The sequence below is a fragment of the Virgisporangium aliadipatigenens genome (genome assembly GCF_016863615.1).
Classification (GTDB): domain Bacteria; phylum Actinomycetota; class Actinomycetes; order Mycobacteriales; family Micromonosporaceae; genus Virgisporangium; species Virgisporangium aliadipatigenens.
Window position 1 is genome coordinate 1 of record NZ_BOPF01000024.1, and the last position, 56,664, is coordinate 56,664.

54 protein-coding genes and 1 pseudogene (1 of these 55 only partly in view) are annotated in these 56,664 nt (G+C 72.6%); 33 read left to right on the top strand and 22 right to left on the bottom strand.

Annotated features, from left to right (window positions below):
* The first annotated feature begins 105 nt into the window (after positions 1-105).
* Entirely contained in the window at positions 106-597 is a 492-nt protein-coding gene (locus Val02_RS29260) for a DUF1877 family protein (protein ID WP_203902475.1), read from the top strand.
* On the opposite strand, the gene Val02_RS29265 is transcribed toward Val02_RS29260, so the two are convergent.
* A complete protein-coding gene (locus tag Val02_RS29265) occupies positions 581-967 on the bottom strand; it encodes a YbaB/EbfC family nucleoid-associated protein (protein ID WP_203902476.1) in 387 nt (128 codons plus the stop codon). The two genes, Val02_RS29260 and Val02_RS29265, sit on opposite strands and share 17 nt — an antisense overlap.
* Positions 968-1,046: 79 nt before the next feature.
* On the bottom strand, positions 1,047-1,316 hold the full coding sequence (locus Val02_RS29270) for a YbaB/EbfC family nucleoid-associated protein (RefSeq protein ID WP_239153434.1): 270 nt from the start codon (positions 1,314-1,316) through the stop codon (positions 1,047-1,049).
* A gap of 82 nt (positions 1,317-1,398) precedes the next feature.
* On the opposite strand from Val02_RS29270, the gene Val02_RS29275 reads away from it, so the two are divergent.
* From Val02_RS29275 to Val02_RS29295, 5 genes are read left to right on the top strand one after another with little or no spacing between them, the layout of a single operon-like run.
* Positions 1,399-1,725 carry a hypothetical protein gene (locus Val02_RS29275; protein WP_203902478.1) on the top strand — a complete coding sequence of 109 codons (327 nt, stop codon included), beginning with the start codon at positions 1,399-1,401 and terminating at the stop codon, positions 1,723-1,725.
* Between the two features lie 2 nt (positions 1,726-1,727).
* Positions 1,728-2,708: a hypothetical protein gene (locus Val02_RS29280; protein ID WP_203902479.1), complete on the top strand. Its 981-nt coding sequence runs from the start codon at positions 1,728-1,730 to the stop codon at positions 2,706-2,708.
* A gap of 18 nt (positions 2,709-2,726) precedes the next feature.
* Positions 2,727-3,050 (top strand): WXG100 family type VII secretion target, encoded by a 324-nt coding sequence (locus Val02_RS29285; protein WP_203902480.1) that lies wholly within the window; start codon positions 2,727-2,729, stop codon positions 3,048-3,050.
* 12 nt (positions 3,051-3,062) lie between these two features.
* Positions 3,063-3,365, top strand: coding sequence for a WXG100 family type VII secretion target (locus tag Val02_RS29290; RefSeq protein ID WP_203902481.1), 303 nt, complete (start codon positions 3,063-3,065; stop codon positions 3,363-3,365).
* Between the two features lie 22 nt (positions 3,366-3,387).
* Positions 3,388-4,575 (top strand): FAD-dependent oxidoreductase, encoded by a 1,188-nt coding sequence (locus Val02_RS29295; protein WP_203902482.1) that lies wholly within the window; start codon positions 3,388-3,390, stop codon positions 4,573-4,575.
* Here the strand turns inward: Val02_RS29295 and eccCa are convergent.
* The gene (gene eccCa, locus Val02_RS29300; protein WP_203902483.1) at positions 4,541-8,482 is read right to left on the bottom strand and encodes a type VII secretion protein EccCa; all 3,942 of its coding nucleotides are present in this window, start codon (positions 8,480-8,482) and stop codon (positions 4,541-4,543) included. The two genes, Val02_RS29295 and eccCa, sit on opposite strands and share 35 nt — an antisense overlap.
* Positions 8,483-8,545: 63 nt before the next feature.
* On the opposite strand from eccCa, the gene eccD reads away from it, so the two are divergent.
* The 4 genes from eccD to Val02_RS29320 are packed head-to-tail and all read left to right on the top strand — an operon-like array spanning position 8,546 to position 12,757.
* A complete protein-coding gene (gene eccD, locus Val02_RS29305) occupies positions 8,546-9,925 on the top strand; it encodes a type VII secretion integral membrane protein EccD (RefSeq protein WP_203902484.1) in 1,380 nt (459 codons plus the stop codon).
* Between the two features lie 18 nt (positions 9,926-9,943).
* Positions 9,944-11,362 carry a type VII secretion protein EccB gene (gene eccB, locus Val02_RS29310; RefSeq protein ID WP_203902485.1) on the top strand — a complete coding sequence of 473 codons (1,419 nt, stop codon included), beginning with the start codon at positions 9,944-9,946 and terminating at the stop codon, positions 11,360-11,362.
* 56 nt (positions 11,363-11,418) lie between these two features.
* On the top strand, positions 11,419-11,787 hold the full coding sequence (locus Val02_RS29315; protein WP_203902486.1) for a DUF2563 family protein: 369 nt from the start codon (positions 11,419-11,421) through the stop codon (positions 11,785-11,787).
* A complete protein-coding gene (locus Val02_RS29320) occupies positions 11,780-12,757 on the top strand; it encodes a hypothetical protein (RefSeq protein WP_203902487.1) in 978 nt (325 codons plus the stop codon). The genes Val02_RS29315 and Val02_RS29320 overlap by 8 nt, the downstream gene beginning before the upstream one ends.
* Positions 12,758-12,829: 72 nt before the next feature.
* Here the strand turns inward: Val02_RS29320 and Val02_RS29325 are convergent, their stop codons facing one another.
* Positions 12,830-13,279: a hypothetical protein gene (locus Val02_RS29325; protein ID WP_203902488.1), complete on the bottom strand. Its 450-nt coding sequence runs from the start codon at positions 13,277-13,279 to the stop codon at positions 12,830-12,832.
* A gap of 190 nt (positions 13,280-13,469) precedes the next feature.
* Between Val02_RS29325 and Val02_RS29330 the strand changes: the two genes are divergently transcribed.
* From Val02_RS29330 to Val02_RS29350, 5 genes are all read left to right on the top strand, one after another.
* Positions 13,470-13,703 carry a S1 RNA-binding domain-containing protein gene (locus tag Val02_RS29330; protein WP_203902489.1) on the top strand — a complete coding sequence of 78 codons (234 nt, stop codon included), beginning with the start codon at positions 13,470-13,472 and terminating at the stop codon, positions 13,701-13,703.
* 201 nt (positions 13,704-13,904) lie between these two features.
* Positions 13,905-14,585 carry an SDR family NAD(P)-dependent oxidoreductase gene (locus Val02_RS29335; RefSeq protein ID WP_203902490.1) on the top strand — a complete coding sequence of 227 codons (681 nt, stop codon included), beginning with the start codon at positions 13,905-13,907 and terminating at the stop codon, positions 14,583-14,585.
* Positions 14,586-15,062: 477 nt separating this feature from the next.
* A complete protein-coding gene (locus Val02_RS29340) occupies positions 15,063-16,337 on the top strand; it encodes an ABC transporter substrate-binding protein (protein WP_203902491.1) in 1,275 nt (424 codons plus the stop codon).
* On the top strand, positions 16,334-17,272 hold the full coding sequence (locus Val02_RS29345) for a carbohydrate ABC transporter permease (RefSeq protein WP_308440029.1): 939 nt from the start codon (positions 16,334-16,336) through the stop codon (positions 17,270-17,272). The genes Val02_RS29340 and Val02_RS29345 overlap by 4 nt, the downstream gene beginning before the upstream one ends.
* A complete protein-coding gene (locus tag Val02_RS29350; protein ID WP_203902492.1) occupies positions 17,269-18,096 on the top strand; it encodes a carbohydrate ABC transporter permease in 828 nt (275 codons plus the stop codon). The genes Val02_RS29345 and Val02_RS29350 overlap by 4 nt, the downstream gene beginning before the upstream one ends.
* A gap of 4 nt (positions 18,097-18,100) precedes the next feature.
* Here the strand turns inward: Val02_RS29350 and Val02_RS29355 are convergent, their stop codons facing one another.
* The gene (locus Val02_RS29355) at positions 18,101-19,129 is read right to left on the bottom strand and encodes a DUF695 domain-containing protein (protein WP_203902493.1); all 1,029 of its coding nucleotides are present in this window, start codon (positions 19,127-19,129) and stop codon (positions 18,101-18,103) included.
* 86 nt (positions 19,130-19,215) lie between these two features.
* On the opposite strand from Val02_RS29355, the gene Val02_RS29360 reads away from it, so the two are divergent.
* Together Val02_RS29360 and Val02_RS29365 are read left to right on the top strand one after the other, a co-directional pair.
* Positions 19,216-19,818 (top strand): hypothetical protein, encoded by a 603-nt coding sequence (locus Val02_RS29360; protein WP_203902494.1) that lies wholly within the window; start codon positions 19,216-19,218, stop codon positions 19,816-19,818.
* Positions 19,819-19,981: 163 nt separating this feature from the next.
* Positions 19,982-20,944 (top strand): AMP-binding protein, encoded by a 963-nt coding sequence (locus Val02_RS29365; protein WP_203902495.1) that lies wholly within the window; start codon positions 19,982-19,984, stop codon positions 20,942-20,944.
* Between the two features lie 49 nt (positions 20,945-20,993).
* Here the strand turns inward: Val02_RS29365 and Val02_RS48730 are convergent, their stop codons facing one another.
* The 3 genes from Val02_RS48730 to Val02_RS29380 all read right to left on the bottom strand — a co-directional run bounded on the left by Val02_RS48730 (position 20,994) and on the right by Val02_RS29380 (position 22,289).
* Positions 20,994-21,101: an SEC-C metal-binding domain-containing protein gene (locus Val02_RS48730; protein ID WP_203902496.1), complete on the bottom strand. Its 108-nt coding sequence runs from the start codon at positions 21,099-21,101 to the stop codon at positions 20,994-20,996.
* A gap of 161 nt (positions 21,102-21,262) precedes the next feature.
* Positions 21,263-21,823 (bottom strand): dihydrofolate reductase family protein, encoded by a 561-nt coding sequence (locus tag Val02_RS29375; protein WP_203902497.1) that lies wholly within the window; start codon positions 21,821-21,823, stop codon positions 21,263-21,265.
* A 58-nt stretch (positions 21,824-21,881) separates the two neighbouring features.
* The gene (locus tag Val02_RS29380; RefSeq protein ID WP_203902498.1) at positions 21,882-22,289 is read right to left on the bottom strand and encodes a VOC family protein; all 408 of its coding nucleotides are present in this window, start codon (positions 22,287-22,289) and stop codon (positions 21,882-21,884) included.
* Positions 22,290-22,352: 63 nt separating this feature from the next.
* Between Val02_RS29380 and Val02_RS29385 the strand changes: the two genes are divergently transcribed.
* Entirely contained in the window at positions 22,353-23,366 is a 1,014-nt protein-coding gene (locus Val02_RS29385) for a helix-turn-helix transcriptional regulator (RefSeq protein ID WP_203902499.1), read from the top strand.
* Here Val02_RS29385 and Val02_RS29390 read toward each other — a convergent pair.
* Positions 23,345-23,995: a response regulator transcription factor gene (locus Val02_RS29390; protein WP_203902500.1), complete on the bottom strand. Its 651-nt coding sequence runs from the start codon at positions 23,993-23,995 to the stop codon at positions 23,345-23,347. The genes Val02_RS29385 and Val02_RS29390 overlap by 22 nt on opposite strands.
* Complete coding sequence (locus Val02_RS29395; protein ID WP_239153422.1) at positions 23,947-25,803, bottom strand: sensor histidine kinase; 1,857 nt, start codon at positions 25,801-25,803, stop codon at positions 23,947-23,949. The genes Val02_RS29390 and Val02_RS29395 overlap by 49 nt, the downstream gene beginning before the upstream one ends.
* A gap of 132 nt (positions 25,804-25,935) precedes the next feature.
* Here Val02_RS29395 and Val02_RS29400 point away from each other — a divergent pair.
* A pseudogene (locus tag Val02_RS29400) lies at positions 25,936-26,595 on the top strand (ABC transporter ATP-binding protein); the annotation flags it as partial.
* A gap of 59 nt (positions 26,596-26,654) precedes the next feature.
* Positions 26,655-27,398: an ABC transporter permease gene (locus tag Val02_RS29405; RefSeq protein ID WP_203902502.1), complete on the top strand. Its 744-nt coding sequence runs from the start codon at positions 26,655-26,657 to the stop codon at positions 27,396-27,398.
* On the opposite strand, the gene Val02_RS29410 is transcribed toward Val02_RS29405, so the two are convergent.
* Positions 27,399-27,713 (bottom strand): ArsR/SmtB family transcription factor, encoded by a 315-nt coding sequence (locus Val02_RS29410; RefSeq protein WP_275415625.1) that lies wholly within the window; start codon positions 27,711-27,713, stop codon positions 27,399-27,401. It lies immediately after the preceding gene.
* Positions 27,710-28,114, bottom strand: coding sequence for an SRPBCC domain-containing protein (locus Val02_RS29415; RefSeq protein ID WP_203902503.1), 405 nt, complete (start codon positions 28,112-28,114; stop codon positions 27,710-27,712). Before Val02_RS29415 ends, Val02_RS29410 begins: the two co-directional genes overlap by 4 nt.
* Positions 28,115-28,210: 96 nt before the next feature.
* Here Val02_RS29415 and Val02_RS29420 point away from each other — a divergent pair, with 96 nt between their 5' ends.
* A complete protein-coding gene (locus Val02_RS29420) occupies positions 28,211-30,100 on the top strand; it encodes a sensor histidine kinase (RefSeq protein ID WP_203902504.1) in 1,890 nt (629 codons plus the stop codon).
* Here Val02_RS29420 and Val02_RS29425 read toward each other — a convergent pair.
* A complete protein-coding gene (locus tag Val02_RS29425) occupies positions 30,018-30,383 on the bottom strand; it encodes a VOC family protein (protein WP_203902505.1) in 366 nt (121 codons plus the stop codon). The two genes, Val02_RS29420 and Val02_RS29425, sit on opposite strands and share 83 nt — an antisense overlap.
* 92 nt (positions 30,384-30,475) lie before the next feature.
* Here Val02_RS29425 and Val02_RS29430 point away from each other — a divergent pair, with 92 nt between their 5' ends.
* Genes Val02_RS29430 through Val02_RS29450 form a run of 5 tightly spaced genes read left to right on the top strand, consistent with a single transcriptional unit; the run spans position 30,476 to position 34,992 of the window.
* Positions 30,476-31,750, top strand: coding sequence for a sensor histidine kinase (locus Val02_RS29430; protein WP_203902506.1), 1,275 nt, complete (start codon positions 30,476-30,478; stop codon positions 31,748-31,750).
* Entirely contained in the window at positions 31,747-32,388 is a 642-nt protein-coding gene (locus Val02_RS29435; protein WP_203902507.1) for a response regulator, read from the top strand. The genes Val02_RS29430 and Val02_RS29435 overlap by 4 nt, the downstream gene beginning before the upstream one ends.
* Before the next feature lie 49 nt (positions 32,389-32,437).
* Positions 32,438-33,445 (top strand): TolB family protein, encoded by a 1,008-nt coding sequence (locus tag Val02_RS29440; protein WP_203902508.1) that lies wholly within the window; start codon positions 32,438-32,440, stop codon positions 33,443-33,445.
* 54 nt (positions 33,446-33,499) lie between these two features.
* Positions 33,500-34,111: a hypothetical protein gene (locus Val02_RS29445; protein ID WP_203902509.1), complete on the top strand. Its 612-nt coding sequence runs from the start codon at positions 33,500-33,502 to the stop codon at positions 34,109-34,111.
* Complete coding sequence (locus Val02_RS29450; RefSeq protein ID WP_203902510.1) at positions 34,108-34,992, top strand: MBL fold metallo-hydrolase; 885 nt, start codon at positions 34,108-34,110, stop codon at positions 34,990-34,992. Before Val02_RS29445 ends, Val02_RS29450 begins: the two co-directional genes overlap by 4 nt.
* A gap of 72 nt (positions 34,993-35,064) precedes the next feature.
* Here the strand turns inward: Val02_RS29450 and Val02_RS29455 are convergent, their stop codons facing one another.
* Both Val02_RS29455 and Val02_RS29460 read right to left on the bottom strand, forming a co-directional pair.
* Complete coding sequence (locus Val02_RS29455) at positions 35,065-35,478, bottom strand: VOC family protein (RefSeq protein ID WP_203902511.1); 414 nt, start codon at positions 35,476-35,478, stop codon at positions 35,065-35,067.
* Positions 35,479-35,553: 75 nt separating this feature from the next.
* Positions 35,554-36,009, bottom strand: a complete 456-nt coding sequence (locus tag Val02_RS29460) for a MarR family transcriptional regulator (protein WP_203902512.1) — start codon at positions 36,007-36,009, stop codon at positions 35,554-35,556.
* A gap of 63 nt (positions 36,010-36,072) precedes the next feature.
* On the opposite strand from Val02_RS29460, the gene Val02_RS29465 reads away from it, so the two are divergent.
* Both Val02_RS29465 and Val02_RS29470 read left to right on the top strand, forming a co-directional pair.
* The gene (locus Val02_RS29465) at positions 36,073-36,684 is read left to right on the top strand and encodes an NAD(P)-dependent oxidoreductase (protein ID WP_203902513.1); all 612 of its coding nucleotides are present in this window, start codon (positions 36,073-36,075) and stop codon (positions 36,682-36,684) included.
* 10 nt (positions 36,685-36,694) lie between these two features.
* Entirely contained in the window at positions 36,695-38,053 is a 1,359-nt protein-coding gene (locus Val02_RS29470) for an MFS transporter (protein ID WP_203902514.1), read from the top strand.
* Between the two features lie 49 nt (positions 38,054-38,102).
* Here the strand turns inward: Val02_RS29470 and Val02_RS29475 are convergent, their stop codons facing one another.
* The 3 genes from Val02_RS29475 to Val02_RS29485 are packed head-to-tail and all read right to left on the bottom strand — an operon-like array spanning position 38,103 to position 40,902.
* Positions 38,103-38,876, bottom strand: a complete 774-nt coding sequence (locus tag Val02_RS29475) for an SDR family NAD(P)-dependent oxidoreductase (protein WP_203902515.1) — start codon at positions 38,874-38,876, stop codon at positions 38,103-38,105.
* Positions 38,873-40,318, bottom strand: coding sequence for a flavin-containing monooxygenase (locus Val02_RS29480; RefSeq protein ID WP_203902516.1), 1,446 nt, complete (start codon positions 40,316-40,318; stop codon positions 38,873-38,875). The genes Val02_RS29475 and Val02_RS29480 overlap by 4 nt, the downstream gene beginning before the upstream one ends.
* A gap of 17 nt (positions 40,319-40,335) precedes the next feature.
* On the bottom strand, positions 40,336-40,902 hold the full coding sequence (locus Val02_RS29485) for a DNA mismatch repair protein MutL (protein WP_239153423.1): 567 nt from the start codon (positions 40,900-40,902) through the stop codon (positions 40,336-40,338).
* Positions 40,903-41,011: 109 nt separating this feature from the next.
* On the opposite strand from Val02_RS29485, the gene Val02_RS29490 reads away from it, so the two are divergent.
* The 4 genes from Val02_RS29490 to Val02_RS29505 all read left to right on the top strand — a co-directional run bounded on the left by Val02_RS29490 (position 41,012) and on the right by Val02_RS29505 (position 44,521).
* Entirely contained in the window at positions 41,012-41,698 is a 687-nt protein-coding gene (locus tag Val02_RS29490; RefSeq protein ID WP_203902517.1) for a response regulator transcription factor, read from the top strand.
* 79 nt (positions 41,699-41,777) lie between these two features.
* On the top strand, positions 41,778-43,043 hold the full coding sequence (locus tag Val02_RS29495) for a HAMP domain-containing sensor histidine kinase (RefSeq protein ID WP_203902518.1): 1,266 nt from the start codon (positions 41,778-41,780) through the stop codon (positions 43,041-43,043).
* A 51-nt stretch (positions 43,044-43,094) separates the two neighbouring features.
* On the top strand, positions 43,095-43,919 hold the full coding sequence (locus Val02_RS29500; RefSeq protein ID WP_203902606.1) for a lytic polysaccharide monooxygenase: 825 nt from the start codon (positions 43,095-43,097) through the stop codon (positions 43,917-43,919).
* A complete protein-coding gene (locus Val02_RS29505; RefSeq protein ID WP_239153424.1) occupies positions 43,904-44,521 on the top strand; it encodes a DUF305 domain-containing protein in 618 nt (205 codons plus the stop codon). Before Val02_RS29500 ends, Val02_RS29505 begins: the two co-directional genes overlap by 16 nt.
* A gap of 73 nt (positions 44,522-44,594) precedes the next feature.
* On the opposite strand, the gene Val02_RS29510 is transcribed toward Val02_RS29505, so the two are convergent.
* From Val02_RS29510 to Val02_RS29525, 4 genes are all read right to left on the bottom strand, one after another.
* Positions 44,595-45,215: an L-threonylcarbamoyladenylate synthase gene (locus tag Val02_RS29510; protein ID WP_203902519.1), complete on the bottom strand. Its 621-nt coding sequence runs from the start codon at positions 45,213-45,215 to the stop codon at positions 44,595-44,597.
* Positions 45,216-45,220: 5 nt separating this feature from the next.
* Positions 45,221-46,417, bottom strand: a complete 1,197-nt coding sequence (locus tag Val02_RS29515) for an ankyrin repeat domain-containing protein (protein WP_203902520.1) — start codon at positions 46,415-46,417, stop codon at positions 45,221-45,223.
* A 155-nt stretch (positions 46,418-46,572) separates the two neighbouring features.
* Entirely contained in the window at positions 46,573-48,888 is a 2,316-nt protein-coding gene (locus Val02_RS29520) for a M4 family metallopeptidase (protein WP_203902521.1), read from the bottom strand.
* Between the two features lie 211 nt (positions 48,889-49,099).
* The gene (locus Val02_RS29525) at positions 49,100-50,731 is read right to left on the bottom strand and encodes an amidase (RefSeq protein ID WP_203902522.1); all 1,632 of its coding nucleotides are present in this window, start codon (positions 50,729-50,731) and stop codon (positions 49,100-49,102) included.
* A 150-nt stretch (positions 50,732-50,881) separates the two neighbouring features.
* Between Val02_RS29525 and Val02_RS29530 the strand changes: the two genes are divergently transcribed.
* Positions 50,882-56,664, top strand: the start of a protein-coding gene (locus Val02_RS29530; RefSeq protein WP_203902523.1) for a hypothetical protein. The gene runs 6,919 nt beyond the window's last position; the window shows 5,783 of its 12,702 coding nt (coding positions 1-5,783); the start codon lies at positions 50,882-50,884; its stop codon lies beyond the right edge, outside the window.

A 56,664-nucleotide genomic window follows, 5' to 3' on the forward strand; every position in this document is an offset into this window, starting at 1 on the left:
CCCCGAATTCCTCCCACCGCCATACCTGGATCCGCAGAGACGCCCGCGTCGCAACATCTACCACCGGCGGCCGTAGCCCGACCCTGCCCGCTAGCATCGGGCGCCATGGGGTGCCGGGGAGTGTTCTTCGCGTTGACCGCCGAGCAGGAGGCGGCGCTGTCCGCCACGCGCGAGGACGACGAGGTCCGCGACTTCGTCGAGGAGATCGAGAGCGGCTGGGACCGCGACTGGTTGTGCGAGACCGACAAGGCGTGGGACGCGATGCACCGCTGTCTCAGCAACGGCACCCTGGACATCGGTTTCCGGGACGGGCCGCTGCCGCTGACGGTGCTCGGCGGCGGGCACCACTACGAGGGCGAGGAGTACGTGGTGGCGCACGTTCTTGCGGCCGACGTGGTGGCGGTGGCGGCCGCGCTGGACACGGTGGACGAGGCGTGGATGCGGGAGCGGTACGACCGGATCGACCCCGAGGACTACCAGGGCGAGTTGGGCGACGAGGACTTCGAGTACATTTGGTACTGGTTCGGTGAGGTGCGGGAGTTCTACAAGCGGGCCGCGGGAGCGGGGCGGGCGGTCATCTTCACTGTGGACCAGTGAGGCCCTCGCGGCGTTCCCACTCGGCGCGGTGGTCCTCGGCGTCCTGCACGATCCGCTGCACCTCGGCGACCTCGGGCGGCAGGATCGCGTCCGTCGCGTTGACGTAGGCCTCGCGCGCCTTCTCCTGGGCGGCGCGCAGCACGGCGGCGACGGCGGTGCCGAGCGCGTCCGCGCGGTAGGTGCGCAGGGCGCTGTCGCGCAGGCGCACCCGGGTGATCTCACCGGTGCCGTTGGCCCAGGCGGCGATGCGGCCGTCCCGGCTCTCCGCGCCGGCCTCGACGCGGGCCAGCGCGCCGGCCGCGCGTTCGAACTCGACGATGGCCGCCTCGGCCCGCTCGGTCAGCTCCTCCTCGGCGTCCCGCTCGCTCATGTCGCCGCCTCGCTTCGCTCCCCGGCGCCCTGAGACGCGAGCGCACCCGGTTTCATGATTCGCTTCCGCAGGCGTCCGCTCATGTTCCGTCCTCCATTGGTTCGGCGATGCCGCTGTACGCCGCCGCGAGCGCGTCCTGCGCCGACGTCACGGCCATGCGGACGGCGACCTCCACGGCGCGCGGGTCGTAGCGGCCGACCGTGTCGCGGAACCGCACCGCGCTCACCATCCCGTCGCCGTCGACCGTCACCCGGACCAGTCCGGCCGGGTCGCTTCCCGCGTAGTGGCCGGCGCGTATGCGTTCCATCGCCTCCAAAAGAAGACGGGCCTGGTCGAGCTCCGGCGGCATCGACACGGCTTGCCTCCCTGGGGAACAATCGAGGCGGCCCGATGTAAGGCCAGTCTGGGGGACCGCAATGGTAAGCCTATCCATGCAACCCGAAGAAGTCCGTGCCGGCGGTGCGGTGGTCGGCCAGGTCTCCGACGGCGTGCCGGAGACGGCCAAGGCGGTGCTCGGGCTGATCGGCAAGCTGCCCTCGGCGCTCGGCGGCTACCAGTCCACGCTGGCGATGGTGGCGCTCAGCGCGCAGATCGTCGAGACGCTGCGCAAGGCCTCGGACGAGGCCGCCGAGCAGTCGAAGATGCTCAACGAGTCGGCCCAGCAGAAAATCGATGTCGAGGCATTGAACCGCACCACTCTCACGCGCGTGCAGCAGGGCATGGAATCCGGAGCGGCAGCGAACACCTACCGGAGCTAGCGGTGCTCTCGTTTCTCAAAGTGCTGCAGGCGTTCCTGCCGGCACTGGCGAGCACCGCAAACGGCCTCGGCTCCACGGCCACCAACGTGACGGACCAGGTGAAGCTGTTCCAGCAGGCCTCGACCCAGCCGAGTTGGCAGGGACAGTCGAGCGACGCGCAGCAGAGCCGGATGTCCACGTATGTCGACATGGGCGGCAAGTTCGCGGCGGCGCTGCTGCGCTCGCAGGCGCAGACGGCCGCCGGTACGGCGCAGATGCAGGCCGGTCAGATGACCGTGCAGGCGGCGGTCAACGTCGCCAAGGGGGCCGGGTTCCTCGTGATGCCCAACGGCACCGTGCGGCTGAGTCCGGCGCAGCGCGCCGCCACCGCCGACAAGCCCGCCGCCCGCTTCGCGTTGCAGAAGGTGGCGTGGAAGCTGACGGCCGTCATCCACGCGGGCATGACGCAGTCGACCGCGGCCGACGCGCAGACCGCCGCGGCGCTCATCGAGGTGGCGACGCAGTACCTGGCGCAGCTGTTCCAGAAGGAGTCCGAGGGCTCCGCGTCGCTGCCGCCGGTCGAGATCCCGCCGGCGACACCGGTCACCACCACGCCGGTCGAGGTGCCGGAGCCGACGCCGCTGCCGGCGTTCGACGGCGGTGCGGGGCTCTCCGGGGTCGACGCGTCCGGCGGCATCGGCGGCGGGCTCGAGGGCGCCGGTGGCGGCGCGTTCGGCGGCGCGGCGGGGCTCGGCGCCGGCGCGGCCGGCACGCTCGGCGGCACCCTCGGCGCCGACGCGATGGGCGCGGGCACGGCCGGTGGAGCCGCCGGGGGAGCGGGTGCGGCCGGTGCGCGGGGCGGCGCCGTCGGTGCCCCGTTCATGCCGATGGGCGCCGGCGGGGCGGCCGGCCGGGACAGCGAACGCGCCGGCCGGGACGGCTGGCTCCAGGAGGACGACGACCCGTGGCGGCACGGCGACGCGCCGGACGGAGTGCTCTCTTAACGACCAAGGGGTGAGTGCATGACCACGCAACACAACTTCGGCCATATGGCGGCCGGCGTCAGCAAGATGCAACACGCGGAGAACGAGATCCGCGACGACCTCAACAAGCTGAAGAACATCGCCGTGGAGATCTCCACGGACAGCTGGTCCGGCACGGCCGCCGTGCGCTTCGCCCAACTGATGGCCGACTGGGACCGCAACGGCAACGAGCTGATGGGCGCACTGGCGAAGATCCACGAACAGCTGAAGGCGACCGGGCGGGACCTCGAGTTCACCCGCGACGTGACCCGCGACATGTTCAACACCGAACTCCCGGACTTCCGGGACGCACTGGGGAAGTAGGGGACCGCTGAGATGGTCGACGGCGACTACGTCAAGGTAGACAACGCCAGCCTCGAGATGCGCAACGAGGCCATGCGCAAAATCGCGCGGGTGCTCGACGGCAGGCTCGACGCGCTGCGCTCGGAACTGGACAACCTCACGGCCACCTGGACGGGTCCCTCCAAAGAGGAGTACCAGGCGCAGCGCGACCGCTGGGACAATGCGGTGAAGGAACTCAACCGGATCCTGCACGAGATCACCGGCAAGGTCGACGACGCGCGCAACGTGTACCTCGACACCGAGGTGCAGCTCGCCCGCCGGTGGGGCAACCTATAGCGAACACACCCGGGGGAGAGACATGTCGCGTGGGTCCGTTCTGATCGCCGGCGCCGGGATCGCCGGACCCACCGCCGCCTACTGGCTGCACCGCTACGGCTGGGACGTCACCGTGGTCGAGCGGGCCGACGCCCCACGCACCACCGGCCAGAACATCGACGTGCGGGGCGCGGGCCGCAGGGTCTGCGCCCTGATGGGGGTCGAGGACGGGGTGGCCGCCGCCGGCACCGGTGAGGTGGGCACGCGGTTCGTCGACGAGCGGGGTCGCAGCGTCGCCGAGTTCCCGACCGGTGCGGGTGACGGGCCGACCGCCGAGCTGGAGATCATCCGCGGGCAGCTGGTCGCTCTTCTGCTGGAGCAGACAAAGGACGTCGAGTATCTCTACGGGCAGCGGATCGAAGCCGTGGCGCAGGAGACCGACGGGGTCACTGTCCACATCGGACGGACGCGAAGAAGCTTCGACCTGCTGGTCATCGCCGAGGGCATCCGTTCCCGCACCCGGGCGCTGGTCTTCGAGGACGTGCCGCGGGTGCGGGACCTCGGGCAGTACGCCGCCTACGGCACCATCCCGCGCGTCGCCGGTGACGACGACTGGTGGCGCTGGTACTCGCCGGGCGGCGGCCGCGCCGTCATGCTGCGGCCGGACAACGTCGGCACCACGCGCGGCAGCCTCTACTGGCTCGGCCCGGCCAAGGGCTACGAGTACCGCACGCCGGCCGAGCAGATCGCCGTGCTGCGGGAGGAGTTCGCGGGGGTGGGGTGGCAGACGCGGCGCATCCTGGACGCCCTGGCCGACAACCACGACGACTTCTATCTCGAACGCGTCGGCCAGGTCCGCGCCCCCAGTTGGTCCCGCGGGCGGGTGGTCATGGTCGGCGACGCCGCGTACTGCGCCTCACCGATCAGCGGCATGGGCACGAGTCTCGCCCTGACGGGTGCGTACGTTCTCGCGACGGCGCTGGCCGGACAGCCTTATCGGGAAGCGCTGCAGCACTACGAGAACAGGATGCGGCCCTACGTCGCCCGGGCGCAGCGGCTCGCCCCGGGTGCGCCGCGCATCGTCAACCCGCACAGCCGGCTGGGCGTCCGGATGCTGCGGGCGGGTCTGCGGCTGGCGGACACGCAGGCCGTGAAGAAGCTCTTCGAGCGGGTGTTCGTGCCGCCGGCCGACGAGTTCAGGCTTCCGGCTCCGTCCACGCCGTCTGGATGAGATTGGTCCCGTCCGAACGCCGCACCAGCACACCGCGCCCCGGCGGCTGCTGACCCGGCCGCACGCCGCCGAAGAGCGCACCCTCGTCGCGGTTGCCGGACAGGATGAGGCCGGGCGTCTCCAGTTCGACCATGCGCTGGAGCAGCGTCTCGTAGAGGCCGCGCCCCGCGCCGCCGGCCCGGCGGGTGACGACGATGTGCAGGCCGATGTCGCGGGACTGCGGCAGGAGTTCCAGCAGCGGAGAGAGCGGGTTGCTGCCCGGGTTGGCCACGATGTCGTAGTCGTCCACGATGAGGAACAGCTCCGAGCCGCTCCACCAGCTGCGGTTGCGCAACTGTTCGGTGGTGACGTCGGGGCCGGGGAGGCGTTCGTTGAGGGCCTGCGCGATGCCGCCGGCCATCCGTTCGGCCGCGCGGGCGGTGGTGGCGTAGTCGAGCAGGTGCTCGCGGGGCACGACACCCAGGAGCGTCCGCCGGTAGTCGACGACGGCCAGCTTCGCCGCTCCCGCGCGACCGTCCACGATGGAGCGTGCGATGAGCCGCAGCAGGTTGGTCTTCCCGCTGGCGGCGTCGCCGACGGCGATGAGGTGCGGCTCGGTGTCGAACCTGAGATACACCGGCGCCAGGTACGTCTCGTTGAGCCCGATCGCCACCCCGTCGCTCGGCAGGGCGGAGGCCGGCAGCAGGCGCGGCAGCAGGCGCACCTTCGGCGCGGGCGCGTGTTTCCAGGACTCCGCGACCCGGCGCACCAGCTCCGCGGTGCCCGCCGACAGGTCCCCGGCCCCGCTGTGCCCGTCGATGCGCGGCACCGCCGCCAGGAACTGCAGCTTCTCCTGCGTCACGCCGCGCCCCGGCGCGTTGACCGGCACGTTGCCGGCGGCGCGTCTGTCCACCTCGGAGTCACCGGGGTCGCCGAGGCGCAGTTCGAAGCGGGACGTGAGCAGGTCGCGCAGGCTGTGCCGCAGCTCGCCCCAGCGGTTGGCGGTGAGCATGAGGTGCACGCCGAATCCGAGGCACTGTCCGGCGAGGCGCACGACGATGTCGTCGAGTTCCTCGAACTCCTCGCGGAGCGCACCGTAGCCGTCGACCACCAGGAACACGTCGCCGAACGGGTCCTCCGCGAACTCGCCCCGGCGGCGGCGTTCCCGATAGGCGTCGATGGACTCGATTCCCCGTTCGACGAAAAGAGCCTCGCGCTCGGCGAGCAGCACCCGGACCTCGGCGACGGTGCGGCGGACGGCCTCGACGTCGCGGCGCACGGCGACCCCGGACACGTGCGGGAGCCCGTCGAGCGCGCGCAGCGAGCCGCCACCGAGGTCGAGGCAGAAGAACTGCACCTCGCGCGGCGTGTGGGTGAGCGCGAGCGAGGCGATCATCGTGCGCAGCAGCGTGCTCTTGCCGGAGCGCGGCGCGCCGACGACGACGACGTTGCCGGCGGCGCCGCCGAGGTCGACCAGCAGCGGGTCGCGGCGCTGCTCGTAGGGCCGGTCGACGATGCCGAGCGGCGCCCTCAGCAGCCCCCAGCGCGGTGCGTGCAGGCCGCGTTCGGGGTCGGTGACCAGCTCGCCGAGCAGCGGCTCCAGCCCGTCGGCGACGCCGAGCGGCGGCAGCCACACCTGGTGCGCCGCCGGTCCGTGGCCGCGCAGGCGGTCGATGAGCATGTCCAGCATGGTGATCCGGCGTCCGCCGGGCACGGTGTCCGTCTCGACCTCGTCCGGCTCGGGTTCCGTCGCCACCTCCGGGGGAACGGGGATGTGCGTCAGCCCGTACGGCACGATGCGCCGCCGCACGACGGCCTGCGCCCGGCGCCCCACGATCGCGGCCGGGCGGTAGGGCCCCGACACGTAGGCGGCCCGGAACCGTTGCATCGCAACGTTGCCCACTTTGAGATACCCGTGCCCGGGCGCGCTCGGCAGGTCGTACGCGTCGGGCACACCGAGCACCACCCGGCTCTCCATCGCGGAGAACGTCCGCAGCCCGATCCGGTACGACAGATGCGTGTCGAGCCCGCGCAGCCGCCCCTCCTCCAGCCGCTGCGAGGCGAGCAGCAGATGCACACCCAGCGAACGACCCAACCGCCCTATCTGGACGAACAGGTCGATGAAGTCCGGCTTCACGGCGAGCAGTTCGCTGAACTCGTCGCAGATGATGAGCAGGCTCGGCAACGGATCCAGCTCCGCACCGGCCCGGCGCGCCCGCTCGTACTCGTAGCGGGACACGTAGTTGCCGGCGGCGCGCAGCAGCTCCTGCCGCCGGGTCATCTCCCCGGCGACGGCGTCCTGCATCCGGTCCACCATGGACAGTTCCTCGGCGAGGTTGGTGATGACGGCGCTGGTGTGCGGCAACGCGTCGAGCGACGCGAACGTCGCACCGCCCTTGAAGTCGACGAGGACGAAGTTCAGCTCCTGCGAGGAGTGCGTGACGGCGAGCGAGGAGACGATGGTGCGCAGCAGCTCGGATTTGCCCGAACCGGTGGCGCCGATGACCAGCCCGTGCGGCCCCATGCCGTCCTGCGCGGCCTCCTTGAGGTCCAGTTCGACGGTGCCGCCGTCGGGGGCGACGCCGAGCGGGATGCGCAGCCGGTCGCGGTCCGGGCGTTCCCGCCACGTCACGTGCGTGTCGACGGCGCCGGCGTCGCCGAGGCCGAGCAGCTCCGGCAGCTCCATGATGCGGGCGGTGGCCTCCTCGCCGGCCTCGGCGACCCGCGACAGCCGGTAGGGCGCGAGCTGGCGGGCGAGCCCGGCGGCCTGCTGCTCGCTGAGCCGGTCCGGCCTCCCCAGCGGCGTCGAGCGGTCCCCGCGGTCGGCGGCGAGCGTCTCCGCCCCGACGTCGAGGCAGATCAGCCAGCGGCCCGCGTCGCGCGGCACCACGCCGGACAGGTCGAGCACGGTCACGCCGAGCGGCGCCACCCCGTGGAACGTGCTGGCGGCCGGCACCTCGCCCCCGTCGACCACGACCACCAGGTGCGGCTGCCCGGGCAGCGGGCGCGCCTCGGGCGTGTGGCGCGGCCGTCCCGCCAGCGTCTCGGCGAACGCCTCCTCCACCGCGTCGGCGTCCGGCCACACCTGCCGGCCGGCGCCGGCCGCGTCGATCCGCCGGTCGTCCTGCGCGTGCGGCAGCCACTTCGCCCAGTCCCAGTCGGCGAAGCGCGCACCGTCGGCGATCACGGCGATCCGCAGGTCGTCGGGGGAGTGCAGCGCGGCCAACTGGCAGAGCATCGAGCGGGCGAGGTCGAGGACCGGTGCCCGTTCGCCGCGCAGCACCACCCGGCTGAACGCCCGCAGCTGCACGGCGAGCGGCAGGTCCGGCACGACCGAGTGCACCTTCACGAAGCGGCGCAACGCCATGGCGGTCAACGGTTCCAGGTCCTCGACCGGCCGGGTCTGCGGCGGAACGATGCTGACGGCCAGCTTCTGCGGCCCCTGCGCGACGCGCACCTCGCCGAAGTCGTCGTCGGTGCTGCGGCGTTCCCACAGGCGCATCGAGGCGCAGACGGACCAGAGCACGGCCGGTGCCGGATGGCGCCACATCAGGGCGGCGCGCTGGCGTTCGGCCGCGGTGCGCACCTGCCGGCGCAACTGGGCCAGGTACCGCATGTACTCGCGGCGCTGCGCGTCGACCTCGCCGCGCTTGTTGCCGTGCCCGCTGCCGAACGACGCCCCCGCCATGCCCAGCATCGACAGCCCGAACAGCCCGCCGACGACGTAGGTGAGCGTCCCGCCGCCGCGGCCGGAGTACAGGATCGCCATGGCCGCCACGCCGGCCACCATCGGCAGCATCATCAGCAGCGGCCCGAACCCGCGCGGCACCGGCTCGGGAAGCTCCGGCGGCGGGTCGACCTGGAGGTCGCCGCGGGGCATGGGGGGCGCGGGCCGGCGCGGCGGGCGCCGGTACAGAACGGTGGTCACGTCGCTCCTAGGGAGTGTGGCCCGCCGGTACTATACCGGCGTCCATCAATGGCGGGAGGCGTCGTGGCGAGTGGGCTCAGCCGGGTCACCGTTGTCGCGCCGACGATCCGGGTCGACCTCGCCCTGCCCTCGGACGTGTCGCTGGCGGACATGCTGCCGACGCTGCTGACCTACGCGAGCGCCGATCTCGCCGACGATCCGGCCGCGCGCAACGGCTGGACGCTGTCGCGGCTCGGGGGCGTTCTGGTGGACAGCTCGCTCACGCCGCAGCAGTTGGACCTGCGCGACGGGGAGCTGTTGTATCTGCGCCCGTTCGGGACCGAGGCGCCGCCGCCGGTCTTCGACGACGTGGTCGACGCGGTGGCGACCGCGACGCGGGGCCGTCCGGGGCGGTGGAGCCCGGCGACGACGCGGTTCGTGGGGCTGGCGCTGGCCGTCGTGGTGCTGCTGGTCGGGGCGGTCGCCGTGCTCTTCGCCGGGCCGCCGCAGGGCGTCGGCGGGTTCGTCGCGCTGGGGCTCGCGGTGACGCTCACCGTGGTCGCCGCGGTGCTGTCGCGGGCTTCGGGGGAACGGCGTCCCGCGGCGGCCTTCGCCGTGGTGGCGCTCGTCCACGCGGCGGTCGGCGGGCTGCTGGTGCTCGCCGGCGACCGTTCGCTTCGGGAACTGGCCGCGCCGCACGTGCTCGTCGCCGCGACCGCGGTCGCCCTGTTCACGGCGTTGGCCTCCGTGGCCGTCGGTGGCGCGGGGCCGCTGTTCCTCGGCACCGGGCTGGTCTCCGGCGCGCTGCTGGCCGGCACGGCGGTGGTGGTGCTGACCGGCCTGCGCGCGGCGGCCGTCGCGGCGGTGCTCGCATGCGTCGTGTACGTGCTGCTGCCGTTGCTGCCGATGGTCTCCTACCGGCTGGGGCGGCTGCCGATCCCGTCGGTGCCGGCCGACCGGGACGACGTGCGGCAGGACGTGGAGCCGTGGGACAGCGCGCTGCTGCTGGAACGCTCGGACCGCGCCGACGCCTACCTCGCGGCGATGCTGACGGCGTTCGCGGTGATCGGGGCGGGAGCGGGCGTGCTGGTGTCCCGCTCGGGCGGCCCCGGCGCGGCCCTGTGCGTCGTCCTCGGGGCGATCCTCGTGGGGCGGGCGCGCTGGTTCGCCCATCGCTCACAACGGCTGCCGCTGCTGCTGCTCGGTGCGCTGGCCGTCGCGGCGGCGGCCCTGGCCGGGTTCCAGTCGGCGGGCACCACCGGCCGTCTGGTGTGGACGGTCGCGGGTGTGCTGGTGACGGCCGGGATCTGCGCCGGGTTCGGGTTCGCGGCGGGGCGGCGGCCGGCATCGCCGATGTGGGGGCGCGCGCTCGACGTGATCGAGGTGCTGCTGATCCTGTCGGTGCTGCCGCTGGCGATGTGGGTCGCCGACCTGTACGCCTGGATCCGCACGGTGCGGGGCTGAGGGGACCGGGCCGACGGAATGCGCAGCCGACGTGACCAGGTGCAGGCGTACCGGTTCCAGACCCGGCGGATCGGCTCGGCGCTGCTGGCCGGCGAGCCGGAGACCAACGAACTGCCCATGCGCCGATACGGGATCGCCGTTCTCGGCAGCATCCTGATCGGGGCGGTGGTCTTCGCCGGGTTCGGGGTGTGGGGCCTGGTGAGCCCCGGCGGCAAGCGTCCCCCGCGGGACACCATCATCCTCGAACGCGAGACCGGCGCGAAGTACGTCTACCTCGCCGGGCTGCTGCACCCGGTGCTCAACTGGACCTCGGCGCGGCTGATCCTGGGACAGGAGAAGCCCGCCACGCGCACGATGGCGCAGGCGTCGCTGCGGGACGTTCCGCGCGGGCGGCCGGTCGGCATCCCGGGCGTGCCGGACGCGCTGCCGGTGGCGTCGGCGCTGCTCGGCCCGCCGTGGAGCGTGTGCTCGGCGCCGCGTTCGGCCGCGTCGGTGGTGCCGGCGGCGCATGTGCTCGCCGGCAGCGTGCCGGCCGGCGGGACCCCGCTGGGCGCGGAGGGGCTGCTGGTCTCCGTGGACGAGCGGCGCTACCTGCTCTGGGAGGACCGGCGGCTGCGGGTGCGGGACAACGCCGTTCTGGCCGCGCTGGGGTGGACGGCGATCCGGCCGGTGCCGGTCGGCGAGGCGTTCGTCAACGCCGTTCCGGCGGGGCCGGACCTGACCGGGCTGGCGGTGCCGGACGCGGGGAGCCCGGCCCGCGTGCAGATCGCCGGGCGCGCCGCGCTCGTGGGGCAGTTCTTCCGCGCGGCCGGGCAGCACTACGTGCTGTTGAGCGACGGGCTCGCCCCGGTCGGTGCCGTCTCCGCCGCGCTGGCCGCCGCCGAGGGGCGTTCCGTGGTCGAACTGCCGGCGCAGGAGGTCGGGCGGGTCCTGTTGAGCACCACGGTCGAACCGCCGGGCTTCCCGGACCGCGTGCCGTCGGCGCGCGGCGCGGACGGCCGGGCCGCGATGGTGTGCGCCGCCTACCCGGGAACGTCCCCCGTCGAACGCCCCGTGCGCATACAGACTTTCGGGACGGCCACGCTCGACGCGGGGGACGCGCCGCCGCCCGGCGTGGGGGCCGACGGGGTGCGCAGCGCCGACCGGGTCACGTTGCCCGGTGGCCGCGCCGCGCTCGTCGTCGCGCAGGCGGCGCCCGGTGCCACGGCCCCGTCGACCGTGTTCCTGGTGACCGACCAGGGCATCAAGTACCCGCTGCCGCAGGACAAGGCCGATCAGGTGCGGGGCGCGTTGGGGTACAAGGGTTCCCGGCCGGTGCCGGTGCCCGCGGCGATCCTGGCGTTGGTGCCGACCGGTGCCGCGCTCGACCCGGAGGCCGCGGTGCTGTTGCAGAATCCGCCCGCGGTGAACCCGAGCGCTTCGCGCGGCGTGAACTGAGGTGTCCGGCCGATAGACTGGCCGACGTCGATGCCCCAGAACCCCTGGAGGGCCGCATGGCCGAGGACGAGACCTACGTCGACACGCTGTCGCTCCTGGAGTTCCACCGGCATATGAGAGCGCGGCTGGACGAGGCCGAGAGCGCGCTCACGGCCCTGACCACCGACCCGGGCGCGCAGCCGCCCGCGCTCGGCGACTTCCACGACGCCAAGGAGACCGGCGCGCGCCATCGCACGCTGCACGACGAGTACGTACGGCGGCTGCGCCGCCTGGTCAACGCGCTCACGGCCGTGCAGACGGCCACGGGCCTGTTCGTGCAGGACTACCGCACCGCGGAGCAGCTCAACTCGATGGGCGCGGCCCAGGTGAGCGACGCGATGCGACCGGTGGGGGAGGCGCTGTACGGTGGCCGACGCGATGCCTGACGAGTACTACGAGCGGTACAACAAAATGCCGCACGACGAGCTGTACCGCCAGTTGCAGGCCGGCTCGCCGCAGCAGGTCGACGCCGTCGCGGACCGCTGGAAGGTGGCGGAGGAGGCGATCGGCGCGGTCGCGGCGACCCTGCGCAAGGAGACCGAACGCCTGCTCATCCGGTGGAACAGCCCGGGCAGCCGGGAGTTCCAGTACCGGCTCTCGCTCGTGGTGGCCTACGCGCAGAAGCTCTCCGACGAGGCGTCGGCCATGCGCGGCGGCCTGTCGGTGATGGGGCACTCGCTCAAGAAGGCGCAGCGGACGGCCGAACCGGCCACCACCGCGCCGCCGGAGTACCAGGTGGGCATCGTCGATCCGGCGCTGGGCCACCAGATGGCGGCCGAGGAGGCGGCGAAGGCGCGCGACCGGATCGCGGCGCTCGTGGCCACCCTGGCCGCGGAGTACGCCGTCGCCGACCACGGCCAGTGGCCCGCCGGGATGCCGGAGGCGCCGGTCGACCTGCCGCTGACGGAGAAGCTGCTCGACCCGGCCGGGTTGACCGGCGGCGCACCGGTCGAGGCGGCCGCGCTGCCGGGCGACACCCCTGGGACCGAACTGGCCGGGGCGGGTTCGCTCGGCGCGGGTCACGCCCCGTCGGGATCGCTGGCGTCGGTCGGGCACACGGCGCCGCCCGCACCCCCGGCGACGCTGGCCGGCGCGGGACTCGGCTTCGTCGGCCCGGGCCGCCCGACGGTCGACCCGCGCGGCGAATCCACCTCCGCGCGCCCGGCGTCGATGACGGGCGGCGCACCCGCGGCCGGCATGCCGATGGCGGCCGCGGCCGGTGGCCACCGGGTGTCGGACGGCTACCTGATCAACGATCCCCGGCTGGCCGACGACGGCACCGACTGGTCCACCCGCGAACACCTCGGCTGGGACCCCGACGCCGACGCCCCGCCCTCGGTACTGGGCGGCACCTGACGCCCCTCCGGCCGCTTCGCTGCTTTTGAAGATCGCGACGAGTGGTACCTCAGCCACGTTGCCCGGGGGGAATTACGTGGCCGGCGTACCACTCGTGTGCTCGGCATCGCCCGTCGCGCGGCGGCGGACGCGGATCATGTATCCGACGATGAGCGTCGTGCCGGAGAGGGTCGCGATCGCGGCGACCCGGCGGACGTTCCTGGTGAGGACGCATTCGTCGTAGGTGCTGCGGCCCGTCTCGCTGTCGGTGAGGCTGCTCCGCGTCCAGGTCAACCGGACCGCGTTGCCGCACGCGGCGGACTCGTGATCGCCCGGGATCCGCACCACGATCGGCAGGAACGCCAGGATGACCGTGAGCGTCGCGCCGACCACCCCGACGGCGGTCGTGCCGCGCCAGCGCTCCTCCACCAACGGCAGCGCGGGCCGCGCGTAGAGCAGCCAGAGCGCCACCAGCGCCGCGATCAGCGGCAACCCGCAGACGAGCGTGACCGTGAGCGGTAAGACGTCGTAGTCCTTCTGCATCGGATCCTCCCCCGTAAATGTCCGGGCCACACCGTAGCGTGCTGCTAAGGTCTTCCGCATGACTGCCGGGTCGGCCCCTCGTGGCCGTGAGCGGACGGGTTACCCGGCCGTTCGTTGATCACCCCGCGGGCCCGCGGCCCGCCCTCCTCCCCGTCGCACAGCGGAATTTGCGCGGAGAGGAGGTGATCGCATGTCCCGCTCTGTTTCCTGGGCCGACTTCGTCGGCCGGCACAGCATCGGCGATGTCGTCGACGGTGAGGTCATGAGCGTCGTGCCGTTCGGCGCGTTCGTCCGGGTCGACGGGTTCGAGGGGCTGGCGCCGGTGACGCAGTGGCCGAGCCTGCCCGAGACCGGTGCCCGGGTGTCCGCCCGGATCGTGGATATCGACGTCGAGCGTCAGCGCTTCGCGCTGCACCCGGCCTGACCCTGTTCCCATCCACCCATGGCCTCTCCGCGGCCGCGCGGCCCGCCTCGACCTGTCGTCGCGGGCGGTCGCGGAGAGGTACGGGTTGGCTAGGGAAGCGAATAGCCCCGTTCGTAGATTTTTGCCGAGAAGCGCTGGATGCCCCAAGGTTGGTGAGGTGTCGAGGCGGCATCTGGTCGAGTTCTGCGTGAGGGTTCCCGTATGACTACTTTTCTGATCACCGGTGCCTCCCGCGGTATCGGGTACGAGACGGCTCGTGTCCTCGTCGCCGCGGGCCACACCGTCTGGCTGGGCTGCCGGGACAGGGAACGCGGGTTGCGTGCCGCCGAGCGGTCGGGCGGACGCTTCGTGCGGCTCGACGTCACCGACGATGCCGGGATCAAGGCCGCCGCGAGCACCATCGACCAACTCGACGTGCTCGTCAACAACGCCGGCATACTGGAGCCGGTCGTCGCGATCGGCGAGGCGGCGGCCGAACACATTCACACGGTGTTCGATACCAACGTCTACGGCGCGCTCCGGGTCACCAACGCCTTCCTGCCCCTGCTCTCCCGATCCGACTCGCCGGCGGTCGTCAACGTGACCAGCAGCATCGGCTCGCTGGCGAAGTCCGCCGACCCGCACGACGAGTTCACGGCCTATCCCCAGGACCTCTACCGCGCCTCGAAAGCGGCCCTCAACATGCTCACCGTGCAATATGCCAAGGCATACCCCACCGTGCGGATCAACTGCGTCGACCCCGGGCTCACCGGCACCGAGATGATGAACGGGTTCGGGCAGCCACCGGCCGCCGCCGCCGCTGTCGTCGCGAGAGTCGCAACCCTCGGCCCGGACGGGCCGACCGGACAGTTCCTGGGAGCGAACGGCACCGTCCCCTGGTAGGGCCGTGCACGGAGTCGCCCGGTCCGCCGGACGGGCCGGCGTCGATCGGGACTTCCCGGGCCTCGACGGCGTCCGGGTTGCTGTACGGCAGCGTGCCGTCGGAGCGGTACACGGTGCTGCCGCCGCCGTCGAAGTCGTGCGGATACGGGCGGTGGCCGGGGCTGCCCACGTGTGTCCACAGTGGACTTCCATGCTCGCCGAGCGCCCGCACCCGGTTGTAGCGGTCCTGAGGACGACGTGGCGCGGGCGGCCGAGGCCGTGGAGGTTTGCGATGACGGTCGGGCACCGATAGGGAACGCTGCACGGCTCGGCTCGGAGCACAAGGTTGACAGCGGCCCCGGAGGGGCATAGCTTCGCTCCCCAAGCGGATGACTTGAAATGTTTCAATGCCACCTTGGCCCGTTAGGAAAGCGCTTACTCGGCGGGCCCCTACGAAGTGACCACCCCCCACGGTCGTAGTGAGAAGAGGCAACGTTCATGAGGCCCATCGCGCGCTGGGCGGCCGCCGCCGTCGCCCTGGTCGCATTGGTCGGAAGCACCGCCGCGTGCGGCGACGACTCCGGCGACGGCCCGGTCACCCTCCGGTTCACCTGGTGGGGCAACGCAGACCGGGCGGAACTCACCGAGAAGGCGCTCGACGCGTTCGAGGCCGAGCACACCGACATCAAGGTCGAGACCTCGTACGCGGAGTTCAACGCGTACTGGCAGAAGATGGCCACCGAGATCGCCGGTGGCAGCGCGCCGGACGTGCTCCAGATGGACTACCGCTACGTGCGCGAGTACGCCGACCGCAACGTGCTGGCGGAGTTCGGCGGCAGCACCAGGGTCGACACGTCGAAGTTCAGCCAGAGCCTGATCAAGGGCGGCACCGTCGGCGGCAAGGTCTACGCCATCCCGATGGGGCAGAACACGCAGGAGTTCACCTGGGACCCGGCCGCTTGGCAGGCCGCGGGCGCGACCCCGCCGGCCGACGGCTGGACCTGGAACGACCTGGAGACCGCGGCCGGCAAGGTGAGCGCCAGCACCGGCAACAAGGTGCGCGGCGTCGTCGACTTCGGGATGATCGAGGACTGGTTCGAGGTGTGGCTGCGCCAGCAGGGCAAGGCGCTCTACACCGACGACGGGAAGCTCGCCTACACCGCCGCCGACGTGCAGAAGTACTGGGAGTTCACCGACCGGCTGCGGCGCAGCGGCGCGGCGACCCAGGCGGACGTGACGTCCAAGGTGGACGGTTCGCAGGCCAACGACCCGGTGACGCAGAAGACCGCCGCGTCCGGCTTCGGCTACGACAGCGGCTTCACGCCGAAGACCTGGGAGATCATGGGCCGAGAGATGAAGCTGGCCCCGTTCCCGACCAGCGGCGGCGACCTCGGCCAGTACGCGAAACCGTCGATGCTCATCTCCGTCGCCAAGCGGTCGAAGCACCCGAAGGAGGCCGCACAGCTCATCGACTTCCTGTTGAACGACAAGGAGGTCGGCACGATCCTCGGCACCTCGCGCGGCATGCCGGTCAACAGCGAGATCCGGGACGCCATCGGTGCCGCGCTCACCGGCCCGCCGAAGGTCGCGTACGAGTTCGAGAAGCAGATCCTGCCGAAGCTCAAGGACGCGCCGCCGCCCCCGCCGAAGGGCTCCGGTGCCGTGAAGGCGGCGTTCCAGCGGGTCTACGACGACGTGATGTTCCAGCGCTCGTCGATCCCGGCGGCGGCGGAGAAGTTCATGAACGAAGCCAAGCAGGCATTGGCCGCGTGAGCGTCGAAGAGCGGATCCGCGTGCCGCCGGCCACCCCGGTCGGCGGCACGCGGCGCCATCACCGCTACGGCGAGCGGCCCGGCATCGCGTACCTGTTCCTCACGCCGTGGGTGATCGGCGTGCTGCTGCTGACGCTCGGCCCGATGCTGGCGTCGCTGTACCTGTCGTTCACCGACTACGACCTCTTCACCTCGCCCGAATGGGTCGGCCTGGAGAACTACGAGCGGATGTTCACCGAGGATCCGCGCTTCCTCGCCTCGGTGTGGGTGACGCTCAAGTACGTCCTCATGTCGGTGCCGTTGAAGCTCGCCGCCGCGCTGGCCGTGGCGCTGCTGCTGCACCGGGCCAGCCGGATGACCGGGCTGTACCGGTCGGCGTTCTACGCGCCGTCGCTGCTCGGGGCGAGCGTCGCCGTCGCGCTGGTCTGGCGGGTCGTGTTCGACAACGGCGGGCCGATCGACCGCGCGTTCGGCACCGGCGGGTGGACCACCGACCCGAGGTACGCGCTGCTGTCCATCGTGCTGCTGGCGGTGTGGCAGTTCGGGGCGCCGATGGTGATTTTCCTGGCCGGCCTCAAGCAGATCCCCACGCAGCTCTACGACGCCGCCGCGATCGACGGCGCGGGCTGGTGGCGCTCGTTCCGGTCGGTGACGGTGCCGATGCTGTCGCCGGTGATCCTGTTCAACCTGGTGCTGGAGACGATCCACGCGTTCCAGGCGTTCACGTCGGCGTTCATCGTCAGCAGCGGGCGCGGCGGGCCGAGCGACTCGACGCTCTTCTACACGCTGTACCTGTACCAGAAGGGCTTCGTCGACTTCCGGATGGGCTACGCGTCGGCCATGGCGTGGGTGCTGCTGCTCGTCATCGCGGCCGTGACCGCTCTTCTCTTCCGCGTCTCGCGCGGCTACGTGTACTACGCGGGAGGCGATTCATGAGGCGCTTCGTCTGGCACGCCGTCATCGTCGGCCTGCTGCTGGTGCTGTTGTATCCGTTGGTGTGGCTGGTCGCCATGTCGTTCAAGCCGGCCGAGGAGATCGTGTCGAGCCTGAGCCTGCTGCCGAAGAAGGTCGTCCTCGGCAACTACGCCGAGGTCTTCGAGGGCACCGGCGGGATACCGGTGTGGCGGTTCTTCGGCAACTCGCTGATCGTCGCGGTGCTCTCCGTCATCGGGAACGTCATCTCGTGCACGCTCGCCGCCTACGCGTTCGCGCGGCTGCGCTTCCGGCTGCGCGGGCCGCTCTTCGCGCTCATGCTGGCGACCATCATGCTGCCGGCGCACGTGGTGCTGATCCCGCAGTACACCATCTTCAACAACCTGGAGCTGATCGACACGTTCGTGCCGCTGGCGCTGCCGAAGTTCCTCGCCACTGACGCGTTCTTCATCTTCCTCATCGTGCAGTTCATGCGCGGGCTGCCCGACGAACTCGCCGACGCGGCGCGGATCGACGGGTGCGGCGCGGTGCGCTCGTTCACCCACGTGGTGCTGCCGCTGTCCCGGCCGGCGCTGGTGACGACCGCCATCTTCACGTTCATCTGGACCTGGAACGACTTCCTGTCCCAGCTGATCTATCTGAACACACCCGAGAAGTACACGCTTCCGTTGGCGCTGCGGCTGTTCATCGACCAGACGAGCGAGAGCTCCTACGGGCCGATGTTCGCCATGTCGGTGCTGACGCTGTTGCCGATCGGCCTGTTCTTCCTGGCGTTCCAACGACTGATCGTCGACGGGGTGAGCACCACGGGCATGGGCGGGACCTGATACCTCACACGCCGAGGTGGTCCAGCCCGTCGAACTCCGGGTCGTAGGAGCGCGCGCAGCGGACCTTTCCCTCGGACCACGCGGCGGCCCGGCGCTCGACCACCTGAGCGGCGCCGGTGCCGCCGTCGACGTAGTAGTGCAGCTTCCGCACGCCCCGCGAGGTCTCGTGCGCCAGCAGGTCGCCGTCGCCGTCGAGAGCCGCGGTGATGTCGTCCTCCAGCGCCCGCAACGCATCGAGGGAACCCTCGACCGGCAGGCCGCCCTCGTTCATCCGCTTGAACGGCAGCGTCACGGCCACGTGCGTGTCGAAGCGCGGGAAGCGCACCGGGCGCAGCGGCATCTGCACCGTCGCGATGACCGGCATGCCACGGTCCTCGGCGCTCAGCAACGCCCACACCGGTTCGCGGTGCGCGGCGGCGATCCCGTCGACGGTGGCCTTCAGCGCCGCCCCGGTGTGCGCGTCGGCCGGCGGCGGCGCGACGGCCGCCTCGACGCCCTGGATCCACGTCTCCACGCCGTCCTCGCCGAGCAGCCAGTCCAGCGACAGGAACGCCACCTGCGTGCGCACCTGCTCCGGCAGCGCGCCGAACATCGGGTGGTGCACGTGCACCGAGACCACCGGCCGGTCCTCGTCGACCTCGAACACGTAGCGCAGGTCCGCGAGCGGCAGCTCCGCGCCGCCGATCTGCATCTCCGCCTCCAGCGCCGCCGGATCGGGCTGGCGCGACGCGTGGAACTCCCACGTGGCGTCCGGCGCCGGCGCACCGGCCAGCCAGCGGGCGGCGGTGGCCCGCAGCTTCGCGTCGCCGCACGGGGTGACGACGAGCGCGTGCGCGGAGCTGCTCCCGCTGGAGAACTCCCACTCCAGCTCGGGGTCGAGCGCGTTGACCCGTTCGCTCACCTCGTCGGCGATGGTGCCCCAGTCGCCGGTCTGTACGGCGGCCTCGACCCGGGGCCGGACCTGCGGCCACCACTGCCAGAACGCGGCGACGGCTTCGGCGGGTGCCAGCCGGCGCTTCCGGGAGAAGATCACGGGCGAAGCTTAGGTGATCGGCGCCGCCGCAGGGGGTCCCGCGCGCACCCGGGCGGGGCGGCTCGACCGTCAGTAGCCTGAGGGGCGTGGCACGGGTGCGTTTCGACGGCTGGATCGCCGGCGTCGGTACGGCCGGCGGCACCCGGCTGGTGCTCGGGCACTGGCCGCGTTCGCCCTTCGGGCCGGTCAGCGACGTGATGGCCGAACGCCCCGACGGCACGCGTGTGCTGCTCGCGCCCACCCGGGCGGTGGCGGACTTCATCGCGGACACCTACACCTTCGACGAGGTGCGCGTGGTGCCGGTCGACGTGTCGCGCGACGGTCCACAGTGGAGCGTGCGGGCGGGGCCGCTGCGGCTGGCGTTCCGCGCGGGACGCAGGGGCGCGCTGGGACTGCTGCTGCGGGCGGTGCCGCCGTTCCTCGCGGGGCGGCCGTGGTGGGTCGGCGCGGTCGACCTGCCGGCGCGGCTGCTGCTGCGCGGCGTGCGGACGCGGGGGAGCGCGGGCAACGGCCGCCGGGAGTGGTACGGGGCGCGGGACCTGCGCCGGATCGACGCCGCGACGGCCTCGTGGGAGGGGCGGGCGCTGGGGTCGCTGACCGGCATCGACCCGCCGGTGCGCTTCGGGTTCGGCTCCACGCCGGCGTTCGCGGCACTGGTGCGCGTCACGACGACCGTCGAGGTGCCCTAGGGTCCCTGTCCTCCGGCCGCCGAATCCGGTGTCCACAGTGGATGGTTTGACGATCGTCAGCGCCGATACGCCCTCCGGGCCGCTCCGGCCAGGTCCAGGTTTCGGCAAAGCCGCACGAAGGCCCCGCCCGCTGTGGGTACGCTCCGCGGCGGAGGCGTGAGAAATGTTCAATCTGGCGACGATCCTGACCGAGTCGGCCCGTGCGGTACCCGACAAGCCCGCTCTCATCAGCGGTCTCAACCGGATCAGCTACCGCGATCTCGACAACCGTTCGTCGGCGGTCGCGGCCAACCTCGCGGCGCGCGGGCTCGTACCCGGCGACGCGGTGGGGCTGCAACTGCCCAACACGGTCGACTTCGCGGTGGCGTGGTTCGGCATCCTGAAGGCCGGGCTGGTGGCGGTGCCGTTCGGCGTGACGCTGCGGGCCGGCGACATCGCGCGGTGCCTCGACGAGGCGTCGGCGCGGGCGTTCGTGACGGGCGTGTCGTCGCTGGGCGCGGCGCTCGACGGGGCGGACTCGGCCGCGGTGTACGACGTGTTCGTCTCGGGATACCCGGTGCCGACGACGCCCTGCGCCGTGGGGCTGCCCGCGACGCCGCCGGCGGGGCCGGACCTCGCCGCGGCGCGGCCGTTCGCGGACCTGCTCGACCCGCGCCGTCCCGTCGAGCCGCCCGTCGACCGCGAACCCGAGGACGTGGCGGCGCTCATGGCCGGCGACCCGCCGGAGCTGACCCACTTCCAGCTGCACATGGGCACTCACGAGGACATCCGGCGCGACGACGTCCTGCTCGGGGCGCTGCCGCTGTTCCACCGGTTCGGGCTGTCGGCGGTGCTCGTGACGGCGGTGCGCCACGGCGCCACGGTCTCCCTGCTCGAACGCTTCAGCGCCGGCGCCGCCCTCGCCGCCGTCCAGCGCGACCGGGTCACCACGTTCGCCGGCGTGCCGTCGATGTTCGGGGCGCTGGTGGCCCATCCGGACGTCACGCGCTACGACACGTCGTCGCTGCGCTCGGCGTTCTGCGGCGAGGCGACGCTGCCGGCCGGGCTGGTCGACGGCTTCGAGGAACGCTTCAAGGTGCCGGTGCGCGAGGAGGTCGTGCCGCTGCTGACCTCCCGGCGCACGTGAGCACCTCGAGTGCGTTCAATCGCGGACGTAGTAGTGCCCGTTGGTGTCGTCATAGCGGCCGCCGGCGCGGCAGCACCGCTTGAAACCGCCGCCCGGAGGCGCACGGGCACGGGTCGTTGCCGCCCAGCTTCTCGATCAGCTCCTTGTCGTGATGCACGACGCGGGAACCGCGTTTGACCTGCGTCTCGCTAGAGGGAACCCCCTGCGGCGCTTGCTGGTCGGCTCAAAAGGAGCTCTCGTGGTCGGGGTACATGACGGCCTCCTCGATCGGGAACGAGCCCGCACCGTAGCCGCCGCCGGTGCGGGCCCGCCACGGATTTAGCGCTTCGTGTAGCGGGTGAGGACAACCTGGCCGTCGAGCACCTGGGACCCCTGGAGATTCAGGTTCAGGCGGTCGAACCCGCCGGGGAAGAGCGGGGTGCCGCCGCTGAGCATCACCGGGTGCACGAAGACCTGATAGTCGTCGATGAGGCCGTGCGCGCCGAGTTCGACGGCGACCTGCGAACCGCCGTTGAGCAGCAGGTCCCGGCCGGGTTCGGCCTTCATCGCGCGGACCGCCGCGGCGATGTCGCCGCCGACGACCGTGGTGTCCCAGTCGGCCTTCTCCAGCGTGTTCGAGAAGACCACCTTCGGGGTGGAACGCCAGATCGGCGCGAACGTCAGCGCGTGCTCCTCGTCGGTGTTCTCGTCGGCGGTCGGCCAGTAGGCGGACATCATGTCCCAGACCTTGCGCCCGTACAGGAACGTGTCGACGCCCCCGTGCACCTCGTGCGCGTACGCCTGCATCTCCCGCGCGAAGACCGGCCAGTCGAACGCGCCGTTCGGGCCGTCGATGAAACCGTCGAGCGAGGTGTGCACCCAGTAGATCAGCTTGCGCATGGTCGGCTCCTTGCGTGCGGTGTGTGTTCCGCCCTGGTCGGAGCCGGCCGATGCGTCTCTACACGCGGGCGGAGATTTCTTTCCAGTGCGGGTTGAACATGACCCCCAGCACGTTGCCGAACGGGTCGACGACCGACGCGGTGACGAATCCGGCCGAGCGCGGGGTGATCGGTTCGTGGATCGTCGCGCCCATCTTGACGAGCCGCTCGACGGCGGACTCCACGTCGTCCACGTGCCAGAACACGACGGCTCCGCCGGGCGGGTGGGACGCGCCGGGCGGGGCGTAGCGGCGGTCGATGATGCCCAGTTCGTCCTCGTGCGGCCCGACCCGGAACTCCAGGTAGGCGGGCGGGCCGTCGACCGGCAGCGCGAAGTACGGCGCGATGCCGAGCAGTTCGGTGTACCAGGCGCGGGCGGCGCTCATGTCGTCGGTGAAGTAGCTGACGGTGGCAAGTCCTCGCAACATGGTCACCAGTCTCGGCGGTAAAGTGCTCACCTCCTGAGCACTTTTACGGAGAGGGTCGAGGGCATGCGTGCCGATCGTCTCGTCGCCGTCCTGCTGCTGATGCAGTCCAGGGGGCGGGTGACCGCCGCCGACGTGGCGCACGCCCTGGAGGTGTCCGTGGCGACCGCGCGGCGGGACCTGGCGGCGCTGGCCGCCGCCGGGGTGCCGGTGTACCCGCAGCCGGGCCGGGGCGGCGGGTGGTCGCTGGTCGGCGGCGCGCGGACCGACCTCAGCGGCCTGACCGCCGGCGAGGCGCGGGCACTGTTCCTCCTGGTGGGGCGGGCAAGCGCCGAAACCGTGGGGCGAGCGAGCGCCGAAACCGTGGGGCCGGCGGGCGCCGAAACCGTGGGGCGGGCGGGCCGTGGGGGAGAGCTGGGATCCGCGCTGCGCAAGCTCATGCGGGCGTTGCCCGGCACGTTCCGGGCCGAGGCGGAGGCCGCCGCCGCGGCGGTCACGGTCGACCCGGCCGCCTGGGGCGACGCCCCGCGAGACCGGCCGGCGGCGGTCACCCCGCTCCAGGAGGCGGTCATCGCACGACAGCGCCTGCGCTTCGCCTACCCCGGAGGCACCGGGAAGGAGCGGCGCGCCGATCCGCTCGGCCTCGCCGAGAAGGACGGCGTCTGGTACCTGATCGCCGACACACCCGAGGGACAGCGCACCTTCCGCGTCGATCGCATCCACCAGCCGCACCGCACCGGAGAGACCTTCGAGCAGCGCGCCGACTTCGACCTCGCGACGGAGTGGGGTGCCGTCGTGGAGGCCATGGAGCGACGGCGTTCCGGCGTGCGCGCGACCGTTCTCGCGGAGCCACGGCACGCGCGGATCATCCGGGATCACTTCGGGCGGCACTGCGACGTCCTCGGCGAGGAGGACGGCCGCGTCCGGATGACCGTGCGGGCACACCTGCACCGCTCCGTCGCCGAGCAGCTCGCCGGCTGGGGGAGCGCCGTCGAGGTGGTCGAGCCCGACGAGGTGCGCGCCGAACTGGCCCGCATCGGCCGGGAGCTGACCGGGGCCTACGCGCCGCCGTCGAGGTAGGCGAGCACCGCGAGCACGCGGCGGTTGTCGTCGTCGGACTGCGCCAGGTCGAGCTTGGTGAAGATGCTCGCCGTGTGCTTGCCGACCGCGCTGTCCGACAGGTGCAGCCGCTGGGCGATGGCGGCGTTGGAGCGGCCCTGGGCCATGAGGTCGAGCACCTCGCGCTCCCGAGGGGTGAGACGGGCGACGGGCTTGCTGACCGCCGGCCGCACGAGCAGCTTGGCGATCACCTCGGGGTCCATCACCGTCCCGCCGGCCGCGACCCGCCGCACCGCGTCCACGAACTGCTCCGCGTTGAAGACCCTGTCCTTCAACAGGTAGCCGACCGCGCCGGTGCCGTCGGCGAGCAGTTCGCGCGCGTACAGCTGTTCCACGTGTTGGGACAGCACCAGGACGGGCAGCCCGGGCATCGCCTGTCGCGCCGAGAGCGCCACGCGCAGCCCTTCGTCGGTGAAGGTCGGCGGCAGCCGCACGTCCACCACCGCCACGTCCGGCCGGTGCGCCGGCAGTGCGGCGGCCAGCTCGGGGCCGGAGGCGGCCGCCGCCACCACGTCGAAGTCGTGCGCGCGCAGCAGCGCGATCAGGCCTTCCCGGAGGAGGGGGAGGTCCTCGGCGAGGACAACGCGCACGGAAGCTCCATCGAGACGGTGGTGGGACCGCCCTTCGGGCTGTCCACGGCGAGGGTCCCGTCGAATGTACCGAGCCGCCGACGCACCCCGCGCAGGCCCGTCCCCGCATCCGGGTCCGCCCCGCCCGCACCGTCGTCCCGCACTTCCAGATATAGAACGCCTTCAGCGTGCCGGACCCGCACCTCGATCCGGCTCGCCCCGCCGTGGCGAACGGCGTTGGTCATCGTCTCCGCCACGGCGAAGTACGCGGCCGCCTCGACCGCCGGCGACGCGCGCCCGGCCAGTTCGACGCGCACGTCCACCGGCACGGGCGAGTCGAGCGCCAACGCGCGCACGGCGTCGCCGAGCCCGCGTTCGGCCAGCACCGGCGGGTGGATGCCGCGCACCAGGTCACGCAGGTCCGCGAGCGCCTTCGCGGCGGTCTCCCGCGCCTGCGCCGCCAACGCCTTGGCCGCCGCGGGATCCTTGTCTATCAACGCCTCCACGGCGCCGAGCGTGAGCCCGACCGACACCAGCCGGGCCTGCGCGCCGTCGTGCAGGTCGCGTTCGATGCGGCGCAGTTCGGCCGCCTGCACCTCGGTCGCGTCGGCGCGGGTCTCGGTGAGGCGCTCGATGCGCAGTGCCATCGCCGCCTTGGCGGTGGGGCGCAGGAACGCGGCGGCCCAGTTGTTCGCGACGTGCACCGTCGTGCGGGACATCGCGAGCGCGAGCACGGTCAGCGCCACGCCCACCGGCACCGCCGCCCAGCGGATTCCCGCGACGGCCCCGTACCAGTCGCCGTCGTCCCCGTCGGTGAACCGCGTCCACACGGCAGCGAGCACGAGGCCCTGCGTGCCGTAGAGCGCCAGCGCCACCGGGATCGCCGTCAGCACACCGGTGACGACCGGATCCAGCATCAGCCACAGCAGGTCCCGCCACGTCGCCGGATCCCGGAACAGCCACGTGAAGCGGCGGCTCCACTGCGGCACCGCCGGCGTCCTGTACCCGATCCCGTAGTCGTCGTAGTACTTCCCGTCGGCGCGTGGCGCGAGCGGCCCGGGGCGCGGCCGGTACGGCTGGGGAACGTCCACTGTGGACCAGTCGTGCGCCAGCCGCCGCCGCAGGTTCGGCAGCCAGCGGGTGTGCTCGACCGCCGGCGCGAACGCGAAGACGAGCCCGAGCCCGAACGACAGCAGGATCCCGGCGACCTGGGTCAGGAACACCAGCGCCGAGAGCATCGACAGCCCGCACAGCGACGCGCAGCGCACCAGCGCCACCCAGGCCGTCGACGTGCGCGGCACCCGCTGCGGCCCGAGCAGCGCGGCCGTCCACCGCCCGTACAGCGCCAACGCGGCCGGCGCGAACGACAACGCGGCCAGCACGGCCACGAGACCGGCCAGCACCCGCCACGGCGCCGCCCACGGCAGCACGAACGGCGCCGCCACCCCGACGCCGAGCACCCCGGCCGGCAGCAGCGCCACCAGCCCGCCCGCGAACGGCGTCGCGAACAGCCACGTGTCGTCGCGCCCGGTGGCCGGGTCGTCGTTGATCCACTCCAGGAAGCCCTGGTAGCGCCCCCAGAAGGAGGCCTCCGGGGCCGGCGGCGGCAACGACGGCCGGTACGGCGACGCGATCTCCCGCCCGGTCCACCGCCCGGCCAGCAGCCGGCACCACCCGGTGAACGCCCGCGCCCACACCGTCGGGTGCATGACCGCCACGCACCGCGTGAGCAGCGTGCCGGCGAACACCGCGAACCCGACCAGGGACAGCCCGAACAGCGCCGCTCCGCGCAGGAGGGCGATCGCGTTGCGGGCTCGCCAGGGGATCACGCCCCCATCCTCGCCGAGCCGCTCCGTCGGGCGCAGTGCGCCCGGCCCCCGTGCGGGGTGGGGAAAAGTGCACCCCGGGCCCGGTGCCCAGGCGCATTACCGCGCGACGTCGCGCTGCATAGCTTTTCCGGCATGGCAGTGATTGAAATCAGCGGGCTCGCCAAGCGGTACGGCGAGCGCGTCGTGCTCGACGGCGTGAGCCTCTCCGTCGAGTCCGGCGAGATCTTCGGCATCCTCGGCCCGAACGGCGCCGGCAAGACCACCACGGTCGAGTGCGTCGCCGGACTGCGCGTGCCGGACGCGGGACGCGTCTCGGTGCTCGGCCTCGACCCGCGCACGCAACGGGACGCGGTGCGCCGGGCTCTGGGCGTTCAACTACAGGAAAGCCAGCTCCCGGACAAGCTCAAGGTCTGGGAGGCGCTCGACCTGTACGCGAGCTTCTACGAACGGCCCGCGGACCCGGCGGCGCTGCTGCGGGACCTGGGGCTCGACGGGCATCGCAGGACCGCCTACGCCAAGCTCTCCGGCGGCCTCAAGCAGCGGCTGTCGATCGCGCTCGCGCTGATCGGCGACCCGAAGGTCGCGATCCTCGACGAGCTCACCACCGGCCTGGACCCGCACGCCCGGCGCGAGACGTGGCGACTGGTGTCCGCCGTGCGCGACCGGGGCGTGACCGTCCTGCTGGTCACCCACTTCATGGACGAGGCGGAACGGCTCTGCGACCGCGTGGCCGTCATCGACCGGGGTCGCGTCGTGGCGCTCGACACGCCCGGCGGGCTCGTCGAGTCCGTCCCGACCGCCGCCAACCTCGAGGACGCGTTCGTCGCCCTCACCACCGAAGGGAATGTCAGTTGAATACCCTCGCCAAGTTCACCTGGGTCGAGTTCAAGCTGCTGGCCCGCGACATGATCAGTATTCCGCTCACGCTCGTCATCCCGCTCGGGCTGGTGGTGGCGTTCGGGCTGCCGGACAGCAGCCGTCGGCCGGATCCCGGGCTCGGCGGGCTGACCGCGATCGACTCGGTGCTGCCGACGCTGGCGCTGACCGTCGCCGTGGCGGTGCTGGCGTTCACGGTGCTGCCGACGTACCTCACCATGTACCGCGAACGCCGCCTCCTGCGCCGCCTCGCCACCACCCCGGTCAAGCCGTCGACCGTGCTCGGCGCGCAGCTGCTCATCAACATCGGCCTGGTGCTGGTGTCGCTGGGCCTGGTGCTGGTCGTGGGGATGTCGGCGCTCGGCATGCACCTGCCCCGCAGCGTGCCGTGGTTCCTGGTGTCGATGGTGCTCGGGCTGGCGGCGGTCTTCTCGATCAGTCTGCTCATCGCGTCGGTGGCGAAGACGGCGCGCGGCGGCAGCGGCTGGGGCTTCCTGCTCTTCTTCCCGTCGATGTTCTTCGCCGGCGTGTACCTGCCGAAGGAGGCGATGCCGGACGTGCTGGCCCGGATCGGCGACTTCACGCCGCTGGGGGCGTTCCGTCAGACGGTGCAGGACGCCTGGCTGGGCGAACGGCCGGAGTGGCTGATGCTCGGCTTCCTGGCGGCGGTGGCCGCGGGGTGTGCCGCCGCCGCCGCGAAGCTGTTCCGCTGGGAGTGACTACTCCTCGGCCTCCCGCTTGAGGGCGTGCAGCCGGCGGTCCCACCGGGCGGCCAGTTGCGCCAGGGCGCGGGCCGACTCGTCCAGCACGTCCGGGCGGGCGGTCCAGCGGACCTCGCGGCCGGCGCGGGATCCGGCGACGAGCCCGGCGTCGGCGAGGACCCGCAGGTGCTTGTCGACCGCCTGGCGGGTCACCGGCAACCGGCCGGCGAGCGTGGTGGCGGTGGCCGAACCGGCGTCCACGAGGGCGGCCATCAGGTCGCGGCGGGTCGGGTCGGCGAGCGCCACCAGCACCGCGCTCAGGGGGTCGCTCACTCGGTGAGCCGCTTCGCGTGGGCCATCTGCGCCTCCCACCCCTTCGTGTTGCCGTCCACGGCCTCGCCCCGCTCGGTGTCGCTCAGCTCCAGCGAGTCGAACCCGCTCTCCACGACGCGCAGCAGCGTGCCGGCGCCGGACTCGCTGAGGAAGAACTCCACGAGCGTGCTCGCACCGGCCCACGGCGAACGGTATGCGACGTAGCGCGGCTCGTCGGAACCGGCCGGGTGGATGGGGAAGTCGCCGTACTTCGGGTCGTGCACCACGACGTGACCGTCCTTCTCGGTGAACGTGTGCACCGACGGATCGCCGTCGCCGATCCACCAGCCGGGGCGGGTGACAAGTGTCCAGACCCGGGCGATCGGCGCCTCGATGAGAATTTCCCGTTCGATCCTGTCCATGCCGTGCAGCCTGGCACGATCCGATCCGACGTGCAACCCTGGGGTTGCACGTCGTGGCGCCTCAGGTTACGCCACCGTCGTGCCGATGGGTGGGTGATGGTGGCGATATGGCGGACGCTCCGGATCGGGCCGCGGTGGCGCTTCAGCGCACTGCTGGTCCTCACCACCCTTGTCGCCGGCGCCCTCGCCACCGGGGGCGTGGCGACCGCGGTGCGCGACGCCCAGGACCGCCGCCTCGCCGAGGTCGTCGACCAGCGCGCGCTCGCCGTCCAGCAGGCCGTCGCCGCCGAGGCGCGCCGCTACACCGACACCGTCGCCGACCTCGCCGCCGCCGTCGGCGCGCAGACCGACCTCACCGCCACCGACTTCGCCGCCATCACCTCGCGCACCAGCCGCACCAGGCTGCCCGGCGCCACCGCCGTGGCGTTCATCGTCCCGGTGAACACGCCCGACGTCGCGGCCGTGCAGGCGAAGTGGCGCGACCGCGGGGCCCGCGACCTCACGCTCACTCCCGAGGGGGACCGGCCGGAACACCTGTTCTCCGTGCTCAGCCGGGCGCTCGACAACTCCGTCGTCGTCCCGGGCAAGGACCTGACCGTCGCGAGCGAACCCACCGAGGCGCTGCACGCCGCCCGCGCCAGCGGCCAGGTGACGGCCAGCCGCACGTACGTTCTGCTGCGCGACCGGAACCTGCCCGAGGAGCGGCGGCAGCTGTCGTTCGTGCTCGTGGCGCCGGTCTACGGCGGCGACGGGACGCCGGACGCGGGGGCGTTCCGCGGGTGGATCATGGTGGGGCTGCGGGGCGGCGACTTCATCACCGAGACGCTGCGCCAGGCCGCCCAGCGGACCGTCGCCATCACGCTCTCCGACGCGTCGGTCGCCGGGGCGCCCGCGGTGCGCGTCGCGTCCGTCGCCGACGGTGCGGCGCTGGACGAACCGGGCCTGCGGCGGGAGAGCACGGTCAGCGTCGGCGGGCGTTCGTGGCACCTGAGCGTGCAGCCGACCGGCGCCATCGACGACGGGCTGCCGGGATCGCTGCCGGCCGTCGTGACGTGGTTCGGGACGCTGGTGACACTGCTGCTCGCCGCGCTCGTCGGCACGCTCGCCACCGCCCGCAACCGCGCACTGGCGCGGGTCGAGGAGGCCACGGCCGCGCTGCGCACCGACATCGCGCGGCGCGAACAGACCGAGGCCCGGCTGCGCGAACGGGAAGCGGAACTGGAGGCGTTCGCCGGGGTGGCCGCGCACGATCTGAAGTCGCCGCTGACCGCCATCGCCGGGTACACCGAGATCCTCGCCGAGGACCACGCGGACGCGTTCGACCCGGTGACCCGCCGCTATCTGGACCGGATGGCCGCCGCCACCCGGCGGATGCGCGCCCTCATCGACGACCTGCTGATGTACGCGACCGCCCGGGACGCCACCCTGCACCCGCAGCCCGTCGCGCTCGGCGACCTCGTCGAGGACGTGCTCACCGTCCGCCGGGCCACCCTGGAGGAGCCGCCGCAGGTCGAGATCGGGCAGCTGCCCACCGTGGTCGCGGACCCCGTTCTGCTGCGTCAGGTCCTCGACAACCTCATCGGGAACGCCATCAAGTACGTGCGCCCCGGCACCGACCCGTACGTGGCGGTGACCGCCCGGCCGACCGGCGACGGATGGCGCGTCGACGTGGCCGACCGGGGCATCGGCATCGCCGAACCCGACCGCGACGTCGTCTTCGCCACGTTCCAGCGGGCCCGGGGCAGTGAGGGCTACCCGGGGACCGGCCTCGGCCTGGCCATCTGCAAACGGGTCGTGGACCGCCACCACGGCCGCATCGGCGTCGAGCCGAACGACGGCGGCGGCAGCCGCTTCTGGTTCACGCTGCCGGACCTGCTCGGCCCGACAGCGGAAAGCGACGTGCTCAGCCCAGCCACAGACAGAACGGATGCCCGGCCGGATCGAGGTGCACCCGCACGTCGTCCTGCGGCTGGTACTCCGCCATGACGGCCCCGCACTCCTTCGCCCACACCGCGGCGGCGTCCAGGTCGTCGACCATGATCTCGAGGTGCATCTGCATCTGCGGGTCGCCCGGCCCGGACGGCCACACCGGCCGCACGTAGGGATCCTCGGTCTGGAACGACAGCCCGACCCCGCCGGCCGGGTCGCGCAGCACCACCCAGTCGGACTCCTCGGTGGCGATCTCCCAGCCGAGCAGCCGCGCGTAGAAGCGGGCCAGCGCACCGGGATCCGGCGCACCGATGTTGATCGTGGTGAGAGTGAGCCGCATTCCGCCGATCCTACGGACGGTGGGGTTTTCCGCACCCCGGACGGAGGGCCGACCGGATCGTGCTGCCGGTGCCGCACTTCTACCGTGGGCCCATGAACGCCCTCCGCGCCCTCTGGGCGCCGCGCACCTGGCGCGCCACCGCCCACGCGCTGGCCGGCCTGGTGCTGGGCCTGCTGGTGGCGTCGGTGCTGGTGACACTGCTGGTGCTGTGGTGGGCGGCGCTGTTCAGCCTGCTGGCCGGGCCGACCGGCACGTGGGCGCTGGTGACCGTGTACGTGCTGTGGACGTTCGGCGCGCCGGTGCCGCTGCTGTGGTTCATCCGCGCCGCGGGACGGCTGCAACGGGCGCGGTTCCGATGGCTGCTCGGCGTCGACCTGCCCCGGCCGCTGCCGGTCGAGGGGAGCGGCCTGCGGCGGCTGGTGCGGGAATGGCGCTCGCCGGCGACCGGGCGCCAGCTGACCTACCACGTCGTGGCGCTGTTCATCGGCGTCGTCGGCGGGGGCGTGCTGCTCGCCTGCTGGTCGGCGGTGCCGGTGGCGGTCGGGTTCGTCGCCGGCGACTGGAACGACGACTGGTACCCGGGCTTCGGCGTGACCGTGACCGCGCTGGCGCCGGCGCTGCTGTTCGGCGCGCCGTGGGTGGCCCGCGGGCTGGCCCACGTCGACACGCTCGCGGCGCGCGAACTGCTCGGCCGCAGCCGCGCCGACGAGTTGGCGGAGCAGGTGGCGGCGCTGGCCCGCAGCCGGGCCGAGATCGTGGCCGCCACCGACGCCGAACGCCGCCGCATCGAACGCGACCTGCACGACGGCGCGCAGCAGCGCCTGGTGAGCCTGGCCATGAACCTGGGCATGGCCCGCGCCGCACTCGACCGCGACGGCGCGAGCCTCGACCGGGCGCGGGAGGCGGTGCGAGAGGCACACGACGAGGCCAAGCTGGCCCTCACCGAGCTGCGCGAGTTCGTCCGCGGCCTGCACGCCGCCGTCCTGAACGACCGCGGCCTCGACGCCGCCCTGTCCGGGATCGCCGCCCGCGCCCCGTTCCCGGTGCGGCTGCGCGTCGACGTCGACGAGCGCTGTCCGCCCTCCGTGGAGGCCATCGCCTACTTCATCGTCTCCGAGGCCCTGACGAACGTCGCCAAGCACGCCGGGGCGCGACACGCCGACGTGAGCGTGGAACGTACCGGCACCATTCTGCGCATCGTGGTGACCGACGACGGCAACGGCGGAGCCGACCCCGAACGCGGCACCGGCCTGCGGGGCCTGGCGCGACGGGCCGCCTCCGTGGACGGCACACTCGACGTGCGCAGCCCGCCCGGCGGCCCCACGACCGTGACGGCCGAGCTGCCCTGCACCCCGGAGGAACCATGAGGGTCGTTCTCGCCGAGGACTCGGTGCTGCTGCGCGCCGGCCTGACGAAGCTGCTGACGGCCGACGGGTTCGACGTCGTCGCGGCCGTCTCCGACGCCGAGGAACTGCTCAAGGCCGTCGACGCGCACCGGCCGGAGCTGGTCGTGACCGACGTGCGCATGCCGCCCACCAACACCGACGAGGGCATCCGGGCGGCGCTGGCCATCCGCCGGCAGTACCCGGCGATCGCGCTGCTCGTCCTGAGCCAGTACGTCGAGGAACGCTACGCCACCGACCTGCTCTCCACGCGCACCAGCGCCGTCGGCTACCTGCTCAAGGACCGCGTCGCCGACGTGTCGGACTTCCTCGACGCGCTGCGCCGGGTGGCGGCCGGCGGCACGGCGTTGGACCCGGAGGTGGTGGCCCAGCTGCTACTGCGCCGTCGCGACGACCCGACGGACCGGCTGACGCCGCGCGAGCAGGAGGTGCTGCGGCTGATGGCCGAGGGCCGCTCGAACGCCGGCATCGTGGACGCGCTGCGGGTCAGCCACAGCGCGGTCGAGAAGTACGTCAGCAACATCTTCGCCAAGCTCGACCTGCCGCCTACGGATACGGATCACCGGCGGGTGCTCGCCGTGCTCAAGTTCCTCCGCACCTGAGTCCGCCGCGCAACCGTTCTGCACCCGGGCGTCGGCATTCTGGTCAGTTGTGAACGTCCGGATTCTCGGCGTCGTCGCCGTCCTGGTGCTCAGCACCGGCGGCGCCGTCGGCTACGTGCTACGGGAGCACGCCGCCGGAGCGGGTGCGACCCCGGATCGCGCGTACCCGGGCGACCTCGCCTCGGTGTCGGCCGCGCCGCGCATCGTGTTCCGCAACACGCTCGCCGGCGCGGAGCAGGGGCGCCTGGCGATGGTCCCGGCGTCCGCGCCGAGCGGTGCCCGCGCCCTGGCGCCGCCGTCGTGCAGCCGTTCCTACACCCGCGGGGGAACGACCATTTGCCTCGCCACCAGCGGCGGACTGGCCCCCACGTACCGCGTGCTCCTGCTGGATCGGCAGTGGCGCACCACCCGCGAACTGGCATCCGTGCCCGGGCTGTCCAGCCGCACCCGCCTGTCGGCCGACGGGACCCTGCTCGCGACGACGGCGTTCGTCACCGGCGACTCGTACAACAGTCCGGGACAGTTCAGCACCCGCACCACGATCACGCGGGTGCGCGGCGACGAACCGGGCGTGGACCTGGAGAGCTTCACGCTCCTCGTGGACGGCGGGGTGGTCACGGCTGCCGACCGGAACTTCTGGGGCGTGACGTTCGCCGACGACGACCGGTTCTACGCGACGGCCGCGTCGGGTGGCAGGACGTGGCTGGTCGAGGGGCGGCTGTCGACCCGCCGGCTGACCGCACTGCGGCCGGACGTGGAGTGTCCGTCACTGTCGCCCGACGGCACGCGCGTGGCGTTCAAGAAGCATGGTGACCTGCCGGCGGGCCGCTGGCGCCTGTCGGTCCTGGACCTGCGCACCGGCGCGGTCGTCGAACTGGCGGAGCCGCGCAGCGTCGACGACCAGGCCGAGTGGCTCGACGACGACACGGTCCTGTACGGCCTGGGCCGGGTCGACGACACGGAGGCGGGCAGCGACGTGTGGGCGGTGCCGGCCGACGGAACGGGTGCGCCGCGCATGGTGATCGAGGGGGCCTGGTCACCGTCGGTGGTTCGCTGAGGGGGTGCCGTCGGTCGACCTGCCCGATGTTGACGGTCGCTCTATGGTGGCTGGGTGTCGAAGGCGATCGCTGCGTTACTCATCGTGCTCGTGGGGCTGACGGCCTGTTCGGATCCGCCGAAGAAGCCGTCGCCGACGCCGGCCGACGCCAAGCCGCGCTACGCGAAGAGCGACGACTTCTGCGCGAAGGTCGACGTGACGGGCCTGCAGAAGTTCGTGCCGACCGTGGCCGCCACCAAGCGGGACGAACGCGGTGTCGGCGACACCACCTGGCTCAGCTGCAACTACCAGGGCACGCAGGACTTCGCCGGCCCCAGCCGCACGGTCATGGTCACCGTCGACGCGCACCTGTACAAGACCGCCGCCGCGGCGAAGCTCGCGGGGTCATCCAACCCGTCCGCCCCGGTGTGCGCGCTCTCGACGGAGCCACCGGCGGTCGTCGCCTTCCCCGTCGGCGTGCTGGAGTCCGGCGCCCACCTGTGCCGCGTGGAGACGGCGGGCAAGCCGTCGGTGCAGTACCTGGTGCGGGCGGTCGACGACAACCTGGTGCTCTCGGTGGACGTGACGGCGTTCGCGGCGGCGCAGACCGTGCCCACGCCCGACGAACTCTCCCCGGAGACCCGCAAGGTGGCCGAGTCGGCCGCGGCAGCCCTCCGCGTCTCGTGAGCGCGCCGACCCGCTTCGACATCTCCGCACGCCAGTGGCTCACCTGGAAGCCGCCGGGCGCGGGCATCACGCTCACCGGCTACTCGCGGGCCAACGACAAGACCTTCTTCCACGTTCCCGAACTGCGCTGCGGCCTGGACGCGGGCCTCGTGGAGGGCCGGCAGCCGGAGACGGTGTTCCTGACGCACGCCCACGCCGACCACGCGGCCGACCTGGCGTACCTGGCCGCCCGCGCGGGTGGGGTCGACGTCTACGTGCCGGCCGTGATGCTCCCACGGGTCACGGATTTCCTGCGGGCCTCGTACGCGCTGAACAACGCGCACGACGTCGAGACGCTGCCGGGGGTGCGCCTGCACGGCGTCGCCGGTGGGGACTCGTTCGTCTTCGGCCGCCGGGGCGGGCACGCGGTGCGGGTCGTGGACTGCGTCCACAAGGTCCCGTGCGTGGGGTACGCGTTCTCGTCGGTCGGCCGCGCGCTGCTCCCCGAGTACGAGGAACTGCGCACCCGCGTGACGCCGGCGGAGTTCGGCCGGCTGCTGAAGGAACGGCGGGCGGCCGGCGACGAGGTGGATCGCGAGCTGCGCCGGCCGATGTTCGCGTTCCTCGGCGACACCGGTCCGCGCGTCTTCGACGCCGCTCCGTGGCTGCTCGACTATCCGGTCATCGTCATGGAGTGCACGTATCTCGACGACGCGCTGGCCACGCGCGCGGAGGAGGTGGGACACGTGGTGTGGAGCGGACTGCGGCCGATCGTCGAGGCGAACCCGTCGACCCTGTTCGTGCTGACCCACTTCAGCCTCCGGCACACCGACGCCGAGGTGATGCGCTTCTTCGAGCGCGAGGCCGTGCCGAACGTGGTCCCCTGGGCGATAGTCCCGTGAAGATCGATGTGAATCCTGTCGCGGCCTCGTCGGCGTGTCGCGCAACAGGATTCACATCGATCTCCGTGGCGGTCAGAACGCGGCGATGTCCAGCACCCAGGTGATGCCGAAGCGGTCCGTGACCATGCCGTAGAGCGGCGCCCACTGCGACGGCCCGAACGGCACGACGACGGTGCCGCCGTCGCTCAGCTTCTCCCACAGGGCGGTCAGTTCCTCGCGGGAGTCGCCGCGCAGCGACACGTAGAACGACGCGTCGCCGCGGCTGAACGGCCGGGCCGCCGGCACGTCGAACGCCATCACGTGGAAGCCGTTGTCGGCGCGCACCTGGCCCCAGATGACCTGGTCCGCCTCGGCGGGGTCGGTGACGGCGCCGGAGTCCTTGTACGTGACGATGACCGGCTGTCCGCCGGCGACGTCGGCGTAGAACTCCAGTGCGGCGCGGGCGTCGCCGCGGAAGTTCAGGTGGACGGCGGTGGTGACGCTCATGGTGATCCTCGTTTCGTGATCGGCTGTTGGGATCACTGTCGAGGAGGTAGGTGCCAGGGTGTGGCACCTACTCGATCACAATTCTTCGGTCGCCTGACGTCCGGCCTCGGCGGTGCGGCGCAGGAAGTCGGCGACGACCCGCAGTTCGGCCTCGTCGTAGTCGGCGCAGATGCGGGCGATGCCGCGGTTCATGCCGGCGTAGAGGTGCAGCACGTCGGCGGCGCGTTCCTGCACCGGGCGCACCACCACGGCGCGCCGGTCGGCGGGGTCGCGCTCGCGGGCCACCCAGCCGCCGCGTTCGAGGCGGTCGAGGATGCCGGTGACGGTCGCCGGGTGCAGTCCGGCCCGTCTGGCGAGCGCGCCGGGGCTGATCGGGCCGGCACGGTTGATCAGGTCCAGGCAGTCCAGGTCGGCGTCCTTCAGCCCGAGCCTGCTGCCGACGCGGTGGTTGAGCGTCGAGAGCTGGATCCGCATCTCCCGGAGCGAGTCGCGGATCTCCCGGCCCAGGGCCGCATTTATTTTGGAACTCATATGATACTGTCCTCATAATATTTGAGTTGTGGGCTCAAGTTACCGGACCGGGGGAGGATCGGTATGCGACTGACGGTGTTCGGGGCCAGCGGACGGGTCGGGGGACACGTGGTGCGGCAGGCCCTTTCGGCCGGCCACACGGTGACGGCCGTGGTGCGGGAGCGGGCCTCCTTCGAGGCGCCCGAGGGGGTGCGCACCGTGCGGGTGCCGGGCCTCGACGCGCCGCCGCCGGTGGCGGAGTGCGACGCGGTGCTGTCCGCGATCGGGCCGCGCGGGGCCAAGGACGGGCCGGTCGCCACCGTGGCCACGCGGGGGATTCTCGCCGCGCTGAAGCCGGCGATGCGGTTCGTGGCCCTGAGTGCCGCGCCGGCCGGACCGCCGCCGCCCGACTTTCTCAACCGGCGGCTGCTCTTCCCGTTCATCGGGCGGGTGTTGCGCGCCACCTACGACGACCTGCGCGCGATGGAGGCCCTGATCCGCGAGAGCGGGACGGAGTGGACCGTGGTGCGGCCACCGAAGTTCGTCGACCGGCCGCTGAGCGGTCGCTACCGCACCGTCATCGGGGCGAACGTTCCGCGCGGCTACACGGTCTCGCCGCCCGACGTGGCGCACGCGATGCTCGCCGTCCTCGCCGATCCGGCCACCGTCCGGCAGCCCGTCGGGGTCGCCTACTGATAATGGCCCGATGGGATCCTTGCGGGCCGTCTTCGCCGGGCGGCGGGGGCGGCTGCTGGTCGGGCTTCTCGCGGCGGAGTTCGGGTCGGCGGTGCAGGGGGTGGCCTACGCGACCGTGCTGCCGGTGACCGCCCGCGAACTCGACGGCACCGAGCTGTACGGGGCGACGCTCGCCGCCGGTTCGCTCGTCACGATCCTTGTGCTGTCGACCGGTTCCGGCCTCACCGGACGGCTCTCCCCGCAGCGGATGCTGCTGCTCGGGACCGTTCTGCACACGCTCGGCGTGCTCGTCGTCGCGACGGCCGGGTCGATGGAGGTGGTGCTCGCGGGCACCGTGGTGCGCGGCATCGCGGCCGGACTGCTGGCGAGCTTCGGGCTCACCGCCGTCGGTGCCCTGTTCGAGGACGAACTGCGGGCGCGGGTCCTCGGCCTCTTCGCCGTCGTCTGGCTCCTGCCGTCGCTGCTGGGCCCCGTGCTGAACGCCGCGCTGACGGTGGCGTTCGGGTGGCGGTGGGCGATGGCGTGGCCGGCCCTCGTCGTCGTGGTGGCGCGCATCCTCGTGGGCCGGTACGCGGCGGACGTCCCGTGGCAGCGCGAGGAGAAGCGGGTCGACGTGCACAACGGGCCGCTGGTGCTGGCCGGGCTCGTCGCCATGTCCGTGGCGCCGGTCCTGCCCCTGGTGTGGGGGCTGCCGCTGCTGATCGGTGGCGGTGCGACGGCGGTGGCGTTCAGCGTGCGGATCCTCCGGCCGGCCGCCCGCCACGAGGCGCACCGGCTGCGGACCGTTCTCGGGCTCTTCGGCCTCTGCCTCGCCTACTTCGGCGGGAACGCCCTCATCGCGCTCGTCGTCGTCGAGGCGCTGCACTTCGGGGTGGTGGCGAGCAGCGTGGCCGTCGGGGCGAGCTTCACGGCGTGGTCGCTGACCGGGCTGCGCCTGGCCGGTGGCAGCCTCACGGCGGCGGCGCGCGGGACGGCTGTGGTGTTCGGGTCGCTGGTGGTGCTCGGTGGCATGTTCCTGGCGGGCGCGTTGGGCCTGGTCGCGCCGCCGGTGGTGTTCGGGGTGACGGTGGTGGTGTGGACGGTCGCCGGGTTCGGCATGGGGGTCGGGTACGCGGTGCTCTCCGCGCGGGCCTTCGACGACCTGCCGCCGGAGGGGGCGGCGCCGGTGGCCACCGGGGTGGCGTTCGCGGAGCTGGCCGGCTCGGCGCTGGGCGCTCTTCTCGTGGGGACCTACGCGCTGGCCCGGGTCGCCGGGGCGGGGCCGCCGGCCGCGGCGGCCTGGTCCTGGCCGCTGATCATCGTGGCCGGCCTCGGCGCCGCGTCGATCTTGCACTTGTGGCGACCGAAGCGTCCCGTTACGGCCCCGTAAGTCCCCACCACGACTGCAAGATCGGCGAGCCGGGGCCGCCCGACGGCGCTCACGGGACCCGGCGGGGCCAGGCGCGGGACGCGAGGTCGAGGAGCCTCGCGTCGGCGCCGATCAGGATCCGCGGGTTGCGGCGCTCCACGCCCCGCGCGATGATCTGCGCCGCCCGTTCCGGGGGCATGCGCAGCAGGCGGTCGATGCGGCGCAGGCCGGCGACCAGTTCGGCACGGTCGACCCCGCTGCCGACGCGGGCGTTCGCGGCGATGCGGGTGCGGATGCCGCCGGGGTGCACCACGCTCACCCCGACCGCGTCGCGCGTCAACTCCCGCCGCAGCGCCTCCGTGAACCCGCGCACCGCGAACTTGCTCGCCGAGTAGGCCGCCTGCCCGCCCGGCGCGATGAGGCCGAACAGGCTGGAGACGGTCACCAGATGGGAGCCGGGCTCGGCCTTCAACGCCGGCAGGAGCGCGTGCGTCAGGTGCACCACGGCGCGGAAGTTCACCGCGATGAGCCAGTCGAACTCCTCCAGCGTCACCTCGTCGAAGCGCCCCGCCAGGGCGACACCGGCGTTGTTGACGAGCAGCCGCACGTCGGGAACCCGTTGCGCCACCGCGGAAATCGCCGCGGCGTCGGACAGGTCCACCACGTGCGTGGTCACGTCCACATCGGACAGTCCACTGTGGACCCTCGCCAGGCCGGCCGCGTCGCGGTCCAGCAGCACCAGGCGCATGCCCCGCGACGCCAACTCCGCGGCAAGCGCCGCACCGATGCCGCTCGCCGCTCCGGTGACCACGGCCGTCCCGCCGGGGAAGCGGAATCTCTTCACGAGAACCGGATCCCGGCGTCGGCGAGCCGGCCGAAGCGCATCGTCAGCATGTCCCGAGGGTAGTTCCGGTGCAGGCGCCACGGCGGTGCGATCCCCTGCTTCGGCATCCGCGCGGCGCCGCGCCGCACGTACCCCGAGCTGAGGCCGATCAGCGGCAGCCGCGCGCCGGAGCGGGGCGCGAGCGGCAGGCAGATCCGCTCGCCGCGGCGGGCCATCCGGTTGAGCAGCCGGCAGACGTACTCGGCGGCGAGGTCGGCCTTCAGCATCCACGACGCGTTCGTGTAGCCGAGCGCGAGCGCCAGATTCGGGACGCCGGAGAGCATCGTTCCCTTGTACGCCACCGTTTCCGCGACGTCGACGTCCCGTCCGTCGACGGTCAGCGCCAGGCCGCCGAGCGCGAGCAGTTCCAGGCCGGTCGCCGTCACGACGAGCTCCGCGGCCAGCTCGCCGCCCGACCGCAGCCGGATTCCGTTCCGGGTGAACGTCTCCACGTGGTCCGTCACCACCGTCGCCCGGCCGGTCCGGATGGCCCGGAACAGGTCGCCGTTCGCCACGACGCACAGCCGCTGGTCCCACGGGTCGTACGGCGGCGTGAAGTGCCTGTCCACGTCGTATCCCGGGGGCAGCCGCGCCTCGACGCCCTTGCGCAGGAAGCGTTTCATCGCCTCCGGCCGGCGCCGCGAGTACCCGTACACGCCGAGGTGCAGGACGATGTTGCGCCAGCGGGCGAGGCGGTGCGCGGCGCGGGCCGGCAGGTGGCGGCGCAGCCGGTCGGCGGTCCGGTCCCGCGCCGAACGGCTGACGATCCACGACGGCGTGCGCTGCAGCATCGTCACGTGCGCCGCCCGCTCGGCGAGCGCCGGCACGAGCGTGACCGCGGTGGCGCCGCTGCCGATGACGACGACCCGCTTCCCGGCCCAGTCCAACGCATCCGGCCAGTGCTGGGGATGCACCACGGTGCCGTCGAACGACTCGACACCGGGCAGCGGCGGGGTGTAGCCGGCGTCGTAGCGGTAGTAGCCGGTGCAGCAGTAGAGAAACGCGCACGTGTAGGTGACGAGGTCGCCGTGCGATGGGCGTTCGACCGAGACTGTCCACTGTGCACGGTCGCTGGACCACTCCGCGCGGACCGCACGGTGCCCCAACCTGATGTGTCTGTCCACCCCGTACTCGCGGGCGGTGTCGCGGACGTAGCCGAGGACGGTCTCACCGGCGGCGACGGCGTCCGGCGCGGTCCACGGCCGGAACCGGTACCCCATCGTGAACATGTCCGAGTCGGAGCGCACCCCCGGATAGCGGAACAGGTCCCAGGTGCCGCCGACGCGCTCCCGCGCCTCCAGGATCGCGAACGTCCGGCCGGGGCTTCGGCGGCGCAGCTGGCACGCCGCCCCGATGCCGGACAGCCCGGCGCCCACGATCAGCACGTCGACGTCGGGGGACATCCGCTCACTGTAATGGGCTAGTTACCCACTTCGCTCACCTCGGAGAACGGCGCGTTGTTGTGCCACAGCGCGTGGATGATGAAGTAGTGGTTCGCCTCGGTGAACTGCACCGCCAGGTTGCCCGGCTCGTTCTGCACGGTGTCGACCGAGTAGCCCGGATTCGGCGTGGCAGACACCAGCGTCACCTTGCCGGGCGTCATCCGGATCACCGCCTGGCCACCCGCCACCCGGAACGAGCGCATGTACGTCTTCGTGCCGTCGGCGCTCGTGGTGACCGTCCAGCCGTCCACGACGGTCGGCGTCTTCTCGGCGCCACCGGCGGCCGGTGGGCTCGCGGCGCGCGGCGAACCGGTCGCGGACGGGCCCGCCGACCGGCTGCCCGAGGGCGTCGCGGAGGGGAGCGCCGAGGGCAGCGACGGGGCCGGCTGGCCGGCGATCTGCGGGGCGCGCGCCGCCAGGTCGGGGGCCGGCGGAGGAGCCGCCGCCCGCAGCACCGGCTGCAACGCCACCATGCCGACGGCGATGCTGGCAAGGGTGGACGCGCACCACCCGAGCACCGGCACCCAGACCTGAGACGCACGCACGGCGCCATTAGACCATCGATGCCCCGACTTGCCACCATCCGCCGGCCCGCCGAAGGTGCCGACCGCCCACTGGTCCATACCGGTCGCCGATGAGCCTATGGTGATCGGCATGGCCCTGATCCTGCTGGTCGAGGACGACCGCATCATCACGGCGGCGCTGAGCCGTGCGCTGACCGACGCCGGTCACGTCGTGCGCACGGCCGGTCAGGCGGTCGACGCGCTGCGCATCGTCACCGAGAACAAGCCGGACCTGGTGATCCTCGACCTCGGCCTGCCCGACATCGACGGCGCCGACGCGCTGCGGATGATCCGTTCGGTCTCCGACGTGCCGGTGATCGTCGCCACCGCGCGGCGCTCCGAGGTGGACATCATCTCGCTGTTGAACGCCGGCGCCGACGACTACGTGACCAAGCCGTTCAGCGGGGGGCACATCCTGGCCCGCATCTCGGCGGTGCTGCGGCGGGGCCGTTCCGGCGGGGACGACGCCGTCCCGAACATCACCGTCGGCGGCCTGGTGATCAATCCGCAACAGCGGCAGGCGACCCTCGAGGGCGAGCCGCTGCGCCTGACCCGGCGGGAGTTCGACGTTCTGGCGTACCTTGCCGAACGGGCCGGAAAGGTCGTCAGCCGACGGGAGCTGATGACCCAGGTGTGGCAGCAGGCCCGCATCGGGGAGGAGCAGACCATCGACGTGCACATCTCGTGGTTGCGCCGCAAGCTCGGCGAGACCGCGGCGCAGCCGCGCTACCTGCACACCGTTCGCGGGGTGGGCGTGATGATGGTCGAGCCGTCATGAGCGGACGCTTGCGGGAGCTCATCGTGAAGCGCTGTGGTGTCGCGCCTCATGGCGCCGGTGAGCGAAGCGAGGCGGCGGCATGAGGTGGATCCTGAATCGCCTGGCGCTGGCCATCACGTCGATGGTGGCGCTGGCGTTCCTCGTCCCGCTGGCCGTGCTGACCCGGCAGATCGCGCACGACCGGGCCGTCGACGAGGCCCGCCAGCAGGCCACCGGCATCGTCGCCGCGCTCGCCGTGGGCACCGATCCGGATCTGATCGAACGCGCCGTCGCGAGCACACCCGCCGGCGGCGAGGGCCGGCTGGCCGTTCACCTGCCGGGCAACACCGCCATCGGGAGCCCGCACGCCGCCCTGGAGGCCGTGGCCGCCGCCGCGCGCAGCCGCCGCCCGACCACCGTCGAGTACGCCGACGGGATCGCCTACCTGCAGCCGAGCGTGCTCGACGGCAACCGCACGGCGGTCATCGAGGTGTTCGTCGACAGCGACGACATGTACCGCGGCGTGTGGGTCGCCTGGTTCGCGCTCGCCGGGCTCGCGATCGTGCTCGTGCTCGGCTCGACCGCCGTCGCCGACCGGCTCGGCTGGAAGGTGGTGCGCGCCACCCGCAGCCTCGCCGAGGTGACGCGGCAACTGGGCGACGGGGACCTGAGCGTGCGGGCCGCCCCGCGCGGGCCGAAGGAGTTACGCGAGGTCGCGCGGTCGTTCAACGACATGGCCGACAACATGACCCGCCTCGTCGACTCCGAACGCGAACTGGCCGCCGACCTGTCCCACCGCCTGCGCACGCCGCTGACCGCGCTGCGCCTGGACGCCGAGGCGATCCCGCCGGGTCCCGTCGCCGAACGGATGCGGCAGGCGTTCGACCTGTTGGACCAGGAACTCGAGGCCATCATCACCGGGGCCCGGGTCAGCATCACCAAACGCACCGCGCAGACCACGGATCTCGTGGAGGTGCTGGCCGACCGGTTGGCGTTCTGGTCGGTGCTCGCCGAGGACCAGCAGCGGCCCAACACGGTCGTCGGCGGCGAGTACCCCGTCCCGGTGAACGTCGCGCGCGGCGAACTGATCCTCGCCATCGACGCCTTGCTGGGCAACGTCTTCGCGCACACCCCCGAGGGAACGGCCTTCCGGGTCACCGTTTCCGACGTCGGGCTGGTCGTCGACGACGCGGGACCCGGGATCCCCGATCCGGAGAAGGCCGTCCAGCGCGGGCACAGCGGTGCCGGTTCGACCGGACTGGGACTGGACATCGCGCAGCGCATCGCGATCGCGGCCGGCGGTCGGCTCTCCATCACCCGGGGACCGATGGGCGGGGCGCAGGTGGCCATGCTTCTCGATCGATAGCTACGTTTCGGATCACGTTAAGGTCCCTTTACGGTGGACGTTCCTAACGTTCTGTCCATGCGTAAGGTCCTTGTTTATCCACTGGCGATCGCCACCGCCACAGCCGCCGGGTTGTTCGCGACCGCCTCTGCCGCCTCCGCCCACGGTTACGTTTCCGCGCCGCCGAGCCGCCAGGCTCAGTGCGCGCAGCGGTCCGTTGCCGACTGCGGCTCCATCACCTTCGAGCCGCAGAGCGTCGAGGCCGAGAAGGGGTCCACCAAGTGCAGCGGCGGCAAGGAACAGTGGAAGGTCCTGGACGACAACAGCCGCCCCTGGGCGGTCCGTTCGGTCGGGACGACGGTGCCGTTCACGTGGACGTTCACGGCCCGGCACCGGACTCTCAACTGGGAGTACTTCGTCGACGGCCAGAAGGTCACCACCGTCAGCGGTAACAACGCCCAGCCGGAGGCCGTGGTCACGCACAACGTGGACCTGAGCAAGTTCAAGGGGAAGAAGACCGTCCTCGCGGTCTGGAACATCGGCGACACGCCCATGGCGTTCTACAGCTGCGTCGACCTGAACATCGGCGGGGGCAGCAGCGGCGGTGGCGACACCAACCCGCCGCCGGCACCGAGCCCGTCCGCCTCGAAGCCGCCCACGGGCGGCGGCGGCAACACCTCGCCGAAGCCCCCGACCGGTGGCGGCACGACCACGCAGGCACCCCCGCCGCCCGGTGGCGGTGGCGGCGCGGCCGGCGAGTGGGCGCCGAACGTCGCCTACAAGACCGGCGACACGGTGACCTACCAGGGCAAGAAGTACCAGTGCCGGCAGGGCCACACGTCGCTGTCGAGCTGGGAACCGTCGATCTTCACGCTCGCGCTGTGGCTGCCGGTCTGATGAAGCTGCGTAGCCTCCTGACGGTCGCCCTCGCGGCGGTCCTCCTGGCCGGGTGCGGCGACGCGCCGAAGACGCCCGCGCCGAACGGGACGGACGCCAAGGAGGGCACCGGGATCGCCATTCCGGCCGCCGCGACGGTGCACAACGGCACCGACGTGATGTTCCTCCAGATGATGATCACGCACCACGGTCAGGGCCTGGAGATGACGAAGCTGGCCGCGCAGAAGGCGACCCGTCCCGAGATCAAGCAGCTCGCGGCGGCGATCGACCTGACGCAGTCCGAGGAAATCAAGATCATGAGTGCCTGGTTGAAGGGCTGGAACGAGGGGACCGCGGTCAGCCACGACATGTCGGCCCACACGGACCACGGCGGCCTGCCGGCCACCGGCCCGGAGGAGATCGCGGCGCTCGGCAAGGCGTCCGGCGCCGACTTCGACCGGACCTTCCTCGCGCTGATGAGCGGTCACCAGGGCGCGGCGGCCGAGCTGACGAACCTCGTCAGCACCGGCGGCCAGAACCCGGAGACCAAGGAACTCGCGCGACGCATCAAGGAATCCCGCCAGGCGCAGGTCGCTCAGATGATCTCGCTGATGAACGGCTGACCCGCGGGACGCACGGGGGAATGAGACGCGGAACGCCCGGCCAGGGAGGTGGTCGGGCGTTCCGTCCTTCGCGCTACTCGAACGGCGTCGGGTCGCCGGCGCCGACGCGCACGATCTCGATCTCGTCGCCGCTGAGGTCGATGACGGTCGTCGGCTCGGTGCCGCACTCGCCGGAGTCCACGACGGCGTCGACCTGGTGGTCGAGCAGTTCCTTGATCTCCCAGCCCTGCGTCATCGGCTCCTCCTGACCCGGCAGGATCAGCGTGCTCGACAGCAGCGGCTCACCGAGCTCGGCCAGCAGGGCCCGGGTCACCGGGTGGTCCGGGATGCGCACCCCGAGGGTCTGCTTACGCGGGTGCAGCAGCCGGCGCGGCACCTCCCGCGTCGCCGGCAGGATGAACGTGTACTGCCCCGGCGTCGACGCCTTGACCAGCCGGAAGACCGCGTTGCTGAGCTTCACGAACTGGCCCAGCTGCGCGAAGTCGCGGCACACCAGCGTGAAGTGGTGCTTGTCGTCGAGCTTGCGGATGTCCCGGATCCGCTCGAGGCCGTCGCGGTTGCCGATGAGGCAGCCGAGCGCGAAGCAGGAGTCGGTGGGGTAGACGATCAGGCCGTTGTCCCGCAGCAGCTCGGTCACCTGCCGGATCGCGCGCGGTTGCGGATTTTCCGGGTGAACGTCGAAGTACCTGGCCACGTGGTTCAGCGTATACGGCGGGTGATCAGTTCCCGGATCGCATCGCCGCGCGGACGGCCGCCGGCCAGGTCCCACGCGCTGCGGCCGTGCCCGTCGCGGCGGTGCGGGTCGGCGCCGGCGTCCAGCAGGACCTCGACCATCTCGGGAACGCCGCGCGAGGCCGCGTGCATCAACGGCGTCACGCCGCCCTCGTCGGCCGCGTCGACGTCCGCCCCGGCGGTGACCAGCCGGTGCACCATGGCGGTGCTGCCGGTGACGCAGGCCGAGACGAGCGGCGTGCCGCGCAGCGGATCGGCGCCGGCCGCGAGGAGCAGGGCGAGGATCTCGTCGAGGCCGCCGCGCACCGACAGTTCCAGCACGCCGCGGCCGTCGCTGACGGTGGCGTTCGGGTCGGCGCCGTGTGCGAGCAGCAGGCGCACCAGCGCGGGACGGCCGGACGAGGCGGCCTTGCCGAGCGGGGTGCCGCCGTGCGTGTCCGGGTCGTCGACCGGGGCGCCGCGGCGCAGCAGTTCCTCGGCCACACGCTCATCGCCGTTGACCGCGGCCCACCACAGTGCGCTCTGCGAACCGGGCGTGCGGCGGGCGTCCGGGTCGGCGCCGGCCGCCAGCAACGCCAGCGCCACGTCGGAACGGTGGTGCATGAGGGCCAGCACCAGCAGCGGGTCGCCCGCGCCGGTGATCTGCCGGGGATCGGCGCCGTCGTCCAGGAAACGGCGCACGGCGTCGAGGTCGCCGGCCTCCACGGCCTCCTCGATGTTCTCGTGGCGGGCGTGCGTGGGCACGTGCTGGCTCGCGGGCGGGGGAGCGGCGTCGCGGGTCAGGCCTAATCGCTCGAGCGTCTCGTCGACCGTTCGGCGCAGGTGCGCGCGGTCGGCGTAGAGGCGGCCGCGGCCGTCGGCGTGCTCCACGTACAGGTGGGCGAGCGCGTCCGCCTGGATCTGTTCGGTCCAGTCGTCGAACCACGTCTCCGTGTACGGGGCACGCAGGATGTCGCGCAGCATGTTCTCCATCGACGGGTCGTGGTGGTCGATGACGAGCTGCACGCAGGCCACCCGCGCCGGCCAGTCCGCCAGCGTCGCGTAGTACGCCACCAGCGCGGGAACGTCCGCGGGGGCGACCCCGGCCCGTTCGTACTCGATCGCCTGCCCGTCGGCCTCGGCGATCAACGGGGCCAGGTGGGCCAGATGGTGCGGCAGACTCATGTCGCGCACAGTAGATCCACGGGCGTCTGTCGTACCTGCCCGAACGGGCAGTTCCGCTCGCGGGACACCCCGCCGATCTTGCAGTTGTGGTGCCCGGGTTACCCACCGGGGCGGCATTCGTCGCAGCCACAACTGCAAGATCGGCGAGAGCGGGGCTACCCGACCGTCAGGGCCGTGTCGTCGAGCACGAAGCTGGTCTGCCGCGCGTTGGCGTTCTCCGTCGCGGTGAAGCGGAGTGTGACGCTCTGGCCGGCCCAGGGTTTCATGTCGAGCGTGTGCTGGGTGTAACCGGCGACCCTGTTGACGTTCGAGTGGGTCGCGAGCGTGACCAGCACCGTGCCGTCCGCCGACACCACCTCCACCTTCAGGGTGTCCCGCGCCGGAGCGGACGCCGGCTCGCCCGTGTCGATGTGCAGCCAGTACGACAGCGTGTAGGAGGCGCAGCCGGTCGGCAGGCTCACCGGCTGGGCGAGCGTGTCCGTGCCCGCCGCGCCGTAGCCGCGCAGCCACGCGAACCGGGTGCCGCTGTGCGCCGTCTGGCCCGGGTACGCGCCGATGATGCCGCCGTTGGACGTCACCCACGGGGTGCTGCCCGTCTCGAAGCCGGGGTTGCCGAGGTGCTGACCCGGGCCGGGGCAACCCGTTCCGCCGGTGATCGTCAGCACCAGCGACCCGCTGCGCACCAGCCCGGTCGAACCGGTGCCGTACACCGTGATCGTGTAGGTGCCGGAGGCGACGTTCGTCTGGGTGGCGATGCTGACCGTCGCCGAGCCGCCCGCGCTAACGAACGCCGGGTCGATCGTGGCCGAGGTGCCGGCCGGCAGACCCTCGGTGGAGAACGTCACCGTCTGCGGGGAGCCGTTCGACACCGCCGTCGACACCGTGGCCGTCACCGTCGAACCCGCCCGCACGGTGGCCGTGCGCGGGGTCAGCGCCAGCGTGAAGTCGTTGGCCGGCGGGGCGACACAGGTGGGCTCACCGGTCTGCGGCGGCACGCTCACGGCGTTCCACGAGGACTTGACCGTGTCGAAGACGGTGCAGGAGTTGGGGAACAGCGCCTTCGTCGCCGTCAACGTCGCCACCCGCACCTTGGCGTAGTCCCACGTGGACGTCTTCTGCAGCATGGCGTTGTAGTACACCTTCGCGGCCGTCTGGATGCCGACGCCGGTGACCGACGCCGGGCCGCCCGCGCAGATCGGGCTCGCCGGGCCGCCGACCGGATCGCTGCCCTGCGACAGCAGGTAGAACCAGTGGTTCAGCGGCCCCGCGACGGCGTGCACGTCGTTCGTCGGCCAGTTGCTGGTCCAGCAGTCCGGGTGTCCCCGCAGCGACGGCCTGTACATGTAGCGGATCGGGCCGGCGCCCACGAGGTTGACCTCCTCGCCGACCTCGAAGTCCGGCGGGTCGTTCGGGTTGTTGGCGTAGAACTCCGTCATCGCGCCGAAGAGGTCGCCGGTGCCCTCGTTGATGCCGCCGTTCTCCAGTGTGCCGCCGGAGCCGCCGGGCGTGTTGTCGAAGATGGCGTGGCCGTACTCGTGCGCCACCACGTCGATCGGCGTCACCTGGCGCTGGTTGTCCGCCGAGTGGCCGAACTCGGTGTGGTCGCCCCACCAGTAGGCGTTCACGTCCGGCATGCCGACCCGGGCCGGGAACGAGCCGCCCTGCCCGTCGACGCCGTCGCGGTCCAGCCAGGCGCCGAGCATGTCCCATTCCTGCTCCATGGCGTACAGCACGTCGACGCAGGCGGTCTCCAGGTCGGTACCGGTGCCGTTGCCCCACGTGTCGTCGGGACCGGTGTACGTCTGGCCGTTCATGCCGCCGCAGCGCACACCCGGCTTGGTGGGGTCCGCCATCGAGAAGCTGCCGCCGGAACCGGTCGTGGGGAACGTGACCGCGCCGTTGTAGTAGCCGCTGCCGGTGCCGGCGCGCACGCCCTCCTTGGCACCGGCGACCGCGCCGGTGCGCGCGTCGACGTAGACGTGCCGCAGGCTCGGGGCGCCCTCGTCGGTCCTGCCGGCGACGACGGTGTCCCACACCAGGGTCGGGGTGCCCCAGGCGAGAACGGCCAACGACGGCCGGCCCGATCCGCCGACCGCCGCTTTGGCCGCCTCGGCCCCGATCGTCGGCGTCGGCTGAACGTCCACAGTGGACGACTGCGCGGTCACGGCCGTCACGACGCCGCCCTTGGCGTCGAGCATCACCACCGCGTCGCCGCCGACGACGGGCAGGCCCCGGTGGGTGCGTTCGTAGGAGACGTAGCGCAGGCCGTCGGTCCCGTCGTGGACACCGGTGCGGATCAGGGAGTCGTAGGGGCTCTTGTGGAGCGCGGACGGGTTGGCCGAGACAAAGGAGTCCGCCGCGTCCGTTGTCGGGGGCGCGGCGGCTGCCGGGGTTGTCGCGGTCATCGCCGCGAGTGATCCGGCGACCAGCGATGCGGATAGCGATGCGGCCAGCGCGCGGGAACGTCTCATGCGCAGACCGTATGGAAGATGATGGATCTTTAGGAAGCGGGTTAACCCTTGTCTACCGCCACCAGATACTCGGTTACTGCCATACGAAAAGGGACGCACCGTGAGCACCACCGCGCCGCCGAGCAGGTCCACCAGGAACGCCGGCACCGCGATCAACCTGCGTCACGCCCCGGCACGATATCCGACCCGGTCCAACCGCGAACGGCGCGGATCATCCGACCGGTGTGTCCACTGTGGACAGGAACCGCGGTGCTCGCCGCGCCCGCGTCGCCTGTTCGAACGAGTAGGCGATCCCGATCAGCGTGGGCTCGCTCCAGCGCCCGCCGAAGAACGACAGCCCCAGCGGCAGTGCGCCGTAGGCGAAGCCGGCCGGCACGGTGACGTTCGGGTAGCCGGAGACCGCCGCCGGCCCCGACGAGCCGATGAACGAGAACTCCGCGCCGTTCTCCAGATCCGTCTTCCAGGCGGGGCCGTTGGTGGGGGCCACGATCGCGTCGAGCCGGTGCCGCGCGAGCGTGCCGTCGATGGCCGCGCGTGCGCCGTTCGTGGCCGCCGCGCGCTGCGCCCGGTAGGCCGGGTCGTTCAGGTCGCCGCCGGTCGCCTGCGCCTCCTCGAAGATCTCCTGACCGAACCAGCGCATCTCCAGTTCGGCGTAGCGCCGGTTGAACTCGATCAGCCCCGCGAGATCCGCCGGGTGCGGCCCCGGCCGCGCCGCCAGATAGGCGTTGATGTCGTGCTTGAACTCCACCAGCAGCGCCGGATACTCGTTGGCGTCCACGACGTCCAGGCCGGGCAGCGTCACGTCGTCCACGACAGTGGCACCACGCGCCCGCAGCGCCCGGATGCCGGCGTCCACCACGGCGTTGACCGCCGCGTCGTCGGACGGGTCGCCGCCGGTCCGGCGCCACACGCCGATCCGCTTGCCGCGCAACGAGTCCCGGTTCAGCGACTTCAGATAGTCGCGCCCCGCGTAGGGGCCGGCCGGCAGCGTCGCCGGATCGCGCGCGTCGACCCCCTGGATGACGGAGAGCACCGCCGCCGCGTCGGTCACCGAACGGGTGATCGGGCCGGCCGTGTCCTGCTGCGCCGAGATCGGCACCACGCCGCTACGGCTCACCAGCCCCAGCGTGGGCTTGATGCCGACGACGCCGTTGGCCCCCGACGGGCAGACGATCGAGCCGTCGGTCTCGGTGCCGATCGTCACCGCGGCGAGGCTCGCCGCCGCGGCCTGCCCCGAGCCGCTGCTGGAGCCGCACGGGTTGCGGTCGAGCACGTGCGGGTTGTTGCCCTGGCCGCCGCGGGCGCTCCAGCCGCTGGAGGAGTTGGTGGAGCGGAAGTTCGCCCACTCGCTCAGGTTGGCCTTGCCGAGCAGGATCGCGCCGGCCGCGCGCAGGCGGCGGGCCAGTTCGGCGTCGCGGGCCGGCGTCGAGGCGACGAGCGCGTACGAGCCGGCCGTCGTGTGCTGCCGGTCGGCGGTGTCGACGTTGTCCTTGAGCAGGACGGGCACCCCTTCCAGAGCGCTGCGCGCACCCTCCCGTCGCCGGTGCCGGTCGCTGTCCGCGGCCAGTCTCGCCGCGTCCGGGTTGGTCTCGATGACGGCATGGAGAACGGGATTGAGCCGCTCGATCCGCTTCAGATAGAACGCGGTGAGCGCCGCGCTGGTGAAACGCCCGCCGTTCATCGCCTTCTGCAGGTCCAGCACGGTCGCCCGATCGAGATCCACGCCGGCCAGAACGGTCCCGCCGGCCCGGTCGGGTGCCTGTGGCGCGGCGACGGCCGGGGGCCCCACCAGCAGCATCGTGCCGGTGACCGCGACGGCGAGCAGACGTCGGAGCGCGCGCATGGGACCTCCCCGGTTGGCCGTTCGTATAGGTCTATACCGATGCGCCGGTCCCGTCCAGCGCAGAGCGGTGCAAACCGGCCCGCCGCCGCATTGAACCGGCGGGCGATTCATCCGTAGTCGAGCGAGCCAACCGGGCGACAGGAGGCCGCGATGACGAGTCCGACGATGGAGGACTGCCTGGGCGACCGCGTCATCGCCGCCGGTGCCGGAGTGCTCTACCTGCACACGGGCGACCCCGGCACGACCCCGCCGACCGCCGCCGTCGAACGCGCCGCGGCCGCGACGTCGCAGCCCGGCACCATCCAGGTCCACATCGGCCCGATCGAGGAATCCTCGACCCTGCTCAACCGCTACTTCGCGAAGCGGCCGGCGGCCACCCGCGGCCAGATGGTGCTGCACTTCGACGACACCGTCCCGCCAGACGTCGCCGAACGCCTCGCCGCCCGGTACGGCGTGCGCCTGGCCCCGCCGCCCGGCACCGCCCCGGCGCCGGCGGGCGCGAAGAAGAAGCGGCGCAAGAAGCCCGGTGCGGCCCGGGCGGCCCAGGCCGGCGCCTCCTCCGCGCCCCCGCCCGCCGCGGCACCCCCGGCCGGCCCGCCGGTCCCCGAACGCGAGCTGAACCGCGTCATCGCGCTGGTCCGCGAGGGCCGCGCCGCCACCCTCACCACCCGCGAACGGTGGCTGCGTGACGCCCTGCGCACGGCCGTATCGCACACCGGCTGGAGCGCCGGCTGGCCGCTGCGCGACATGGCCGAGTACCTGCTGACCCTGAACCTGGTCATGCGCACCGACGACCTCGCGCACCTGACCCGCCCGGAGACCATCCAGGCGATGCTCAGCAACCCGAAGGCGCTGGAGTTCGCCGGCCGGATCCCGGCGATCGCGCTCATCGCCGGACACCGGCCGGATCTGGTGCCGTTCATCGCCGAGTCCGAACGGTGGCGCCTCGACGTCCTCAACCAGCCGGCCGCGGCCCCGGCGCTGCTCTCCGATCCGACGCTCTTCGACCGCGCACTGGCCGACCCCGAGGTGAACGACCTCGTCGACGACTTCATCCGGATGGTCGGCCCGGTCCTCGGCATGAACCCCGACATCTTCGGCAAGGTCGGCGACGACCACCGGATGCTGGAGGCCCTGGGGCGCGGCCCCTCGGGCACCGTGTGGGCCCGCGCGATCTCGCGGATCCCGCAGCTGCGTGCGGCGATCATGGGTTCCCGGTTGCCGCAGCGGGTGCTGGAGAACGCGCTGGGCGTCGCCAGCCTGCCGGCCGCCGCACTGGCCGCGGGGGAGCGGCTGCGCCTGGACGCCGACGACTGGCGCGAGATCCTCACCGACACCGCGTTCCTGTCGGACCTGTACGACGTGCCGCGGGTGCTGCCGGCGCTGGTCGTCTCGCCCGCGCTCATGCGCGCCGCACAGGAGCACGACGTCGTGCTGGAACAGCTCGCCACCCGCCCGGACGGGCTGCGGCTGGTCGACCTGTTCTTCGAGAATCCGCCGCTCGCCGACCGGTTCGGGGCCGAGCCGCAGCTGTTGAAGACGGCCGTCGACAACCCGGCCGTGGTGCAGCGGATCTCGGCCGACCCGAAGCCGTTCGTCCGGGCGACGAACCTCGGCGCGGCCCTGCGTGACGCGACGGCGCCGGCGTGGGCCACCGCCCGCCCGGCCGTCGCCCGGGGCAACGACCCGCTCGCCCGGGCGAGGGCGGCCAGCCCGGCGCTGGCGGCCGCGCTCTCCTCGGGCGCGCCCACGCCGCCGCCCGCGATGCTGCAGTACCTGGCCGACCACCCGAAGCTGCTCGACGCCCCGCACGAGTACCGGCGCCTGCTGCACAAGCCGGAGCTGTTCCCGCTGCTGCTGGAGCACCAGCGGGCCGCCGCCGCGATGGCCCGCCTCCCCGCCGACGCGCGGCGCGAGGTCACCGAGGGCGTGCCGCCCTCCGGCGACCTGGTGCGGATGCTGCTGCGCTACCCGTTCGCGTGGGAACGGCTGGTCGGTGTCCTGCGCCCGGAACTGCCGTACCTGCTGCGGTCCCTGCAGGCCGCCCCCGCCAACGTGCGCACGGTGACGCATCGGGCGATGTACGAGCTGCCCTCGTACGCCTGGTACGCCGCGATGCTGCCGACGGCGCTGGTGGGCAACGCGACGTTCCCCCGCTTCGGCCCGCACCTCGGCAACGGCGAGAACTTCTCCGGCATCACCACGCACCGGATCGTCGGCAACATCCGCACGGTGACCGCGCGCGGCGACCGGAACGCCGAGAACGTGTGGCGCGGCCTCATGCGTTCGCCCGCCGTGCAGCGCCTCGTCATGCAGAACCGCGAGGCCGGCCAGGTCCTGATCAGCGGCTCCTTCCGGGACGGCTTCCACCCGCTGGTCTCCTGGCAGGGCTCGGCCGTGCTGGACGACTACCCGACCGTCCTGGAGACGCTGAACCGCATCGGCCACCAGCCCGGCATGACGATGAACCACTGGGCGTACCTGTTCGCCGACGCCGACCTGCTGCCCTGGCTCGAACGGGCGCTGGCCGACGAGAACCCCGACCGGCCCGTGGCACAGGCGCTGCTCATGCCCGACCTGCTGCCGACGGTCACCGGTTCCGACGACTTCCGGGAACTGCTGGCGGACGAGGGGCTGCTCGACGCGATCCGGCGCGCCCTGCGGGAGGGCGGTTCCGCCGCGTCGGCCCAGCTGCGCACGCTGATCGAGCGGAACCTGCCGCGCCTGCTCACCGCCGACGGCGAGCAGACGGACAACCCCGAGACCGCCGAACTGATGCGCACGCTGACCGGCGGGCGCACCGAGTTCGAACGCGCCCTCGACGCCAAGATCGCCGCCGAACGCGCCGACGGCGACGAGTGGGACGAGGACGAGGCGGCGGAGAACCGGGCCGTCGTGCTGGCCACCTACGACCGGCTCGCCGGCGCGGACACGGCCGGACTGCGCGACCTCGTGCGGCGCCACCCGACGCTGGCCAAGGCGCTGCTGGCCGACTCGGAGCTGTTCGACCTCTACGAGGACCGGCCCTCCGTGCGGCGGATCCTGGAGAACTCCGCCGCCGCCCGCCGGCTCACGGTCGACCGCGACTTCGTCGCCGGCCTGCTCAAGAACGACGAGCTGTACACGCGGTTCCTGCGCGAGGGCGACCAGTTCCGCAAGGACCTCATCGCCTATCCGGCGCGGCGCGAGGCGCTGGCGCTCAACCCGGAGTACGCGCGGGCCGAGCCCGAGCTGGCCGATGTCGTCAACGCCAGCACCGACGCGTTCCACCTGGTCGCCGACGACGACGACATCACCCGCCTCGCGTTGCGGCACGAGTACGTGCGCACCGCGCTGCGGCAGGGCGGCGAGCTGTTGACGAAGCTGTTCGACGGCGGGTCGCTGGTGCAGCGGGTCGTGTTGGGCAGCGAGGTGCTGCTGACGGCCGTGCGGCGCGATCCGGCCCTGGTCGACCGGCTCTCCACCCAGGGGCCGCTGCTCGAGGCGCTGGACCGCCACCCCGGCGTCGTCGACCGGTTCGTGCCGGTGCCGCCGGCCGGCCGGCAGCTCACGCCCGCCATGGAGAACATGGGCCGGCAGGCGTTCGCCGCGATCCTGCTGTCGAAGCCCGAGTTCCACGAGGGGCTGGCCGGCGCGTCGACGGAGACGGCGGACCTCCTGTTCGCCTCGCCGCAGCTGCTGCAGTTCGTGGTGGACAAGGCGCCGGGCCTGGTCGAGGCCATCGACCGGCAGCCGGCCCTCGCCGACCTCGTGCTCCGGCCGGCGGTGCGCAAGCTGCTGCTCAAGGAGCCGAGCCTCGCCGACGACCTGGTCGAGGACATCGACGGCTGGCGGGGTGTGCTGCGCGACTCGGTGGGGCTGGCCGACCGGCTCACCGCGAGTCCGCCGCTGCTCGACGCGCTGCGCGCGCACAAGCACCTGCGCGACGCGGCCGAACGCCTCCGCCCGCTCGCCGCCGACCTGGCCGCCACCGCCGGGCCGCCGCTGTGGTCGGCCCTGGCCGCGCATCCGGAACTCGCCGGCGTCCTGTCCGGCGGCGGCTGGCGCGCGATGCGCACCAACACCGAGCTGCTGCGCACCCTGTCGAACGAACGGGTCGACCTCGGCGCCGGCCCCGAGGAGAACGCCGCGGCGTGGCGCACCCTGCTGAGCCGGGGCGAACTGCTGCGCGCGGTGGAGACCGACCTGTCCCGCGGCGACCTGACCCCGGAGGCGCTCGGGCCCCGGCTGGCCGACCTGGCCGCGCGGGAGGAGGCACGGCGCGCGGCGGCGACCGTGGCCGCACCGACGGCGTCGCGACCGCACACCTACGCCCTCCCGGAACGGGCCAAGCGCGGCACCGCCGCCGAACGCGCCGAACTGACCGGGGCCGCCGGCCGGCGCGCGAAGGCGGCGCCGCAGCCCGCAACGGAACCGCGGGCCGTGCGCGAACTGCGCGAGTGGTGGCGGCGCGAGGGCACGGCCGGGCAGCAGGCGCTGGCGGGGCCGGCCGGCGAGGCCCTGGCGACCGCGCTGGCGGCCCACCCCGAACTGCTGGTGCTGCTGCGCCGCTACGAACACCTGCTGGAGCAGGTCGTCGCCGACCCGGCGGCGGTCGACGGGCTCACGTTCGCCCGCTTCCTGGGGCGGGGCGGGTACTCCGGCGCCGGCGGGTTCGAGCACGACTTCGGCGCGTGGACGAACGCCATCGGCGCCGGCGCCGGTGCCGAACTGCGCGACGCGGCCCGGCCGGTGTGGGAACGCCGCGACTACCGGCGCCGCAAGGACGAGCACGACGAACTCGTGGCGCTGGAGCGCCGGATCGCGGAGTTCGAGCCGCACGTGCGGGACTCGTGGGAGCCGTCGGGGACCGTGCACATCCACGATGACGTGCGTGACTCCCTGACCGACGCCGATCTGGAGGTGCTGCACGGCATCGCGGCGGGCACCGGTGGGCCGCGCGAGGAGGACTTCGAGATCCAGATCAACGTCCCGCTGCACCAGCACGTCGACCGCGGCGCCAACGGCGTGTCGTTCGCCTACGTGGTGAACGAGCAGTGGAGCGTGGACGTGTTCGTCTACTCGCGCAGCATCGGGCGCAAGGGCAACGACTACAAGTGGCCGCGCGAGGGCGGGTACACCTCGGGGCCGGCCGGCATGGACCGCCTCATCAACGGCGGGTACCTCGGCCCGTCCCGCGCGCGGGTGCGCGACCTCGTGGCGGAACGCCGGGAGGCGGCGGCGCAAGGCATCCTCGACCGGACCCCGCCGCGGCGCACCGCTCCGGCGGAGGTGCCGGAGAACGCCTACGACGCGCTCGCCGCGGAGCTGCGGCAGCAGCCGACGGGTGTGCACCTGGGCGGCCCGTCCCGGCGAAACCGCGCCACCCAGCCGGCGCAGCAGGGCGAATCGGGTCCGGCGCAGCAGGCCGTGCTCAAGCCGCTCCCCGAGCGCGAACTCACGAAGATCATCACCACGCTCCGGCAGGGCCGGCGGGCACACGTTCTCGCCTCCCGGGAGAAGTGGCTGCGCGACGCCCTGCGCACGGCCGTCGCCGGCACCGGATGGCGCGACAACTGGCCGATCGCGCAGGTCGCCGAGTACCTGCTGACCCTGCACCAGGCCGTCCGGTCGAACGACACCGGCCACCTGACCCGCCCCGAGACGATCCAGGCGCTGCTGGACAACCCGAAGGCACTGGAGGCCGCCGGAGCGACCCCGGCGATCGGCCTCGTGGCGGGACACCGGCCGGACCTGGTGCCGGCCATCGCGGCGTCGGAGCAGTGGCGCGACGAGGTGCTGCACGACTTCCGCGCCGTCCCGGCCCTGCTCGCCGACCCGACGGTCTTCGACGAGGCGCTCGCCGACCCGGCCGTGGGCGACCTGGTCGACGACTACATCCGGTTCATCGCGGCGATCCTGGGACAGAACCCGACGCTGTACAAGCTGATCGG

Coding starts and splice junctions, on each gene's coding strand:
- Val02_RS29470 (WP_203902514.1), top strand. CDS start 36,695: ATGGGATCCTTGCGGGCCGTCTTCGCCGGGCGGCGGGGGCGGCTGCTG.
- Val02_RS29495 (WP_203902518.1), top strand. CDS start 41,778: ATGAGGTGGATCCTGAATCGCCTGGCGCTGGCCATCACGTCGATGGTG.
- Val02_RS29375 (WP_203902497.1), bottom strand. CDS start 21,823: ATGCGCAAGCTGATCTACTGGGTGCACACCTCGCTCGACGGTTTCATC.
- Val02_RS29325 (WP_203902488.1), bottom strand. CDS start 13,279: ATGCAGAAGGACTACGACGTCTTACCGCTCACGGTCACGCTCGTCTGC.
- Val02_RS29515 (WP_203902520.1), bottom strand. CDS start 46,417: ATGAGTCTGCCGCACCATCTGGCCCACCTGGCCCCGTTGATCGCCGAG.
- Val02_RS29265 (WP_203902476.1), bottom strand. CDS start 967: ATGAGCGAGCGGGACGCCGAGGAGGAGCTGACCGAGCGGGCCGAGGCG.
- Val02_RS29415 (WP_203902503.1), bottom strand. CDS start 28,114: ATGGACAGGATCGAACGGGAAATTCTCATCGAGGCGCCGATCGCCCGG.
- eccB (WP_203902485.1), top strand. CDS start 9,944: ATGCGCAGCCGACGTGACCAGGTGCAGGCGTACCGGTTCCAGACCCGG.
- Val02_RS29270 (WP_239153434.1), bottom strand. CDS start 1,316: ATGCCGCCGGAGCTCGACCAGGCCCGTCTTCTTTTGGAGGCGATGGAA.
- Val02_RS29480 (WP_203902516.1), bottom strand. CDS start 40,318: ATGTCCCCCGACGTCGACGTGCTGATCGTGGGCGCCGGGCTGTCCGGC.
- Val02_RS29285 (WP_203902480.1), top strand. CDS start 2,727: ATGACCACGCAACACAACTTCGGCCATATGGCGGCCGGCGTCAGCAAG.
- Val02_RS29290 (WP_203902481.1), top strand. CDS start 3,063: ATGGTCGACGGCGACTACGTCAAGGTAGACAACGCCAGCCTCGAGATG.
- Val02_RS29295 (WP_203902482.1), top strand. CDS start 3,388: ATGTCGCGTGGGTCCGTTCTGATCGCCGGCGCCGGGATCGCCGGACCC.
- Val02_RS29465 (WP_203902513.1), top strand. CDS start 36,073: ATGCGACTGACGGTGTTCGGGGCCAGCGGACGGGTCGGGGGACACGTG.
- Val02_RS29380 (WP_203902498.1), bottom strand. CDS start 22,289: ATGTTGCGAGGACTTGCCACCGTCAGCTACTTCACCGACGACATGAGC.
- Val02_RS29315 (WP_203902486.1), top strand. CDS start 11,419: ATGGCCGAGGACGAGACCTACGTCGACACGCTGTCGCTCCTGGAGTTC.
- Val02_RS29275 (WP_203902478.1), top strand. CDS start 1,399: ATGCAACCCGAAGAAGTCCGTGCCGGCGGTGCGGTGGTCGGCCAGGTC.
- Val02_RS29365 (WP_203902495.1), top strand. CDS start 19,982: ATGTTCAATCTGGCGACGATCCTGACCGAGTCGGCCCGTGCGGTACCC.
- Val02_RS29385 (WP_203902499.1), top strand. CDS start 22,353: ATGCGTGCCGATCGTCTCGTCGCCGTCCTGCTGCTGATGCAGTCCAGG.
- Val02_RS29430 (WP_203902506.1), top strand. CDS start 30,476: ATGAACGCCCTCCGCGCCCTCTGGGCGCCGCGCACCTGGCGCGCCACC.
- Val02_RS29420 (WP_203902504.1), top strand. CDS start 28,211: ATGGTGGCGATATGGCGGACGCTCCGGATCGGGCCGCGGTGGCGCTTC.
- Val02_RS29330 (WP_203902489.1), top strand. CDS start 13,470: ATGTCCCGCTCTGTTTCCTGGGCCGACTTCGTCGGCCGGCACAGCATC.
- Val02_RS29335 (WP_203902490.1), top strand. CDS start 13,905: ATGACTACTTTTCTGATCACCGGTGCCTCCCGCGGTATCGGGTACGAG.
- Val02_RS29520 (WP_203902521.1), bottom strand. CDS start 48,888: ATGAGACGTTCCCGCGCGCTGGCCGCATCGCTATCCGCATCGCTGGTC.
- Val02_RS29455 (WP_203902511.1), bottom strand. CDS start 35,478: ATGAGCGTCACCACCGCCGTCCACCTGAACTTCCGCGGCGACGCCCGC.
- Val02_RS29490 (WP_203902517.1), top strand. CDS start 41,012: ATGGCCCTGATCCTGCTGGTCGAGGACGACCGCATCATCACGGCGGCG.
- Val02_RS29320 (WP_203902487.1), top strand. CDS start 11,780: ATGCCTGACGAGTACTACGAGCGGTACAACAAAATGCCGCACGACGAG.
- Val02_RS29260 (WP_203902475.1), top strand. CDS start 106: ATGGGGTGCCGGGGAGTGTTCTTCGCGTTGACCGCCGAGCAGGAGGCG.
- Val02_RS29525 (WP_203902522.1), bottom strand. CDS start 50,731: ATGCGCGCGCTCCGACGTCTGCTCGCCGTCGCGGTCACCGGCACGATG.
- Val02_RS29350 (WP_203902492.1), top strand. CDS start 17,269: ATGAGGCGCTTCGTCTGGCACGCCGTCATCGTCGGCCTGCTGCTGGTG.
- Val02_RS29460 (WP_203902512.1), bottom strand. CDS start 36,009: ATGAGTTCCAAAATAAATGCGGCCCTGGGCCGGGAGATCCGCGACTCG.
- Val02_RS29425 (WP_203902505.1), bottom strand. CDS start 30,383: ATGCGGCTCACTCTCACCACGATCAACATCGGTGCGCCGGATCCCGGT.
- Val02_RS29435 (WP_203902507.1), top strand. CDS start 31,747: ATGAGGGTCGTTCTCGCCGAGGACTCGGTGCTGCTGCGCGCCGGCCTG.
- Val02_RS29340 (WP_203902491.1), top strand. CDS start 15,063: ATGAGGCCCATCGCGCGCTGGGCGGCCGCCGCCGTCGCCCTGGTCGCA.